The following is a 57,671-nucleotide window of genomic DNA, read 5'->3' as shown; positions in this document are numbered from 1 at the left end:
TTCTTGGGGTGTCGAAACTTATTCGACAGTGATTCCCATGCTTCGTGCAGTTCCTTCAACCATGCGCATTGCTGACTCAACGTTAGCAGCGTTTAGGTCTTGCATTTTCAACTCAGCGATTTCTTTTACTTGATCGCTAGTAACTTTTGCAACTTTAGTTTTGTTTGGTTCGCCTGAACCTTTTTCCACGTTAGCAGCTTTTTTCAATAATACTGCAGCTGGTGGTGTTTTTGTGATGAATGTAAATGAACGGTCTTCATATACAGAAATCACAACTGGGATGATTAAACCTGCTTGATCAGCTGTACGAGCATTGAATTCTTTAGTGAATCCCATGATGTTGATACCGGCTTGACCTAGTGCAGGACCTACTGGGGGAGCTGGAGTTGCTTTCCCTGCAGGAATTTGCAGTTTAACTAATTTTTCTACTTTCTTTGCCACGAGACATACCTCCTTGGGTCCGTGATGTGGTTAATTGGAGATCAAAATTTCTCCTCCCACTAAAACCGTGTGAACAAAACACACTTTGGTATCATAGCAGAGTTTCTTGCTAAATGCAAGATGAAATTATTTTCAAACTAAAAATTCTGACAATAATAAAATACTTCACAATCTCTTTAACTACTATGAGAATAACAAAATAAATTGTTAATCTTACTTTTTTCAGAAAGCGTATATGTTACACTATGATCGAATTGATGAGGATTTTCATCGGATAGATTAGGGAGGTTTAAAATAATGGAAGTTTTAAAATATCGAAGTGTTTTTGACATTATTGGTCCAGTAATGGTGGGCCCAAGCAGCTCGCATACAGCGGGTGCAGCGCGAATCGGAAAAGTTTGCCGCATGATCTTTGGTGAACGACCAGATTCAGTTGAGTTTGACTTGTTTGAATCTTTTGCCAAAACGTACCGAGGTCATGGGACCGACATTGCTTTAGTCGGTGGTATTTTAGGGATGGACCCAGACGACCCTCGTTTATCCGATTCATTGAAAATCGCTCACGAACAAGGGATGGAAGTTTTGTTTGTTCCTAAAAAAGAAATTGCCGATCACCCTAACACAGTGACCTTGCGCATGATCAAAGGCGATCTTGAGATGTCTATCACAGGTGTTTCCATCGGCGGCGGAAATATCCAAATTACGGAAATGAACGGCTACAGCATCTCATTAGGCATGGGCAATCCAACCTATATCATTATTAATAAAGACGTCCCAGGTTTACTTTCACGTGTTTCGACTATTTTCATGAAGCATGGCTTGAATATCGGGAAAGTAACCATGACCCGCAAAACTCGGGGAGAAAACGGCATCGTACTATTAGAAATCGATGATACGCCAGACGATCCAGAAGGATTGAGACAGGAAATCAAGTGTGAAGACGATGTCTTGAGTGTGACTTATTTCAAATAGATCGACTATGAACGTATTTTTATATTATAGATTGGAGGAATTGGCATGTTTTATACAATCCAAGAGCTTGTCGAACAAGCAAAGGATTATCCGACAGTTGGCGAATTAATGATCGCAACTGAAATGGAATTAACGGATCGTACGCGGGAAGAAATCATTGCGTTGATGGAACGCAATTTAGAAGTAATGGAAAGTTCGATTGAAGAAGGCATCGAAGGTGTGACTTCGGTAACGAAGATCACTGGCGGCGACGCGAAACGAATGAACGACTACATCGAAAGCGGTAAATTTATGAGCGGTGAAACAATCTTGAAAGCCGTACGTAACGGGATCGCCGTCAACGAAGTCAACGCAAAAATGGGCTTGGTTTGCGCGACGCCAACTGCTGGTAGTGCCGGTGTTTTACCTGGGGTCTTAATGGCGGCTCGGGAAAAATTGGAATTAAGTCATGAAGAACAACTTGATTTTCTATTTACTGCCGGTGCATTTGGTTTAGTAATGGCCAATAATGCTTCTATCTCAGGGGCTGAAGGCGGCTGTCAAGCCGAAGTTGGTTCAGCTAGCGCAATGTCCGCAGCTGCTTTAGTGGCCGCGAACGGTGGGACACCGGAAATGGCTTCAAACGCTTTAGCGATCACTTTAAAAAATGTGATGGGCTTAATCTGTGATCCAGTGGCTGGCTTAGTTGAGGTTCCTTGTGTCAAACGGAATGCGATGGGCGCTTCTCAAGCCTTCATCTCAGCCGATATGGCGCTTGCCGGTATTCGCAGTGTCATCCCACCAGATGAAGTCGTGGAAGCCATGTACAAAGTAGGCCGCGCGATGCCTCAGATCTTTAAAGAAACCGCTGAAGGCGGCGTAGCAACAACTCCTACTGGTTTACGCTTGAAACGTCAAGTCTTTGGCGAACCAGAAAAAGCAACCGTTTAATAAGAGGTTGGGTTAGAAGTGTTCCACTTAGTTCCGAAGAAGCTACTTCTGGCCCACCGTTTAACCGTAAAAAGCAGCTGGAAATCCAGCTGTTTTTTCTTATTCCATCAAACCTTCATGGATCTTTTCTAGATTCCATTTCATCATTTTATAATAGCTATCCCCTGGCTCCCCTTTTTTGGCCAACGAATCGGTATACAGCTCGCTATAAATCGGCAGATCAACTTCTTTTGAAAGTCGTTCCATACTCCGTTTATCCACACTCGTTTCGACAAATAATGATGGTACCTTCGACGCACGAACTTTTTCAACTACTTGTTTCATTTGCTCTGGTGTTCCTTGACTTTCCGTATTGATTTCCCAAATATAAGCAGCAGTTAAATCATAGGCCTTAGAAAAATATTTAAAAGCCCCTTCGCTGGTAACCAACAATTTTTTCTCATCTGGAATGTCAGCAAACGCATCTTTTGCTGTCGTATCCAGCTCTTCTAATTGCTTAATATAAGCTTCTGCATTTTTCTGATAATGGTCTTTGTTCTCTGGGTCTTTTTCACTTAACACGTGTTGGATTTCTTTAACATACACGATTCCATTGGAAATATTCAACCAAGCGTGGGGATCTTCTTGCTTCGTATTACCGGTTAAGTGAATCGGTTCAACTTCCTTGCTGACCGCAAAGTAATCTTCATTTTCTTTCTTATCCGCTGTTTCCATCAATTTATTAAACCAACCGTTTCCCGTTTCTAAATTGAGCCCGTTATAAAAGACAATGTCTGCTTCACTAGCCTGCTTGATGTCTTCAGGCAAAGGTTCATACTCGTGGGGGTCTGTCCCAACTGGCACAAGGCTTTTGACACTGACTTGATCAGCCCCCACTTCTTTGACCATATCTGCAATAATTGAGTTTGTTGCAACTACACTTGTCTTTTTAGAATCGTCTGACGCTGCGTTTTCTTCATCCTTTGTTCCGCAGCCTGCCAATAACAACAAGCTTAAAATCCCGACAAAAATTATTTTTTTATGCTTCATTTAATTGCTCCTTTCTTAGTTGTTGAATCAAGCCCTTGGTAGGCGAAAATAGGAAAGCGGCGATGAAAAAGATCGCTGCCGCCATAACAATTGTCGCACCAGAAGGCAAATTGTAACTATAACTAAAATATAACCCGATGATGGCACTCAATACCCCGAATAGCGTTGATAATCCCACCATCACAGAAAGCTTATTGGTCAATTGATAGGCGGTAGCCGCCGGTGTAATCAGCATAGCAATGACCAGGATCGTTCCAACGGTTTGTAAAGAAGTGACCGCTACTAACGTCAGTAAGAACATCAGTCCATAATTAATCAAGCTAATATTCCACCCATAAGACTGCGCCATTGTCGGAGCAAAAGAGGTCAATTTCAACTGCTTGTAAAATAGTAAAACCGCCAGTACCACAATTCCCATGACAATCGCGGTTAAATACATATCCGAATCGCGAACGGCCAAAACATTCCCGAACAAAATGTGATACAAATCCGTCGCACTGCGAGCGAAGGAAATCAAAATAATTCCTAACGCAAAGAAGGAACTGAAAACTATTCCGATCGCCGTATCGTTTTTCAAGCGACTATGTTTTCCAACGAATCCGATTAACCCCGCTGAGACAATCCCGAAAAACGTTGCACCAATAATGTAGCTGCTACCCAGCATATACGAGATCGCAACACCAGGTAAAACCGCATGGGAGATTGCGTCTCCCATCAAGGACATTCCTCGCAAAATGATAAATGAACCGATCACACCGGCGGAAATTCCCACCATGATCGAAGTAATCAATGCATTTTGTAAAAATTGATAATTCGTCAAGCCTTGAATGAACTCATGAAGCACGTTCAACACCTCCTAGCTGTAACATTTGAGTAATTTCTGACCCATAAGTTTTTTCCATATTTTTGGTCGTGTATGTCTGATTCACTGGTCCTGAAGCAATCAATCCTTTGTTTAGCAAGATCACTTCATCAAAGTAATCCGTTACTTTGTGTAAATCATGATGTACGATCACGATCGATTTCCCTTCATCCCTCAGTTCTTTCAGCAGTTCGATAATGATTTTCTCGCTCGTCGCATCGATCCCAGCAAAGGGCTCATCTAATAAAATCCATTCAGCCTGTTGTGCTAATGCTCGTGCAATGAAGACACGCTGTAATTGCCCACCAGATAGCTCACTGATTTGACGCTCGGCAAATTCGGACAAGCCAACTTTTGCTAAACAGTCTGAGGCGAAAGCTTTTTCCTTTTTTCCTGGTCGTTGAAATAGTTTTAAATGAGGATAGGTTCCAAATAGAACTACGCCAAAAACATCAATCGGGAAACTTAGATCGATATCTTGTCTTTGTTCCACGTAAGCAATTTTCTTGCGCTGCTTTTTTAGTTTGTCCGCTCCATACAAAATCGTTCCTGATTGTGTCGGAACCAACTCCAAAATACCTTTCATCAATGTTGACTTTCCCGCACCGTTTGGCCCGACGATACCGGTTAGTTTACCTGGCGATAACGTGACATTGACTTTTTTCAAAGCGATTTTTCCGCGATAGGCAACGGTTAAATCTTTTACTCGAATCGTTTCCATTAAACATCCCACTTTTCTTTTTAGGCTTACCTAACTTTTTATTCATGATAAACTAAAAAGAAAGCGTACGCAAGGAAAATGCAAAAAAAAAAAGCTTCCACAAGAAATATTTCTTGTGGAAGCTTCACGTTAATTATTTAAAACTATTTTGCGTCGTTTAATTTTGTATTTTTTACTTCTTCGATGGTTCTTGTTCCCGCAAGCTGCATTGTGATAGAAAGTTCTTTGTTCAAATGATCAAAGACAGACTTCACGCCGGCTGCTCCACCAAGATTCAAGCCATAAATGACTGGACGACCAATCGCTACTAAATCTGCTCCGCTAGCTAAAGCTTTGAAAACATGTTCGCCACGACGTACGCCGCTATCAAAAATAATTGGTACACGTTTATTCACGACACCTGCGATTAACGGTAAAACATCAAATGATGCAGGTCCACCATCTAATTGACGACCGCCATGATTTGAGATCCAAATACCGTCAGCACCAGCTGCGATGGCAACTTCAGCGTCTTCCGGTGATTGAATTCCTTTGACAAGGACTGGTAAATTTGTTAAATCTTTGATCTTTTTGATATCTTCAGGAACGAGTCCTTGTTTGGCTGCAGCATAAATTTCAGCGATCCCTTTTCCTTCGCCGTCACCACTTGCGCTTTGTTCGCTGTAAGCAGCTAAGTTCGGCATTGGAAGTGGAAATTGGAAGTTATTCACGATATCTTCTTCACGGTAACCGCCTAAGGTTGAATCAGCAGTTAGGATGATTGCTTTTGCCCCAGCTTTAACAGCTTTGTCTAAAATAAATTCGTTGAAGCCATCATCTTTACTCATGTAGATTTGGAAAAATTGTGGTGCTTCAGGTGCAGTGGCAGCCGCATCTTCCACGGTTGTATTTGCATAAGTACTGATTGAAAAGATTGAGCCCGCTTCGGCAACACCTTTTGCTGTATCTGCTTCACCTTTTTCGTGAGCCAAACCTTGAGCTGCAGATGGTGCTTGGATAATTGGTGTTGCTAATTCGATATCCCAAAGTTTTGTGCTTAGGTCTGCATGATCCACACCACGTAAGACACGAGGCATGATTGTTTTATTATTAAATGAAGAAGTATTTTCTTTCATTGTCCATTCGTCTTCTGAACCGCCGCGAATATAACCAAACGCACCTTTGTCCATACGTTCTTTAACGCGTCCTTCTAATGAAGCGATATTTACGATTTCAACTGGATGTTCTTCGTTACTTGTTTGATAAGCCATGATAAAGTCCTTCTTTCTTTCGATTACATGAGTTATCATAATACTCTTACAAAAAGTAAGCAAGCGATTTGTCTCCTACTTCCATAAAAAGTTAGCGACCGCTTGATCTACCTGACGATTTTCATGGAGTTGACTGTGTTGCGCGTTGGCTCCAGTGAAAATCTGGTACTCGATTGGATTGCCATGGGCCTTCAATAAAGAATAAGTCGCTAAGGCACTATTCAGCGGTACAGTCCCATCAGAAGTAGCTTGCTCATTCAATTTTCCAGCTAACATAAGAATCGGTAGTTGACTCGGTACGTTTTCAACCCCATTACGATAATCAACATAACGGCTGGCTGGTTGACTCGGGCCATTTTGCAATAGCTCTTCGACTGATTGTTGATTGGCGGTATCCGTAAAATCATTGAAAGGCGCGCCAATCGAAATAAATTTTCTGATCGTTGGTGCATCGTTTGGTTGGCCGTATGTCGTTAAGTAGCGTAACGAGCTGACTCCCCCCATTGAGTGACCAACCAGATTCACTTGATCCACTCCTTGTTGCTTCAAATACTTCAAAACACCATAAATCCATTCTGTTTGGTTCCATTCATTGTCTTTGTTTGCCACGAATAACACTTGAATGCTAGGATTGTCTTTTTGCTTACTTAATTGACCATTCACCTGCAGCGTGCCATCAGGTTGGACCGTAATGAGCATTTCTTTTTTAGTCTTTCCATCGGCTGTCAAACGCTGAATCATTCCACCAAAGGAATTGATCGTACCACCATAGCCATGGATAAAGACAGTTGGCACGTCACTTTTAGGATTTGCTGGTCGCGCTTTGCTAGTAGTTGTCTGTGTCTCTGCGTTATTCTCAACGGCTTTATTTCCACAGGCAGTTAGCGTTACTAGCGCCATGAACCCTATTAGAAATAAAAAAAATTTTTTCATCTCACTAACTCCGTTTCCATAATAAAAATTCTCTTTCAATATCCCATTTAGCATACTGACTCGAATCAGATAGTTCAACTAAAACGAGCCGCTTTAGAAAAACTTTTACAATAAAAAAAGCTGAGACAAAAGCCTCAGCTAAACGTGTTAAATTTTGTCGATTTGATCGAAATCTAATTCCGTACTTGTCTCACGACCAAACATATCAATATTGGCTTTCACCTTCGCACGTTCATCATCAATTTCAGTGATGACCCCTTCAAGACCAGCGAAAGCACCCTCGATGATTTTAACGGTTTCGCCAAGTTCAACTTCAAGATCATTTTGACGTGTGCTCATACCGATCGAGCGTAAAATATGATTGATTTCCTCTGGCATCAATGGCGCTGGTTTGCTTCCGGCACCGTGTGAACCAACAAAGCCAGTCACGCCTGGTGTATTACGAACAACATACCAAGAATCATCGGTCATGACCATTTCAACTAACACATAACCTGGGAAAGTTTTGTGGACGATTTCCTTTTCCTTGCCGCCTTTAACTTCTGTTTCTGTCTCTTCAGGAACGACTACTCGGAAAATATAGTCCTCCATCCGCATACTTTGGGCACGTGATTCTAAGTTTGCCTTCACTTTGTTTTCATAGCCGGAATAAGTATGTAATACATACCATTGTTTTTCAAAAGATTCCATTTTCGCCATCGGCTCCTCGTTCTAAAATAAAAAAACCTCAGTGCTCCCAAGGTTTTTTCTCTCAAATAGTATAACATGCTTTTTTTGAATTGGCTACTAGCGAATGATCAAATTGACCAATGCTTGGATTGCTGTGTCCATAATGAAAAACATCAAAGCAAAGATGATCGCCGTTTCGATAACGACTAATGAATCATGACGTAATTGTTTTTTAGAAGGCCATGAAACAAGCTTCATTTCTTCTCTCACACTGCGTAAAAAATTCAATCTGAAATCCCCCTATTTGGTTTCTTTATGCACTGTATACTGATTACAATGCTTGCAAAATTTATTGATCTCTAAACGCTCACCGCGTTTGCCTTCACTGACTGATTTCGTGTAATTTCTTGACCCGCAAACAGTGCAGGCTAGAGCCGCTTTTTTTGTTGCCATAGCGATCTACTCCTAATTCTTGTTGATGTTTTTTTGAAAATAAGGTGGATGACCAAACGCCATAATCGTTGATATCCCCATAAAGTCACAAGCTTACATTATCATCTATCGAATTCTCTGTCAATCTTCCTTTATAAGATTTATTTTTTGCTGAATTCAAACGACCTCGAGAAAGAATTTCTTTATCAGATAGAATATGATAATATAATGAAAGAATGAATTGCTTTATTGGAGGGTTATTGGATGTTATTAAAAAGTCTTGTTTATCCTAAAGAGAATTTGACCACCATTAATGAATCAACCACGCTGCAAGAGGCACTGGATACTTTAGAAGGTACCGGGTTTCGTTGTGTGCCGATTCTTGATGAGAGTAATCAAATTTTCCGCGGCAATATTTATAAGATGCACATTTACCGGCACAAAGCAAATGGCGGCGACATGAGTCTGCCAGTCACCCATTTGCTCAAAAACGCAACAAAATTTATTTCTTTAGATACTTCTTTTTTTAAAATCTTTTTTACGATAAAGGAATTGCCTTATATCACCGTCTTAGATGAGAACCATCATTTTTATGGTATTTTGACTCACAGCACATTGCTGAATATGCTTTCTCAATCTTGGAATATTCAAACAGGAAGCTACGTCTTAACGCTCGTCTCTTCTGGTAAACAAGGTGATCTTGCTACCATGGCTAAAATTATTTCAAAATTTACTCCCATCGCCAGCTGTATTACACTTGACGTTGGTAAAGATTTCAAAGGCCGCAGAACCTTATTTACCCTACCAGCAGGTGTGGATGAAAATAAATTAAATCATATCATTGACTACTTGGAGCGTAAGCATTTTGAAATCCAAGATGTCGAAGCCTTGTCAATGCACGAATAACAAAAATGACTGAGCCCGAATCTGGGTCCAGTCATTTTTTTATAATTGCTGTTTAAAATGCAGGCGTTTATCTAAATAAAACATGATCGGTGCTGAAATGGTCATAATGATCGCTTCACTTAAAGCCGTCCAGCCATAGGTTGGCCAAAAAGGCAACTGTGCCGTTAAGTTCAGCATCCAGGCAATCATAAACATGCTTCCGCTAAAGAATAAAACATTCAAGGCTAAGCGGACTTTGGTATTTTTAATGACATTCTGTAATAAGGCCGTTAATGATAGTGCCAATAAGGTTTGTCCACCGCCAAAAACAACATCCAGCCACCCCATGCCAAAGATCGCATTGTAGACGACGACCCCACCGAAAATTCCCCACAAAAATTTGCGATTGAAAACGACTAAATGGTTCAGGCTTTCTGAAATACGAAATTGGATCGCTCCTGATGCGACTGGCGAGACTAAAATCGTCAGCGCTAAGTAAAGCGCCATAATGATTCCGTTGGTCACGACGACATTGACCCGTTTTTTTTCTACTAAATTCATTCTTATCCTTCTTTCTCCAAGTTTTTTTAAAGCGGGATGGTTGATGAACCGCTTCGCGTATTATAACACAATTTAAGGGAAGGACAAGTTTTCAAAAAGCCTGTTTAACAAACGGACGGCGGCAAAATTGAATCTTTCTAGCATTCGGTGATACAATTTAAATATAAGAATTTTTTTACGAATGAGAGGTGTTTTCATTGCTAGGAATCGATAACGAACTCGAACAATTATATGAAGAGGCCCAACAAAACAAGGTTGCCGTCCTTAAGGCCCGCTGGACCAATGGCAATTATGGCTGCTGCAGTACGCGGGCACCGCTGGTGGAAAAATATCGGATCGAATATACACCAGAAAAAAAAACGCTCTATCTTTGGGGGAAATTAGCAGTCACCATTGATCAAGCAACGCAACAGGCGGAAATCTCATCTGAATACTCCCCTTCAAATTATGAAAAGAAAGTCATCACGTGGTTTAGCGAACGGGCGAAGCGATCCTAATGGATAATGCTTAAAATACCTACTCTGTTGGAGCAGGTATTTTTCGTGTTCTTACGAATGTTTTTTTATACCGGATTTCACGGCTTCGGAGAAATAAAATGATTCAATTCTATACAGTTCAGCCCTTCACTCTGTTATAATCAGTTTCTGAAAGGATCGAGAACATGAAATTTCATTATCATTTATTAATCAATCCCGCAGCCGGTAGCGGCAACGGTGGGAAAAAAGCCGAGAAAATCATCCAATTATTAGATGATGGCAACTATACATATACGCCTTATTACACAGAAAAGCCTGGCGACGAAAAGGCTCTGGTGGAACGCTTAGGTGCCCTACTAAGCCCTTGGTCGGCAACCTGCGAAGAGGACCATCTTGATAATTCTTTCCACCTGCTAGTAGTGATTGGCGGCGATGGTACCTTGCATGAAGTGGTCAACCAGTTTTACACTTTAGGTCTGGAGCTGCCAGTTAGCTATATCCCAGCCGGGTCGGGAAATGATTTTGCCCGCGGCATCGGGTTGTCACGTGATCCCGAGAAAGCCTTTGAACAGATTACTTCCGCTTTGCAGCCTCAACCGATCAACGTCTTTCACTATGAAGAAAAGATTCGAGAAGAATCCGGTTTAGTGCTGAATAACGTCGGGATTGGTTTAGATGCATTAATCGTTGCAACAACCAATGCTTCGACTTCGAAAAAGGTCTTGAACAAATATCATTTAGGTTCAGCCTCCTATGCTCTTTATTTAGTCAAAGCGATCTTAACGCAAAAGACGTTTCCGATTTTAGTGGAGCTGAATGGGCAATCCTTAAACTTTGAACGGACCTTCTTATGTACGACGACCAATATTCCGTATTTTGGCGGCGGCATCGCGATTGCGCCAATGGCTGATCCAAAAAAAGATACGATTGATCTCGTCGTGGTTGAAAAGCCCAATCTTCCTGCAATCTTACGCTTTCTCATCCAGTTGCTACGCAAAAAGCACACGGAAAATAAACACTACAAACATTTTACTAGCAGCCGAATTCGAATCGTTTCCGTCGTTCCCCAACACGGACAAGCAGACGGTGAAAATATGGGCGAGCGCTCTTTCGATATCAATTTTTCAACCACTACTCAATATATCTGGTATGCAGACAAAAGGACGGAAAAATAAATCCTCGGATTTATTTTCCGTCCTTTTTACATAAACATCGCTGGTGTCATACCTTCCATTCCAATCATTGGATCGATGGTTTGCGCGGTAATTATTTGAGGTGTCAAGATGGTCGGGCCTTTGGTTTCAGATACGGGCTTTTCTGATACTTCAAAAGGTGCTTCCTTCGGTTTTTCTGGTGCGTCGGCAGTCCCTTTAGTGATTCGTTCAATCAAAGTCGTCTTTCGTACGGCCGATTCTTTATTGACACAAGCTTGAAAGGCTTCATCTTCACCTAACAAGATCAACAAATCCTTGCTACGAGTCACTGCCGTATACAATAAATTTCGTTGCAACATGCGAGAATACTGCTTCACCATCGGCAGCAGTACCATTTTGAACTCGCTACCTTGCGCTTTATGGATCGAACAGCAGTAAGAGAGTTTGATCTTGTTCCATTCGGAGCGTTTATAGCTGACTTCATTGCTGTCAAATTGGATCACTAATTCATCGACTTTATCTTCCGATTCCTTCGCTGGAATAATCCCTACGATCATCCCCATATCGCCATTGAACACATTCAGCTCCGGATTGTTGACTAACTGTAAAACTTTGTCTCCAATCCGATAAACAACATCGTTCCACTGAACTTCTTTTTTACGTCCATCGTTAGGATTGAAAATTTCCTGCATCATCTTATTGATCGCATCGATCCCTGCTGGTCCGCGATACATTGGTGCTAAGACTTGAACATCTTGGGCAGTGTAACCTTTCTTCTTTGCTCGCTCGACGATCTGCTTAACCACTTCTTCCATTTGAAAAGCGTGACAAGCAATGAAAGAGCGATCCTTTTGATTTTGTCTGAAATCTTGCGGCAGCTTGCCATCTTTGATTTCATGCGCCAGTGGAATAATCGAAGAGCCATCCCCTTGACGATAAATATCCGTCAGTTCCATTTTAGGAATCTCAGTAATCTGCAGCAGATCATGAAAAACTTGTCCCGGGCCCACGGAAGGTAACTGATCCTTGTCTCCTACAAAAATGACCTGCATATTATCAGGGATTGCTTTTAACAAGGTATTTGCAAGCCATGTATCCACCATTGACATCTCATCTACGATTAACAAGCCACCATCTAATTCTTTGGCTTCGATATCAGGTGTCTCATCGTTGGCATTCAAGCCTAGTAATCGGTGGATCGTACTGGCAGGCAGACCGGTAGTTTCATTCATCCGTTTGGCCGCTCGTCCGGTGGGAGCCGCTAATAAAATCGGAAAGATCGCGTTGGTATAGTCTTTCGGGTCTAAAGATAACTCATTCAACTCAGCGAATAATTTAACGATCCCGTTGATCACTGTGGTTTTCCCAGTTCCGGGGCCACCCGTTAGGATAAATAGCGGTGAACGAATCGCTTCTTTGATCGCTTGATCTTGTGAGTCACCATAAGTAATCTTTAATTGCTTTTCAATGATTCGCAATTTTTTATCCACTGTTTTTTGCGGATAATTAATTTCCTTTTTCCGGGCTAACAACCGTTCGATGGAAGAAGCAATTCCCCACTCACTGTAAAACAACGTGTTTTCATAGATTTTAGTTGCTTCTTGCTGAATTTTTTCTTCTTCGACTAGCTGAATAATCATCGTTGCAATTTGATCGGGAGCGATCTCAACAGGTCGCGTGGTTTCTAATAATTGCAAGACCTCGGTTAATAATTGCTGAGCTTCCACATAAGTGTCTCCACTTTGGTTGGCATCTTCATTAACTTGATGAAAAATCGCCGCCCGAATCCGCTGTGGACTATCCGCCGCGATACCCAACTGTTCTGCCAAGCTGTCCGCCTTTTTAAAGCCGATTCCTTCGATATCCTCCACTAGCTGGTACGGATTTTCCGCGATTACATCCAAAGCTTCATTACGATAGGTTTGAAAAATCGCAAAGGAGAGCTGACTGCCAAAGCCATAGCGCCCTAAACCCATGATAATTTTTTCCATTCCGTGATTTTGCCGCAGGGTTTCGACGACGACCTTCTGTTTCTTGGCATTCAGGTTGGGAATCCGAGCCAGCACCGCTGGATTTTCGATGATCTCATCGATTGCTTCTTCGCCTAATACCTCAATGATTTTTTCAGCGGTCTTTTTACCAATCCCGGGAAATTTTTCGCTAGATAAATAATTGATCAACCCATTAGCCGAAGTTGGATGCGCCTGTTCGTAGCTTTCCACCAAAAATTGTTTTCCATAGCGAGGATGTTCAACAAAATGCCCCAAGAAGCGATATTCTTCATCTTCTTGCACATCGCCAAAGCTGCCCGTAACGACGATTTCCTGTTCGAGATAATCGCTATTGGTCTCGCTGACTTTTACCAGCAGAACTTTATAAAAATTGCTGGGGTTTTGAAAAAAGATGGCTTTTAGCGTGCCTACGATGTATAACTGTTCTTCCGACATTTTGTCCCTCCTTCTTAAAGTAATGAGTCGGGTTTCGAGCCTGTTCCTGCTAAAAAGCTGACATCATTCCATTGGATCATTTCATACGGAGGCTGGCTAGATTTTGCCTCTAAAATGGTCAAGCTATTGTTGTATAAACCACCCATATCACGTAATTCTGCTAAGGGTTTACCGGTTAAAGCTTGGATCGCCGCGGTCAGTGCCGCTCCATGACCGACAAAAAGCAGCGGACCCGTTTGGGCTTTTGCTACTGCTTCTGCGACAAAATCATTAATCCGCTTCAACATGTCTTCAATTTTTTCACCTTCAAAAGGTGTTGGATCATAAAGATCCAAATGATTCCGCAGATTCACCATATCTTTTGGATAACGCTCTTCGATAACCGGGATTAATTGCCCTTCAAGCGTTCCTAAACCTAATTCCCGTAAATCATCCGTCCGGATAATCTCCGTCGGCTGCGCTAATTGTTTATTGATGCCTTCTGCCGTCAAATAGGCCCGCTTCAAACTGCTTGTATAGATTTTCTCAAAGGGGATATCTTTTAATTGTTGACCTAAGGCTTTGATTGCTTCGACACTCTCAGGTAATAAAGGCGAGTCTCCCATCATGCCTTGAAATCTTTTCTCATCGTTCCAACGGGTTTTTCCGTGGCGGGTAAAATAAATTTTCATCCAATCCAGTTCCTTACTCTTTAGATTTCATTCCTAATTCGTTGACTAGACATTCACTTAGTCTAACTTATCGTGTTCGTAATGGTGGGTCAATTCTAACTGCGGATAATCTTGCTGGCGCAATGCTTCGTAAACCACCAGCGCTACTGTGTTAGACAGATTCAATGAGCGAACGTGTTCATCGTTCATTGGAATCCGTAAACATTTATCCTCGTTTTCCCGCATAAATTCTTCCGGCAAACCTGTAGTTTCTTTACCAAACATGAAAAAGTGATCGACATCATCTGTGTAATCCACTTCTGAATAGGTTGCATTGGCGAATTTTGTAATTAAATGCAGTGGCTGATCACCTAAGTACTCAAGAAAAGCCGCTAAATCTTTATGATAAGTGATGTTCACATCATTCCAATAATCAAGTCCTGCTCGTTTTAGATGCTTATCGTCCGTTGAAAACCCTAACGGTTCGATCAAATGTAGTGGAGAATTTGTTGCCGCACATGTGCGGGCGATATTTCCGGTATTTGCTGGAATTTGTGGTTCAAATAATACAATATGATTGGTCATACTAGTACCCTTCTTCTTATTAATTTATGATCTGTGCTGGTTTACAGCTTGTTTTATTAAACAGATAACTTTTGGCGGAGCTGCGGAAGCCGAACTGACAGCTAACTCACAAGTGCTGTTGAATTTTTTCAAAAAACCGAAAAAATTCCTTATCCTCGTACGCATATGATTCCACTAATCTCGCTAAAGCGCGAAGTGGCACTCGCCGTCGTCTTAAAGCATCGAGGAAATAAATTTTCAGCAAAATTTATTCCTAGTTACGCCGACATATCATTCTGCTAAACTGCACTTGCCTTAATATTCTCAAACTCGTAGATTCTGGTTTATTTGTATACACTGCGAAAAGCAGAACTGACAGCTAACTCACAAGTGCTGTTGAATTTTTTCAAAACCCGAAAAAATTCCTTATCCTCGTACGCATACGATTCCACTGATCTCGCTGAAGCGCGAAGTGGAACTCGCAAAAAAAAAACGTACCAACTCGGTGTCTAGCACGGCGAGTCGCTACGTTAGTGAAGCACTTTTCACTAACTTTTATCAGAACAGGAACCTGATAAAAACCAATGAAAAACAACTTGTTGCTACTATAACATCACGAAGTCACAAATGCAACCTTCTGTTTTCACAAATTTCAATGAAAGCGATTACTCTAATACCCTTTTAATATCTCGACATCAATCGTTATTTTCTTTAACGGGTTCGCGGCTAAATTCGCTTTTATTTCTGGTGAGACTTGCCATTCAAGGGGTGACATCTCTAAGAGGTCCAATCGGTTATTTTCTGGAATTTCAAATTCATAGGTGACACGTTCCCGTTGGTCAATGGTCATTTCCTCTGTGAAACGTTGAATAACTGCCTTGTTAGAATAACTTTCCCCCTCTGGTCGATAGACTGCTCGCAATTCTTTTAAATAGTGCGCTTGTGGAACGATCTTAACCACACAGCCGTTAGGTTTCAATACGCGTTTGAACTCACGGTACTGAGAAGGTGAAAAAATATTCAAGATTGTATCGAAGGATTGATCCGCAAAGGGTAAATTCGTCAGATCCGCCACACACCAAAATGCGTCTATAGGCTGATTGCTGGCTAAATAAATTCCTTCTTTAGCAATATCAAAACCGATCGTCACAGGATTTTCATTCAGCTGATTGATCTGCTGCAAGAAACTGCCTTCTCCGCAACCGACATCCAGTACATTCCCTGTTTGCATCAGTTCGGCGATTTTTTCGACCACTGGCTGATACATGCCGGAACGGATCATTCGGCCTCGGGGCGCAAACATTTCCTGATCATAATCACTTTTGATTTGATGGTCTAAAAAATAAAGTGTGCCCTTCTTCGCTAAGTCAAAACGATGACCATTCCCACAAGTTAGACTTTTTTCTTTTTGAATCATTTCGCGGTGGCATTTTGGACAACGAAACAGTGCTTGCTGCTTAGCCAAAAAATTTGCGCCCCGTTCAATTTTTTTTAACATTTTGCCACTTCCTTTTGGTTATCATAGCATAGTTTTTTTATTCCTACTATCGTCGAGATATGCTAAACTAGTTGCGGAACAAGAATAGATTTTTTTAAGGGACTATTTTAGATGAGAATCAAGGAGGCTATTTAATGATTAAAGAATTTTGCGCTGAAAATTATACAAACATCCCTCAAGCAATCAAAGCTGGAGCGGGTCGGATCGAGTTATGTGACAATCTAGCTGTTGGCGGAACAACACCAAGTATCGGCGTGATTGAAGAAGTCTTAGCTTTCACTAGTGAAAAGCACGTACCAGTGATGACCATGATTCGTCCTCGTAGCGGAAATTTTGTCTATAATGATATTGAATTAAAAATCATGGAAAATGATTTGATCCATGCGAAAAATGCTGGAACGGACGGGGTTGTTTTTGGCTGTTTGACACCGGAGAATGAGGTTGATGAAGAAGCGTTGGAAATGCTTTTAGGCAATAGCGAAGGCTTATTGACGACCTTCCACATGGCCTTTGATGAGCTTTCCAAAGAAGAGCAATTCAAAACGATTGATTGGTTCGCTAAACTAGGCATCGACCGGATTTTGACTCACGGCGGGCCATTGAACACTTCCATCGAAGACAACTTGCCTCATCTAAAAGAATTGATTGATTACGCAGCGGGGCGGATCATTATTTTACCTGGCGGCGGGATCAATGCCGACAACGCGGAAAGAATCGCTGAGACTTTAGGCATCAATGAAGTTCATGGAACAAAAGTCGTGAAATTTTAGAAATTCAATAAAAAGACCCGCAACAGTCATCAAAAAATGATGCTGTCGCGGGCCTTTTTTGTTTAGCCTAAGTCTTCGCCGTTTGTGGCGATGACTTCTTTGTACCAATAGAAGGAATCCTTTTTAAGTACTTCAGTGAGATATTTTCATTATTGCCTTGATCACTCAGCATACGCAAAATCTAATAACCAATCTTTTTGATCAAGTTCTCAATTTAACTAGCACCAATTATGTCCAAATCGGAAATTATCCGCTGGAATTTTTCTGCGACTATTTTGTCCGCCGCTATGCCAGTTTAAACGAAAAAAGAAAATGATTCGCAGCTTGTTTGCGCATCATTTTCTTTTTTCTTTGATAAAGCTTTTCAATTTAAACAGCCACTTATTTTCTTTTAGGCGCAAGCGCACAGGAAAGCGCCCAGTTAAATAATCTTTGATTTGGCGTTGACGATCCGGATAGACATTCAGCGGCAGATTATGAATATCAAAGAAGCTGAAATCCGCATAATCATGAGACTCCATTCGACTTTGAGAAACAGTTTCTTGCACCTTGTATACATACGTGATCTCTTCATGATGTTCTTTGGTGTAGATCCCGATCAAATCCTCCACAACACTGTTAAAAGAAAGCAGCTCAGAGATCAAGCGGCGCATCCCGTCTCGCTCATTTTCATTCGGCAAAAGGTCCCCTCCTGGTAAATCCCAAATGGGCATTCCCGGACGGCGAACCAATAAAATCAATCCGTTTCGGATAACGATGGCATAAGCTTTTTTCAAAATTTTTCACTACTTTCAGCATATGTCTTTTGATAATAACTCAGTGATTAATAAACCGCTCCATAAACAAACTAGCAATATTAAAATAAATCAGCACACTCGTTAAATCACTTAACGTAGTTATAAAAGGACCACTGGCAACCGCCGGGTCAAAGCCTAAGCGCTCCATGATCATCGGAATCCAGCTACCAGCCAAGTTGGCAACCGTGATTGCGGCCATCATCGCCGTGCCAATCACAAAGCCTAAGATAAAATTATGTTTCCAAATACCAACGATAATAAAAATCGTCACACCCGTCACAAAACCGGTTACTAGCCCCGTTAAAATTTCTCCTAGAATCATTTTACCAAAATTTTTCTCATTATTATCGGCAATCGCCAAGCGTCTCACCGCCACGGCTAATGATTGAGTTCCGGCATTTCCTGCCGTTCCAGTAATCAAAGAAATAAATACCGCTAGAATACTCGCTTTACTTACTAGTTCTTCATAATGATTGATCAAGGTTGCTGTCGTCATTCCTAAAAACAGCAGTGTGATCAACCAAGGCAACCGCCGTGATGCTGACTTAACCGGATTTTCATCGACTTCTTCAACATTGACCCCGGCCAAACCAGAGTAGTCGCTGGCCGCTTCATCATCGATTACGTCAATAATATCATCGACTGTCACGATTCCTAATAAATGATCATCATAATCCGTTACCGGCAGTGCCAGAAAGTCATAATCCCGGAAGGTTTGAGCGACATCTTCCTGATCGTCCCCAACATGCACCGCGATCACTCGTTCACTCATGACATCAGACACCATCGTATCGTCATCATTAACAATTAAATCCCGTAACGAAATAACGCCGACTAATTGATTGTCATCATTTACTACATAAGTATAGTAAATCGTCTCGGCAATTTGGGCTTCTTTTTTCAAAACATACATCGCCGAACGCATCGTTTGATTCGCTACAATGGACACATACTCGGTAGTCATCAAAGAACCGGCAGTATCATCTTCATAATGCAGTAAATCGCGAATTTCATTGGCATGTTCAGAGTCCATCAAACTTAAATATTTTGCAACTGGTTTCTTCTCTAACTCATTCAGTAAATCCACCGCGTTATCGGTGTACATTTCTGATAACATATCCGCCGCGTATTGCGGGCGCATTTCATTCAAATACTCATCAACATGTTCATCATCTTCTTCGATCACATCAAACATATCCGCCAGTTCTTTCGGCGACAAGTACGAGTAGATCAGGTGACGCTCATCCTGGTTTAACGATTGATAAAATTGACCTTGATCATAGAAGTGCATTTCTAAAAATCCATCACGGAACTCCTGCAAATGATTCTGGTGCAGCTCCTCCCGTAATTGCTGGAAAAGCGCTTCTAATTCCTCCTGGTTGTCATCCATCAATCTCACCTCGCTCATTTTTATGAATTATTTTTTCTTTACCGAAAAAATAGTTTGATGTTCACTTCGGATACCATTCTGCTAACTAAGGGTCTCTCGCTTTGGTGCTTTAGCATTTTGATTCACCCTTTATCACTAACTCCTGCTAAAAGCAGAACTGGCAACCTCGCTCATTTTTATGAATTATTTTTTCTTTACCGAAAAAATAGTTTGATGTTCGTTTCGAATACCCTACTGCTTAAGCAATCTACTATTCGCAAAATACTCAGTTTTAAAGAACCATTTTTATGAATTTTTTTTAATTATATTTTATTCGCTATTTTAGCCATATCAGGAGCTAAAGGAAGCTCTAATGCAATTCTTTCACCGCTAAACGGATGAATAAATGATAGCGCGTAGCAATGCAACGCTTGCCGTTCGATCCCTAAATCCATCGCGCCGCCATACAGCTCATCTCCCAACAAAGGACAACCGATCGCTGAAAAATGCACGCGAATTTGATGAGTTCTGCCCGTATGGAGCTGAATATCGACTAAGGCGCAATCGGCATCTCGTTTAGCTAACCAATATTCCGTTTCTGCCTGTTGACCGGTCTCAATCACCTGACGTTTTATCAAAGAAGACAAATCTCGACCGATCGGTAAAGCAATCGTGTCATGGTCCTGCAAGCTAGCAATCGTTCCTGAAACCAACGCCTGATATTTTTTGATAAAGCGTTTCTGTTGTAGTTCTTGATCCAGCTTCGCGTGGGCAAATCCATGTTTTGCAAAGAGCATCAAGCCTGAAGTATCTCGATCCAAACGCGTCACGACATGTACGACTTGATCCGGATAATTTTGCGCGACATAATAGGCCTTGACGCGATTCGCCATGGTCCCTCGTGGATGATATTGCGCAGGGATCGACGCGACCCCCGCCGGTTTATTGACGACCAATACATGCTGATCTTCAAAAACGATCTCGATCGGCACGTCGTCTGCCAATAACGTTTCATGAGGCTCCTCGTCTGGAATCACAACAGTTACCATATCACGGGTATTTAAAGAAAACAAGACGTTTTGCTCCGTCTGATTGACGAAAATTTTTCCACCTTGAAATTTAATTTTAGCTAGTAATTTTTTTGAGATGCCTTGATGACGTAAAAATGTCCGTACAAGCAATCTCTCTTGTCCTTGATAAGTCCATTCGAATCTCATGTTAGTCCTCTCGAATAAAGGCATCCTTCACGCGATGCCAAAAATGCATATGCCGATAGGACGCGAAATGAATCCGTTCATCGGCGATTTTGTATTTAATTGAAACAACTTCTTTACTATTTATATCTAATTGGTCAATGGTAATCAAATGCTCTCCGCTGCTTTTCAATTGGACATCGATCCATTCGTGAGAACCGATAATACTTGGCGAGCCAAGTGTTCGAAAGACCCGATTATTTAAAGAAGCGATCTCCGCCAACTGCATTGCGTTGATACTAGGATGAACTACTGCTCCACCGACACTTTTATTGTAGGCCGTTGAACCGGTTGGCGTGGAAATGGATAGGCCATCTCCCCGGAATCGTTCAAATAATTCTTCCTTAATATAAACATCCGCGACCATCGTGCGACTGCCTTTTCTGATCGTCGATTCATTCAGCGCTAAAAAATGCTGATGCTGACCGTCGGCTGATGTGACCACGATATCCAGTAACGGATAGCTGACACTTTTTCCTTGTTCGTCACTTAAACTGTTTACCAGTTCAGGCAATTCGTAATCACGCCAGTCCGTGTAAAAACCGAGATGTCCTGTATGGACTCCTAAAAAGCGCACTTCATCTAGTCGATGGCTGTAACGATGAAAAGCCGACAGCAAAGTACCGTCTCCACCGATAGTAATCACTAGCTGAGGATCACGATCTACAATTTCTAAATCGTCTTTCATCGCCAGTAAGCCGCGTAACCGTTGGAGGACGCGAATCGATTTTTCTTCTTGATTATGGATGATCCCGATCCGTAATACCACGCTGTCTCACTTCCTTTTTTTGTTCCTTACGATTAAACAAGTGTTGTGCTTCTTGGATTTCATCACGAATGCTAGACATTTCTTCATCTAGTTGATAAGCTGCCTCCGCCGCCCGAAACAGGCGTTGATCAATATCTTCAGGAATTTGTCCTTTATATTTATAATTCAATGAGTGCTCGATCGTTGCCCAAAAATTCATAGACAGCGTTCGGATTTGGATTTCAGCCAAGAGCTTCTTCTCGCCCTCTAACATCTGGACAGGGTATTCAATCACCAGATGATACGAGCGATAGCCGCTGGCCTTACGATTGGTGATGTAATCACGCTCTTGAATAATTTTCATATCATTACGTCGGCGCAAAATATCCACGACTAAATGAATGTCCTCCACAAACTGGCACATAATTCGCATACCAGCCATATCAGACATTTCATCTTCCAACCGATTTAAGGCAATCCCTCGCAACTCAGCTTTATTTAAAATACTTTCAACGGGTTTTACCCGACCTGTAACAAATTCAATTGGAACATGTTCACCGCTATTGCGGTACTGTTTTCGCAATCCTCGCAGCTTAATTTTTAACTCAGCAACTGCTAATTCATAGGGGGCAAGAAATGTATCCCAGTCTCTCTCCATCGCAAATCCCTCGCTTCTTTTTCCATTCCTTCCCTATCTTATCACAAACCTCTCGGAGAAAAAATTCTGACATTTTTGTTGTTTAACAAATATTACAAAATACTAACATTTTCACAAACACTAGGCTAATTATTTGACGGAATATGTTAATCTATGTAAGGTTACCTTATAATAGGAAAAATATAAATAGAGGTTAGTGTATTGAGAGAAGAAATTGAAATCGAATTCAAGTCGATGTTAACACAGTCAGAGTATGAACATGTCTTCCGTTTCTATCAACTCTCGCCTTCTCAAACCATCAAACAAACCAATTTGTACTACGATACTGTAGATTGGCAGTTGAAAGAGAATCATATGGGCTTAAGGATTCGTCAGTTTGATAAACATGCAGAAGCAACTTTGAAAGTTCCGCAAGCCGTTGGTCTTTTAGAAGTAACCGACTCGTTAACAACTGAACAAGTTGAAGTGGCTCTTACGAAGCATCGCTTTGCTTTTGACGCAAAAGAAATTTTGCAGCGTTTAGACTTATTAAACATCAACTTTAATGAACTAAGACTAATTGGTAAATTAACTACTCAACGTGGAGAATTGAACATTCCTGAAGGAAAATTAGCACTGGATGAAAGCTGGTACAGTGGACAGCATGATTTTGAACTGGAGCTTGAAGTACCCAACGAACAGTTCTCCTTGCAAGACTTCAAACAATTCTTGCACAAATTTGACTTACCTTATCGCGCAACCCAAAATAAGATCGCGCGAGCAGTTGCAGCTCAACAGCAACTGGATGATAGAAAGGAGGACCCTCGGTGATTGAGATTTATTTGTTTGTTAATCCGATCGGTAAAAAATGTTTAACTATCGAGCGGCGTGTAATTGAACTGATTGATCAATGTGATCTCAAGATCCAATTACGTCTGGTCCCTATTATGAATCTCAAGACGATTTCTGAATTTATGAAACGGATTGGCGGATCAGAAAAAGACCTCCACTTACGTAAAGACTTATCTCAAGAAATTTATTCTGCTGCTTTAGATGTCAAAGCGGCGCAGCTTCAAGGAAAAAAACGCGGACGCGACTTTTTGATTGCACTGCAACAGGCGGTGGGCGAAGAAAATAAACCTTATTCAAAAAAGTTAGCGATTCAATTATTCACCCAAATTGGTGGCGATTTGGAAATGTTTTTAGAGGATCGTCGTTCTGAATTTGCAAATGAAGCTTTTTTAGCTGATCAACAGATCGCTAACGAGATGGAGATTACTTTGCATCCTTCTGCCGTCATTTACAATTACGATGGAGACTGCGACGCTGGTGTTCGAATTGAAGGCTGCGATACGATCCTTCATATCCTAAATACATATAATACGCCGGATTTATTGGTGGCATTTTTAAAGTCTCAAAGTAAAAATACGTCATTTAAACGGGTTCCACCAGAAAGTCACCTATCGCTCATTTGAAAAAAAAGCTGTCATTGCTTATTAAAGCAATGACAGCTTTTTTATTTTTTGATCCGCACACGATTTTCTCTAGTAAAAATGTATTCCTTTTGTGGCTTCGTCAAATATAGACTAATTTTTTCTTGTCTTAATTTTTTAATTCCTACTTTAAAACTGATCCCACTGGTTTCTTTAATGCAGTAGACTCCACCAGGAATATTTTCAAACCGTGCATGGCCTTTTTCATCAGTCCTCACTATTAGTGGTACCCCGTCTCTTTGAATCGGTCGTTTCCCATTTTTACTATATATAGCAAACTGTTTATCCGCCAAACCAACTCCAGTTCTATCTTCTCGTGCCAAATTCAAATTGAAAGAGCGCATCTTCAATAAGTACGCATGGATCGCTCGATAAACGCCTATAAGCAGCAGTAAAACTGTCAACAATAAACCAATTAAAGTCAGCATCTGTTTCAAATTTCGTGTTTTATTCGCTTGGTCGATTGCTTTCGCCATTTCTTCAGTATAAGGAACTCGATGGCCTGTCACTAATAAGCGGTGACTATTAATCATATAAGGCGTACAGGTCAACAACGTAACAATATCTCGACCCGGATCAATCTCAATAATCGAAGTATCTTTCGGATCGACCACATCGATTTTATCCACCTTATAAGCCAGCTTTTCTTCAAACAAAGTAATGACGAAAACCTCACCGATCTTCACCTCTTCTAAATCAGTAAAAAGTTTTTTCTCAGGTAAGCCACTATGCGCTGAAATCACTGAATGCGTATCAATTCCACCAGTGGGATAGGAAGTTCCTTGCAGAACTGTCGCCCCTTCTTGCAATAGTTTCTCATTCGTCATGTCAAATAATGGTAGTGTAATCTCAATACTTGGGATGCTAATGGCTCCAATTAAATGGCTGCGGATATATTTATCAGAAACGATTCTACGTTCATTGTCATTGGTAAAAGGATCGGCTAATGGAATCAGACCATTTTTCTTCAGCTCTTCGTTGCGTTTTTTCATTTTTTCTTTGGTTTTACGAACTTGCTCTTGATTTTGTTCTTGATTTTGCCGTTGAACCTCTTCCATTCGTTTTTCATCGATAAAATTATTCACCGCATTAATATAAAAGGGATAGGTCATCACTAGCACGCCAGTCAGAAAGACGAAGATCATTAAGATCTTACTAATCATTTGCTTTTTTGCACCTTTTTTAGAAGTCTGGCCCATGCTACTTCACCTTGCTTTCGATCACGTAATGCTTAATCAGTTGCTTCATCAACTTATAGCCTCGGCGTCCTAAAATTTTGAATTTGCGATCCTTCAGGCGCCAAACTTTTCCTTTCACACTTAGACCATTTTCGGTCTCAACTCGATAAACACCACCGGGAATTTGCTGAAATTCAATTTTTCCATTCGCATCACTGACCGTATGAACTAGTTTACCCTCAAAACGAACCACGTCGCGTTTTTGTGTCAACAAGGCACGAATACCTGGCACTGGTTTACCCGCTTCGTAGAGATAAAAGACAAAATTGTAATCTCGTTTCTTCGATTGATAAAGGATAATCTTGCGCCAAACAAAATAGCCAAAAATAATTAAGAAAAACAGACAACCCGCTACTAAATAAAAAACGCGCCGACGATGGTACTTCTCTGTTTCTTTGATTTTCTCAGCCGCTTGAACCGGGTATTTAATCCGATGGGCCTTGACCAATAAACGATGACTATTAACGCCATAAGGTGTACAAGTTAATAGCGTCACTAAGTCGCGATTCTTTTCAATTTTGAGCGCACTAAAGTTATCAGGTTTGACTCTTTCAATCTTTTCTACTTGATAAGCTAATTTTTTTCCTTCTATATGTAGGTAAAACTTGTCCTGCTTCTTTAATTCTTCCAAGTCAGTAAACAGCATTTTATCTGGCAAACCAGAATGTCCTGTGATTACTGAATGGGTGCTTGACCCGCCAACAGGAAAAGAGGTTCCCTGTAAAACAGTCGCACCCTTATCCAACAAAAAGTCATCCGTTTGATCATAGACCGGCAAGCTTACTTTGATTTTAGGAATAAAAATAGCTCCGATCATATGTTTTTCATAGTATTCCTTCTTGGGACTTTTAGTCCCTCGTAGAGAACTTTCAAAAGGATCATCAAAACTTCCCGCTCCAGGAATAATCGTTCGCAGTTTTTTGTTTTCCTGTTCTAATTTATCTAAGCGTTTCTTTTTATCGGCATCAGAACGAGCTTCCATTTTATCTTGAACTTCTTCTAGTCGCTGTTGGTCAACAAAATTATTGATCGAATCAACTACGAATGGATACATAAAGATCAAAAAACCAGTAATAAACATCATTGCAATAGACAACTTCAACAGCAGATCGATCTTGTCGCGTCTCTCTGGTTTATGCATCTGTATCCACCCCCTTTTATGCTAATTCTCGCATACTCATTCTTAAAAGAGAAATTCCAATTGTAAATTTTCTTTCAACAATTTGAATACAAATAAATTATTTTTCACATAATTAGAGACCTCGCAAGCATGCTTGGTTTGATGCTGATATGTTAGTTCTCTTCTACAACTTTTACTTTGTAATGAATTAGTAGAATAGTATGTAAAACGTACTTCAAAGAGCCCGTTCATCCAGCCGGCCATTGCTTAAAATGTCGAAAAAATTTTCTAACCCGAAAAACATATTTCAGTGGAAGACAAAAAAGAAGCTAGGAAAACTTTTCCTAGCTTCATCCACCATTATTGTTTTAATTCTGCTACTAATTCCTCTAATTCATCGAGACGTAAAGCGAAAACTTCCATCGCATCTTCGATATACGCTGGCTGGGTCATATCGACGCCGGCCCGCTTCATAACTTCGATCGGATAATCGCTACTGCCCGATTTCAAATAAGTCAAATATTTTTCTAAGGCCTCAGGCTCTCCTTCAACAATTCGTTTTGACAAAGCAATCGCTGCTGAAAAACCCGTCGCATATTGATACACGTAATAGTTATAGTAGAAATGCGGAATCCGTGACCATTCATCCTTGATTTCTTCATCATTGATCACGATTGGGCCATAATATTTTGCGTTCAGCTCACCGTAATATTTGCTTAGATATTCACTGGTCAATGGATCACCTGCTGCATCAGCGGTGTGAATAAAATGTTCAAATTCCGCAAACTGTGTCTGACGGAAAATCGTGCCTTTAAAGCCATCAAGGAAATGATTGATAATATAGGCGCGGACCTTCGGATCTTTCTCCGTTTGTAGTAAATAACTAGTTAAAATATTTTCATTGGTAGTCGAAGCGATCTCTGCTAAGAAAATCGAATAATCCCCGTAAACATAAGGCTGAGTGCTGCGAGTGAAATAGCTGTGAACACTGTGACCCATTTCGTGGACTAAAGTATACAACTCGTCTAAACGATCATGCCAGTTTAATAAAATATAAGGCTGGGTATCATAAGCGCCTGAAGAATAAGCGCCACTACGTTTCCCTTGGTTTTCAACGACATCGATCCAACGTTCAGCGAAAGCTTTTTTTACCACACTTAAATAATCTTCTCCTAGTGGTTTCAGCGCTTCAAGTGCTTTGGCTTGGGCTTCTTCATAAGTATATTTAATCGGAGCTTCTGCTAAAAGCGGCGTATATAGATCGTACATATGCAAGTCTTCAAGTTCTAACAATTCCTTCCGCAGTTCAACATAGCGATGCAATAACGGTAAGTATTGGTTGACCACTAAAGTCAGCGTCTCATAGACATCTTCCGGAATGTGATTCCCGCTTAGCGCCGCCGCGCGAGCAGAAGAATATCCCCGTACCTTAGCTTTGTAATTATGATTCTTCACGTGAGCGCTCAAGGTCGAAGCGAAGGTATTTCGGAATTGATGATAGACTGAATACAAGGCCTTAAAAGCTTGCTCTCTGACTTTTCGGTCCGTACTTTCCAACAGCTGACCATAGACACCATGCGTTAATTGAACATCTTCACCGGCTTCATTTTTAACAACTGGGAATTTTAAGTCCGCGTTGTTCATAATTGAAAACGTGTCTGATGCACTGCCAAAAATCTCACTGGCACCAGCCAGCAATGCTTCCTGTTCTGCTGGTAAAATGTGCGCTCTTTCCGAAATGATCTGTTCAACAAAATGACGATACAATTCAAGTTTCGGTTCTACTTCAAAATAATTCCAGATCGCATCATCAGAAAGTTGCAGCATTTCCGGTTCAAACCAGCTGACTGCTTCACTGACTTGGGCGATCAAGCTAGACGCGCGAGCATAAAGCGCTTGATTCGTCGCATTCGCTGTATCCTCATCATTTTTTAAATGGGCATATACGTAAATAACTTCAGCTTTACGATAGATATCTAAGACATATTCGATCGCTGTAAGAAAATCCACGGCTCCTTGATGCAGTGTTCCTTTGATCTCCGTGACTTTAGATAATTCAGCAGATAGAGACTGAAACTCCTTTTCAAAGGCCGCATCATCCGCAAAAATTTTCGTTAAGTCCCAGGTCAATTCAGCTGGAATCTCTTGACGTTTTGGCAATTGTTTTGCTTCACTCATAAAAACACTCCTAACTCTTTTCAAACTATTTTTAAGGAAAAAACAGGCTTCACAATGTCTGGTATTCTTCAGCCTACATAATCACAGGCTAATGCATCGGACATCCTAGCTATTTTTCATCCTCAATCTTACCATAATTCCACAAAAAGTAATTTTAAAAAGAGTTGGTTAAAAATAAACTTTAGCCTTTCTTTGACAAAAAAATGGCTTCAAGATAAAGCCGTTCCAATATTTCTTGCTGACTAACTCGGTGAAAAAGCCACTCTCGTTGATTCGCTGCACGATAAGCCAGAAACTTTGTGAAAATTCGTGAAGCATGCTTTGCTTCCCTTTGAAACAAATAACGAAAGAGGAAGACATCTTCTTGATAAAAGAAAAAATAGCGACTAGGAAAATAGATCCACTCCGATAGATACAAGAGATGGCGTCGCTCTTGATAGAAAAACTGCTGCAATTTAAGGATCCCGGGATTGCTTTGACCCAGTTTGACACTCAACGTCTGCTTATTCGCAAGCATATTTTCTTTCGAAGGAAGGATTTTCAGCGGCTTCTGATACTTCTTTGAATGGAAGATTTGCTTTAAAGGAAGTGAAAAAGCCGGCCACTGCTTTTCTCGGTAGGCCAGTCCCTCATTGTTATGGATATGGTAAAGTAAACGAATCTGCTTTTTTTCAATCAGCCAAAGGTGCAACCCCTTCTCTTTATCAAAAGCACAAAATTGCTTTTGTAGCGAAGTAAATTTTTCTTTGGGCCACAATCTTTGACCCAACAGCCACCAATCTTGATAGTTTTTCTCCCGATAGCCAATGATTCGCTCCTTCAAACGTGACCCTTGGATAGTTGAACATTGAATTTCAACTGCTAATTGCTCATTTAACAGATCTGGTCTTTGGGGCAAATCGGTTAATGGCTGCTCTAGCTTCCAGTCGGCTTCAAATCGGGAACCCCATTTCAAAAAAAGCGCTTTTAGCTCTAAATGTTCTGGCGTCTCACCTTCACTCAGTCCCACACAATTGCTATGACTAAAATGTGCGAAGTGGGGAATTTTTACCTTTCCTACTTTACGAATCAATCGTTCTCCACAATCTGGACAAAAATAAGTTTGGTTTTCTTTAACCCTCGTCGCTTCAATCATTTTCTTTTCATCAGTATAAGCAAACAACATCTTCTTCACCTCATAAAAAGATACGCAAAAATCTCTTGCTTATAAAACATTGACCAAAAAAATACCACCGCTGAAACCAGCGATGGTATTAAAAAACAATTTAGCTGAAATGAGCTCGCGTAATCTCGATCGCATCACGCTGCATCAACAGTTTTCCGTATTCTTCTAACATTTCTGTAGAGACGGAAGAGGCTGAGGCATATTCTAAAATCTCCGCCGTCGTGTCGGCTAACGCATACTCTCCATAAATTTCAGGATCGAAGTATACTTGTAAATAGTACGTCTCATTTAACAGATACAAATCGCACCATGCATCATCTAAAAAATGATAGCTTGCAAGTTCGATCATATCTTCAAAACTGCTTAATTGGAAAACACGCAGATTGTTCTTATTGCTATTCTCTTCAAGACTTTCCGAATTCGCTAAAATCTGTTGCCGAATCAATTGATCAAAATCATTGACCTCAAATTCAGTCGAGTTATTCATTTTGCTGATATCCTCAGGCGTCAAGTTCTTGCTGATGAATAGTTCTAACCCATCATTTTTAGGCAGTACTTGAAATGTTACCGCTTCGCTGCTCTTAAACTCATCCTCAATATCGACTTCTTCCAAAATACTGTAAAAGAAAGATTCGATTTCACGATGATTCCCTAAAAGATCCAAAAAAGTGATCCCTCGTTCAGCTAAGTCTTCATTTTCGATAATGACTCGGATCGTATTCTCATTGATGTGTTCCATCTCCATCTTGGCACACCTCACTTTAAAGATAGATTATATGTTCATTGTAACTGATTCCGTTTAAAAGTAAAGAATGCCGACGGATTTTATTAAATTCCTATAAACAAAGACGAACACCTCGCTACGAATGTTTACCATAGTTTTTACATTCATTTGGACGAATCAGAAATACTTGGTTTGATTGATCGTCTAACGTATACTTTTATTGAAGGAGGTTTTTTGATGATCAAGAATATCGTGTTTGATTTAGGCAATGTTTTAGTCGATTTTGATCCAATAAGATTTATTCGAGAAAAAACTGCTGACGAAAAACAGCAGAAACTGCTTATGAAGGAAATCTTTGGTTCAGTCGACTGGCTGCGCTTTGACAAAGGAACCATTACTAACCAGGAACTTTTGTTGTCCGTAACAGCTCGACTGCCAAAAGATTTACATGGAATCACTGAAGAGTTGTTAACCACTTGGTATCACGGCCTACATCCCTTACCACAAATGGCGGAGCTTCCACAGCAGTTGAAGGATCAAGGCTTGGGAATTTACTTGCTATCCAATGCACCGCAAGACTTTTATCTATTTGAAGAAACTATTCCTAGTTATAGTGCTTTTGATGGTATTTTTATCTCGTCAGATTGGAAATTGGCAAAACCTGAACATCAGATTTTTCGAACTTTTTATAGCCACTTTCAGCTAAATCCCGCCGAGTGCTATTTTATTGACGATTCCGCGCCGAATATTTTAGCTGCTGAAGAAACCGGCATGCGAGGTTTCCATTTTAGAAAAGACTATTCAGATTTAAAACAAAATTTGTCTCAATTTATCCAGTTATAAAATCGTGAAGCCAGTCAACCTAAATAGTTACTGTTTCATTTTTATTAGTACAAAATAAAAATGCCTCGCAGTTGCGAGGCATTTGTTTCTATAATCCAGCCATTAATTGCGCTTGACGTAATTCATACTGGCGAACATCCCGAGGCAAGAAGCGACGGATTTCGTCTTCATTAAACCCAACTTGTAATCTTTTTTCATCGATCATAATTGGACGACGTAACAGTCCAGGATTTTCTTTCACTAAATCCAGTAATTCTTTTAGCGACAATTCATCTAAATCCATATTCAACTTTTGGAAAACTTTAGAACGAGTAGAAATAATCTCCTCAGTTCCATCTTCCGTCATCTGTAAAATATCTTTCAACTCATCGATATTCAACGGCTCAGAGAAGATATTTCGTTCAACATAGGGAATCTCATGTTCCTGCAGCCAAGCACGTGCTTTCCGACATGATGTGCAACTAGGGGAAGTATATAGTGTCAACATACATATCACTCCTTTTCTTGACTCTCTTATTTTTGTAACAGGTGTAACTCATCTCCTGCTATCTGTTTCTATTATACAAAAAAAAGGTAACAAAAAAAAGAGTTACTTCCCTTTTTTTTTATAAATATTAGCGTTATTTAATTAAAGGCAACCTAATAAAAGCTATCAGAGCTGATAGGTTGATTTAAAATGAGAATACAATGGCATAAAACTCATTTTAGCCAATGTTATAACAACAACTAAATCTGTACTATTGAATTTAATTATTTTTCGAAAAAATTGAATAGAAAATGAAAATAAAATTTTTTTATTTATACGTAAAATACTTAATAAGTTTTATAATTTTAAAAAAAATGCTCAAAGCCAAATAATATAACCATCTTTCAAAATAATTCTAAGTAATCAAAATCGTCCCTTTACTATTATTCTTAAATTATAGTTATTTTATTTTACTTTTTTTTTTTGGCTACTGTACCAAAATATTTTAAAATTTTTTTCTCTTTTTATAGATACAGTTTTCATTCATTCAAAATAATTCAAAATTTTTAAGGACTATTCAAAGATTGGTAGAACTGATAATTAACACCCGTTCTAGCACTCCAATCATTATTTTTTCTCCTGTGTATATTTTTGATTGATTTATTACGATGTTTTTTTCTTTTTTTTCCAACACCAATAACATAACAAGAACAATTTAAAAAAGCTAGTTTTTTGCTTATTTGCTATAATAGAATTGTTTATTACTTTTGTTAGCTACAAGCAAGTTTGTAGAATATTAAAGTAATGGAGAGTATAGCCATTTATGCGACAGAAGCTTTTTTACAATTAATAAAATAATTAGGAGTGATTCTATGATTCAAGCAATTGTATTTGATTTAGACGATACCTTATATGCACAACAGGAACCCTTCGCACAGGCGATCAAACAACTTTTCCCAACTTTCCCCGCAGAAAAGATGCAGGCTCTTTTTATTCAGTTTCGCTATTACAGTGATCTTCATTATATGAAATCAATTTCTGGTGAATGGTCATTAGAGAAAATGCGTCACGAACGAATTCGTTTGGCATTAGAAGATTTTGATTTTTATGCGGTGACTGATGACTTAACTAAGTTCCAAGCTGCCTATGATGAAGCATTGAACCAGATTTCCCTACCGACTGAGACGAGAGAAATCTTTGCTTTTTTGACGCAACAAAAAATGCCTATTGCTGTCATTACAAATGGACCTGTCATTCGTCAGAACCAAAAAATCAACGCTCTGCAGCTACAAAAGTGGATCAAGTCAGAAAATATTTTTATTTCTGACGCTCTCCAGATTCAAAAGCCCGATCCTGAAATTTTTCATTTGATGGCAGAAAAGTTGGCGCTGCCAGCGGATACGATTTTATATATCGGCGACAGCTTTGAGAACGACGTCGTCGGCGCTAAGTCTGCCGGTTGGCAAGTCTGGTGGTTCAATCATCAAGGTCGCGAGCTTCCCGCCGGACAGTCCGCTATCTATGACCTAGAAATCAATAGCTTTCCTCAGTTGAAAGAACAACTGTTAAACGAAAAAAAATTGCAGCGCTAAGCGCCGCAATTTTTTTATTCTCCTAGACTCAAAATCATCCGGATATCTTCTTCAGTCAGTTTATTGGTTTGTTCTTCGTTGCCTTGGATCACTTTTTGGAAAAGTTCACGTTTTTCTTGTTGCAGTTGATTCATTCGCTCTTCAATCGTTCCTTCGGCAATCATTCGCCACACTTCAACGACCTTTTTCTGCCCGATTCGATGGGCACGTCCAGCTGCTTGTTCCTCAACCGCCGGATTCCACCATAGGTCATATAAAACAACCGTATCGGCGCCGGTCAAGTTCAGTCCTGTACCACCGGCTTTCAGAGAGATTAGAAAGACATCTTTTTCACCTGCATTGAAAGCATCTACCATTTTTAAGCGATCTTGAACTTTCGTACTGCCTCGTAAATAGAAGCTTGAAAGTCCTTCTTCAGCAAATTCTTGCTCGATAATCGAAAGCATGCTGGTAAATTGTGAGAATAATAGAACACGGCGCCCATTTTCTTTGGCAGCTTTGATTAAATCCTTCACTTGTTCCAGTTTTCCAGAACCGCCCTCGTAGCCTTCCATAAAGAGACGTGGGTCATCACAAATTTGACGTAAGCGCGTCAAACCTGCTAGGATACTTACCCGCTGCTTGCGGAAAGTGGCTGAATCCATCTGATCGACTTCTTGCTTCATCCGCTTCAAGTAAGCAAGATAAACCGTCTTTTGTTCTTCAGTCAAGCTGCTTAATACATTGGATTCAATTCGTTCAGGCAACTCTTGCAAGACTGTATCTTTGTCCCGTCGTAAAACGAATGGCTGGATCATCTTGGCAATTTCAGGGACTGCCATTTGGCGGAAGCGTCCGACGCTTGGGAAGAATCCTGGCATAACGGTTTGGAAGAGAGACCATAATTCTTCCAAATTATTTTCGATTGGCGTACCACTTAGTGCAAAACGATGCGGAATTTGTAACGTTCGCAACGCGCTAGACGTTTTGGTGGAAGCATTTTTGACCATTTGCGCTTCATCTAAGATCATATACTGATAGCCGGCTTGTTCGTGCAGATCAATATCTTGGCGTAAGCTGGCGTAAGAGGTGATTACGATCTCCTGCGCTTCCGCCAAAGCTTGTTCACGATCGGCGCGACTGCCAGAAACGACACAAGAGTTTAGACTAGGCGCGAATTTTTTGATCTCTGCTTGCCAGTTATAAACTAAGCTGGCTGGAGTTACGATCAATGCCTTAATCGGCTGCTGCGCTTTTTCTGCCAATAAGAAGGTGATCACTTGAATAGTTTTTCCTAGACCCATCTCATCCGCTAAAATTCCACCGAAGCCATAATCACTTAACATTTTCAACCAGCGAAATCCTGCTGCTTGATACGGCCGTAATGTCGCTTGCAGATTTTCCGGTAGTGGAACTTGATAATCTTCTGGATGCGTCAAATCCTGCACCATCGCGGTAAAACTTTCGCTAAACTGCGCTTGCGGATTATCCTTCAAACGTTGCTCAAGCATGATCCCCTGACTCTTCGGTAATCGAATCAAGCCGTCTTTGGCATTGATTTTTTCTCTTAATTGACCGATCATTTCGCTCGTTTGCTGAAACGCTTCTGAATCAAAAGACAGCACTTCACCGTTGTCTAAAGTATAAAAACGATCTTTTCGCAGCAAACTATTCAATACGTGATCGATCTCGTGGTCATCAATTCCGGTTACATCAAATTTGATATCCAGCCATGAGCCCGATTGATCGACTTCAATCGTTGGTTGGAATTCTTCACCATCTAAGAAGAGCTGTCGTAATTTTTTACCCATCCGAACTTCGGCGTATTTGCGGAATTCTTCAACTTCGACTTTAAAGAAATAATACAAATTGTCTTTGACCGGTATCTTTTTTTCAAATCCGGTATCAATTTTTTGGTACCGATACGTATCAAATAAGTCCAAGATCAACTGCTCTTTCTTGCGATCTCTTAAAATCTCGACATTGTGAGGCAATTTTGGCTGATGCTCTTCATTGGTTGAAAAATAAGCTTTGCCATAATGAAACTCTGCTTCAGCTTTGATCATGCCTTTGATTTTTCGAAAGATCACGACAGCCCGCAACGGCTCTTCTTGCATGATTTCTGAAACATCGCCAGAAACTGCGACCCGGCCGATTTTCCGTAAATAAGGAAAGACCTCTGTGAATAGCTGAGATAGTTGTCGCTGTTCGTAAGTGATGACTGGCTCTTTCAAGCGCTTCATCAATTGTTTCAACGTGATATACGTATCTTGTTGTTCATGAGTCATTAAGTAGTAGGAATTTTCGATAAAACCTAAAAAATAATTACTATAATAATTCGTGAAGCGGTCTTCGATCATCAAGCCAAAATCATTTTCGTCACGTTTCTCTAACGTAAATAATAAAGGCAGCTCTTGTCCTTCATGAACTTCAGTGTAGGTTTTTTCCCCCAGTTTGATACTCAAATTTCCCGTTTTTTCCATTGCCTTTAATAGTTCCTGCATCCGGTGAACTGGTAATAAGAGATAACGTTTGTCCAGCTTGCCTTTGACTTGCAAGCCAGCTTTACCTAATAACTGATAGGTTTCACTGATCCCAACTAAATCTTCAATCAGATCGCGACAGGTCGGATCGAACGCTCCCGCTTCGATTTGGAATCGATATTGCTTATTCACCGTATAAGCTGAATCAGTTTGATAGGCATGCAAGAAGTCATATAAATTTTTCACGATATAACTGCGTTTATTTAAATTACTACCGATCCGCAAAGAGACAGCCAGCACGTCCAGCTCAGGATGGTAAGGATTCGTCGGAATCGCTTCTACTACAAAATCGACGAATAATGATTGCAATGGCTCGGCTTCTTTTTCCAAACGTGAAAAGCCTTGGTTCAATAAATCAGCGAAGGAGACACTACTCTCCATTTTTTTAGGTAAAACTGTTTCAGGCTTGATTACTCGCGATAAGCCTTTTTCTCGCAAATACAATTCCACCGCTACCGTATGTTTACAATAGCCGTGCTCTTCCCAATAAGGGCAGGCGCAAATATCATTTTCTTTGCCGCTGCCATCTAAATCAACCAGATAAAGTTCGCTGCCTAATACTTCTCCATGCCAAACACGACGAGCTGGATCTGCTTCAACTGATAAGACCCGCCCTTCTTTTAAATAGGTTCTGCCGCGTTCAATTACTTTTTCTGGAATACTCCATCTCATTAACCTTCACTCCATCCTTCTAGCTGGTAACGAATACTGCTGCGCCCCGTCCCGCTAGTCTCCACAATAATTTGTTGTGGGATACGCTCTTTCAATTCTCTCACGTGACTGATGATACCAATCATCCGTCCCGCATTCTCAATTCCTTCTAATGCTTCCATCGCCATCTCCAGCGCTTCTTCATCCAGCGAGCCAAAGCCTTCATCGATAAACAAGGCTTCGATCGCCACACCGCCCGCTTGATTCTGGATCACTTCCGCTAAACCCAATGCCAACGACAATGCGGCAATAAAACTTTCACCGCCAGATAAAGTATGAGAGCTGCGAGTCGCGCCAGCATTATCATCGTAGACATTGATTTCGAGACCGGTATTCCCTTTTGAACGGCCGGTTGCTTGATTCAACTCGAAACGGTAGCGTCCTTTTGTCAATTGACTCAGTTGTTGATTGGCACTTTGCAAGACCTCTGCTAGGTACCATTGCAAAACATAGCGTTCTAGACTGATCTTTTGCGGATTATCCCCATTCATCGTTTGATAAAGCTGTAACAACTGACTTAATTCGTCTAATTGCTTTTTACTTTTCTGCTGGAGCTTTTGAATTTGCTGGATAATCTCACGTTGCTGTTTAAGTTGATTCTCTTTTGCAAAATACTGCTGTTGAAAGGCCGAGACTTGCTCCTCTTTTTCCAGCAACAAGTTCTGCATTTGGCTTAGATCCGGTTCTTTCTGATCATGAACCAATTCAAGCAGTCGGTTGATTCGATCGCTTATTAATAATCGTTGCTGCTGAAAATCTGTGATGATTTCTTCTAACTCAGCAAGGTTTTTAATCGGCGCTAGTAAATCTGCTTGCACTAATTCTGCAGTAGTCAACTGTTCTTGCAACTGTGCTTGGAAAGCGGCTAATTGTTCAGCCGTTACTTGCTGTTGTTTTTTCAAAAGCTTTTGATTTTCCTGCAAACGGATCTGCTGTTGTTCGATTTTCTTTAAGTTGTCTTGATGCTTTTGCAACCGGCTTTGGTAATCTGCTAGTGCTTCGGTAAGCTCATTGATCCGCGCTTGCAAACTGTCTAGTTGCCACTGCTCCGTTTGTTCAATCAGACTTGTAATCCGACCAACCAACGTTTGACTCTCACTTTGAAGTGTCGTCAACTTCGTTTCAAGCTCGACCTTTGCTTTTTCCGCGGCTTCCGTTTCTGATTTTAGCTGCTGAAGGGTTTCTTCTGCTTCAGCAATCTCCGACAACGCCTTACTAGTCTCTGTTTGCCGGTCTACAAGAAACTCTTCCAGCTCTTTAATCTCTGCCTCGACACTACTTTGATAATAATCAGAGAAGGCTTGATGGTATTGATGAAGCTGTTGCTCCAGTTCTTCTTGGGTAGCTAAACGCAGGGATTGTAACTTATCAAACGCCTGCTTCGCCATTTCAAAACGTGCTTCGGTTTGTTCCTTCAACGTCTCCAGTTCTTTGATTTGAGCTTCTTTGGTTTCAAGCTCTAGCTGTAGCTGAACCAAATCTTCCGAGCCGAGCTGAAAATGTTGCGCCGCTGCGGGGTGCTCCTTAGAACCACAAACAGGACAGGGCTCGCCAGGCAACAGTTCTAAACTTAAACGAGCAATCTCAGCAGCTGCCCATTGACTTTTTAATTTTTTATAATCGCCGGTTTCACTCGTTAAGCGGTTACTCGTTCGACTAACGGTTTCAACCAATTGTGCTAATTTAATCTGTTGATCTTCTTCCTCTTCTTGCTGCTGGAAAACTTGATTTGCCAACGCTTGTAACTGATCCATCCTTTGCCGAAATTGTAATTCTTGATAACGTCGATCTTGCCATTTTTTTTCAGCGCTGATTTTATGCTGCAAGGTTCTTTGTTGCTCTTCAGACCGTTTTAATCCTTCGTTGATCTGGGTTTGCTGTGCTTTTTGTTTTATCAACTGGTCAGCCAGCATCTGTTTTTCCTGCAGCAATTGTTCCCGCTGCTTAACGAGAGGCAAGAGAGAAACTAATTGTTGGTTCTCTTTTTCTTTTTCAAGCCATTCAGGGCGTTGCTGGTCGAATTCAGCACCTTCTTTTTGACATTGTTCGATTTGCTGCTGCAAGACTTTTTCCTGCTGCTGATTGGCTGTTTCTTCCAAGCTTTGCTGTTCTTGCAGCTTGATTAATTCTTGGACTCGTTCAAAGGTTGGACGGATCTGTTGGATTTTCTTCTCACGGACCAGTTGCTTTTTCATTTCTTCAATTTCTGGTAAGCGTGCGTCTAATTGCTGCAAGGTTTGCTGAGCACTACGATAGTGCTGAAAGTTTTCAGCTAGTTCCTGAGCTTTTTGGAATTGTAACTGGGAATTTTTTAACTCCTGCTCTTTATCAGACAATGCTAGCTTCTCGGTCTGCAATACCTGTTCTTCCTCGGCTAAATATACGTTAGCCAGATTCAAGGATTCTTCATAGGTCAGGCCTTTTTCGCTTAAAACTTGCTGAAATAATTGATCGATCCGAGTCGTCAACTCGCCTACTGCTTTTTCTAAATCCTGTTTCTGGATTTTTAGATTCTCAGTGAAATTCCGATAAAAATTCGTTCCGAATAAACTTCGCAGGACCATTTCTTTTTCCGTACTATTAGCATTCAAAAAGGTGCGAAATTCTCCCTGCGGCAGCATCACGATCTGCTTGAACTGATCTTTTTGCAAATGCAGAATCTGATAGATTACGTCATTTACCGCATCGACCTTTGTATAGACTTCAGCTTCTTGTCCTAAATCGTTAAAGACACTTAATTGGACTTTTTGATTTTTCGTCGTCTCGCCTTTGCCATTTTTCTTGGCTAAGGTCTGTTTGGGCCAGCGCTCGATGGAATAATTTCTTCCTTGGTGCTCAAAGAGAAATTGTACCCGGGTTTCTTCCGAAGGTTCAGCAAAGGACGAACGAATCTCATTGGAAGAACGCACACCACCTGACGCATCTCCGTATAATGCGAAGGTGATCGCATCGAAAATAGTCGTCTTCCCTGCGCCAGTCTTACCGCTAATCAAAAATAAAGGCGCTTCGGTCATCTGTTCAAAGTCCACTTCTTCATGTAGAAAGGGACCAAAATTTTCCATAATGATTTTCTTTGGAAGCATCAGTTGATCCCTCCTTTAATCAGCGCCTGCAGTCCTTCTTCGATCCACTGCTTCTGTTGAAGTGACAGCTCCGTTTGAGAAACTTCGGTGAAGAATTCTTCGGTCAAGGTGACCGGTGATTTTTCTTTAAGACTCTCAGCCTTCAAGCGATTCTCTACCGCTGTCTCATAGCCGTTGAGCCGCTGAACTTGAATGATCCGCGGATAGACTTGCCGCAATTGATTCATTAAATTTGGAATGACTGCCCGATCTTCTAAAAGAATAGACAAATAGTCCTCCCGTTCAACTCTTTCATAATAAGCTGGATCTAATAGCTCCTCAAAACTGGCATGCAACTCTTGAATCTCGTGTAACGGAGTCAATTCATGAAAAGTGAAAGTACTTGTCTCGGTGTCAACGATCCAAACACCTTTCGTCTGATCCTTCTCCGATAATGAATATTTTAAAGGGGAACCGCTATAGCGGGCGTTTTCCAACTTCAAAGCATCTTTTCCATGAAGATGGCCTAACGCGACATAATTAAAATCAGTTAATAAACGGCCATTGATCCCGTCTAAGCCACCAACTTCGATCTTCGTCTCAGAATCGGTTTTGCTGCTGCCAGCAACAAAAAAATGACTAACTAGAATCTGGCTCATCGTCGGATCAAAACTTGCCTTCATTTCTTCAATGACTTTCGGCATCGCCGCTTGGATCGTCCGCAACTCTGAATCTTCAAAATAGATCCGCGCATCAACTGGTTCAAAATAAGGCAGTAAATAAAATTGGACGTTTCCCATTACCACCGGCGTGAAGGCTTCTTGTAACCGGGTATGGAGATGGAAATCGGCTTGATCGAACCATGGTGCCCCGGTAGCCAAACGAGTGGCACTATCATGATTGCCTGAAATTGCTAGTAAGGGAAAGCCTTCGGTTAAGTTCCATTTAGCGATCGTTTGATTTAATAACCGGACACTGTCTTCAGAAGGGACAGAACGATCATATAAGTCCCCCGCAATGATAATTGCATCCACCGCCTCTGTTTTAGCGATTTTAAGTATTTGATCAAGAATATATGCTTGATCTGACAGTAGGTCATAGCCATGCAGCTTTTTGCCAATATGCCAGTCAGCCGTATGTAAAACTTTCATTGATCCACCCTTTTCCTCATTTAGTCCTTCCCAAAAGTATAACACGATTCCCTATTTTTTTCTGCTTAGCAAGTGGATGTTGTTTTAGAAAAAAACTTGTCTAACCAAAGAAAAGAACGCTGAGATCAATCAGCGTTCTTTTCCTTGGCCACGTATTTAAAATTAGGATCGATTTCATGATCCAACTGATCGAAAGCACCTTGCACTCGACGTTCGACTTCTGCTAAACCAGCTTTGTCCATTTTTTTAATATCTGAAAGATCGATTGGATCGCCAAAGCGAATAATCACTGGTGTTCGTTTAAATAGCTGAGAAAACTTCGTTGGCCCTTGATAAACAGACGGTACGATCGGCTTTTTTGACAAACGAGAAATCAAAGCCATCCCGCCTTTTAATTCAGAGGAATGACGGGTGCCGCTAGGAAACATAATCAAGCTTTTGTCTGAGTCTTTCAACATTTTGACTGGACGTTTGACTACGCTTGGGCCAGGCTTGTCACGATCCACCGGAAAAGCATTCAAGTGGACTAAGATAAATCGTAACACTGGATTCTTAAACAGCTCCGCCTTCGCTAAGAAACTAAATTGTTTCGGCGATGCGCCTAACGCCATATAAACTGGGTCCCACCATGTCCGATGGGGAGCAACTAAAATATAATTCCCCTCTGGTAATTTATCTTGATTTTGATAATGAGCATTGCCGTTAACGACCGCTAAAATCCCTCGAGCGATCACACGAATAATTTTAAAAAACATTTTTTCTTCCTTTCAGTTATCTGACTAAACGTAGTATAATACAACGGTATGATTTTTTTAAGGGGGCAATTGAAATTGTTAAAAAAAGGTGAACGAATTGATCAGCTTTACGCGGAAGATATTCAAATCATCCAAAGTTCAGAGGTCTTTTCTTTCTCGATTGACGCAGTACTTTTAGCCAATTTTGCGCGTGCGCCTAAATATGGCAAAATTATTGATCTGTGTGCCGGCAATGGTGCCGTCGGACTTTTTTTGAGCCGTAAGACTTCTGCTAGCATTGATCAGATTGAATTACAGCCGCGCTTAGCTGATATGGGGCAACGCAGTATTGCATTGAACCACTTGGAAAATCAATTAACGATGCACGAATTAGATTTAAAAAATACATTTGATTTTTTTCGGGCCGATTCGACCGACTTAGTTGTTTGCAATCCGCCTTATTTTAAAGAACTGCCAACCAGTAAAAAAAATCCGAATCCTCACTTAGCAATCGCCCGCCACGAGATCCACGCGACATTAGCAGATGTCGTTCAAGTCTCAGCAAAATTATTAAAAATGAACGGCCGCTTTACAATGGTGCATCGTCCGGATCGTTTTTTAGAGATCGTCGATTGCTTGCGAGCCAATCGAATCGCACCAAAGCGAATCCAATTCGTTTATCCGAAGCCAGGAAAAGAAGCCAACGTCCTTTTAATCGAAGGAATCAAAGATGGCAAGAAAGACGGTCTGCGTTTTCTGCCACCATTATATACTTATGACGACTCTGGCAGCTACTCACCCGCCTTACAGGAGATGCTTTATGGCAACTGATCATTATTTTTACGTTTTACTTTGCAGCGACCAGTCCTTTTATGGCGGCTATACGACTGAATTGGCTCGCCGTTTGAAAGAACACAATGCTGGGACAGGTGCAAAATATACTCACCCAAAAAGCCGACGACCGGTTCAGATGATCCATGCTGAACGCTTTGCGACTCGCAGTGAGGCTACCAAAGCCGAGGCCGCCTTTAAAAGATTACCTCGTAAGCAAAAAGAACACTACTTACTGACCCAACAAGCAAAAAACGTTTTGTGAGTGACTCACAAAACGTTTTTATTTATTGCCCTTTTAAAATTTCTTTGGCAATCAATGAACAATAATGGATCGAGCCCCCTTCATTTGGATGGACTTGATCATCATAGAACCAATCAGGATGCGTATTACTATAGCCATACCAATCAATCAGGTGAACATTTTTGTACTCTTTCGCAACGGTATCTAAGGTACTATTCACATCATTTTGCCAGCGACGTGTCGGTACATGGGTATTTAGTACAAAGACCTGATGCTTATCGCCTAAAATATTCATAATCTGAGCAAAGTCATCTTGGTTAAAAGGACCATTTGTTCCTAAGCTTAATAAAACGGTATCGTTTAATTCGCCCTTGTCCTTTAAGGTTTGCAACAATGGTGGGCTATCTTTCAATTGCCGACCAACTTCACCATCAACCACCATTTTGGGGAATATTTCCGTCAGTCCTTTTGAACCAGCTAATAAAACAGAATCGCCAAAGGCGGTGATCTTCAAATTTTTCGCTTTCGTTATTTCGCGATTGCTCAAACTATATTTATCAGCCAGACTTTTGGGAGCCTCGGAGCTTTCGGTCGTTTGATCGGTCTGTTGTGTTTCGCTGCTTGATTGAATCGTTTCGGTTTTATCCGCAGCCTTTTTATTTTGCTCAATTTGTTTTTGTAACGCTTGTTGATTGGCATCGACTTGATTCGTCGGTGCGATGATAATCCCCGCCACAGCAATCAGTGTGAGCAACCCGCTGAAAATAAAGCCAATCTTGCGCCGGCTTTTTAACGGTGCATAAAAAGAATTTTTCAACGTAGCAAAGCTCTTACGATAATTGAAGTAGCGCAACGGCTTTTCTACAAAACGGTAAGACAGCTCGGTAACTAAGCCAATCAAAAGAACTTCTACGATCGTATGGAGAAAAATATGATTCGCGACATTCACTTTCGCTTCGTAAAAGATCATGACTGGAAACTGATACAAGTAGATCCCATAGCTACGTTTGCCGATCCAGCTAAAGACCGGATTGGTCAACCAGCGATTCCAACTCGCGCCAGGATGGGCAGTAATCGCTACTAACAAGATGCTTAAAAGGCTAACTAAAACAATCCCGCCATAATAGACAAAGGTCAGATCATCTCGTAAAAATAAAAATGCGAGGATCAATAAGATCATCGTAACTAATCCTACGCCATTCAAAATCCGCTTGGCCTGCGGCGGAATTTGTGCTTTTAAACGAGTGCTTGGCCAAATGAATGCCAAAGCGCCCCCAAGTAAAATTGAGAATAAGCGGGTATCAGTCCCGTAATAAACTCTTGTTGGATCAGAACCGGGAACATACAAGACCGCCATTAAAATGGCCGAAACAAGGGCCGCTCCTAAAATACTAAAAAAGACATTGGCTTTGTTTTTTATAAATTTCATCAAGAGAACGAACACGACCGGCCAGATCAAATAGTTTTGTGATTCAACTGCCAATGACCAAATATGGGTAAAGGGCGATTCGCCAGCAAACCGATCAAAGTAAGACATTCCGTGATTGATCTGCCACCAATTGTTCACATAAAACAAACTACTAAGGACATTGCCTCGTAAATTGTTTAGCAGATTGCGCTGAAATAAAGTGATGTAGGCTGAAGCACCGATCAGCATCGCCACCAGCGCTGGGTACAACCGCTTCATGCGCCGATAATAAAATTGTTTAATGTTGATTTTTCCTGTCTGCTTCCATTCCTGTAAAAGCAAATCGGTAATCAAATAACCGGAGACCGCAAAGAAAACCGGAACACCCAAATACCCCCCACGCATTTGCGAAGGCAATAAGTGATATAAGATAACGCCTATCACTGCTAAAGAACGAATACCGTCAAAGCCAGTAATATAACGACTGTTTTTAAGTCTTTTTTCCATAATTTATTTTCCAACTTTACTATAGAATATCAATAAAATACCAATTTTAACTATACGTTCAAACGGGGGAAACTGCAACATTTTCTCAAGAAAAAAAAGATTTCCTAAACAATTTAAAAAAAAGCTGGAACAAAAATCGTTCCAGCTTTAATCCATCGTTTCTTCGTAAAAGCGTCCTAAAATTCGAACATTCTCAGAAATGCTGACAAAGGCTTGCGGATCTGTTTCTCGCATAATCGCCTCAAGCATTGGCAATTCAAAACGCGTCACGACCGTAAATAAAACCGTCTGCTTGTCATGCTTATACGCACCTTCCGCTTCATTGATGATCGTAATCCCGCGGCGCATTTGATCTTGAATCCCTTCGATGACGCGATCAGGACATTTAGTAACAATCATGACCTGCATCTTCCGCTGTTTTGTATAAAGCGCATCGGTTAATTTGCCGCTCATAAAAATCGCCAGCGCAGAATAGAACATATATTGCCAGCTAAATAGAATTCCCGCCATCAGCATAATCATAACGTTGAAAATAATCGAGATCGACCCAACTGAACGCCCTGTACGTTTGCGGATCGTGATACTCAGAATATCCAGACCACCAGAGGACAAGCCATTCTTCAACGCAAAACCGATCCCCACTCCCATAATCGCACCGCCAAAGATCGCACAGATGATTGGGTCCTTGGTCAAGGTCGTTTCAGGAATGATATGGATAAAGAAAGACGTTAAAAATACAGTGATGAAGGTAAAAATAGTAAATTTATGACCGATCTTGAACCATGCCAAGAAAAACAATGGTACATTGATTAAGAACAGCGTAATAGATACTGGTACGGTAAATCCAACTACCCGATGAGACAAGGTCGTCAATATTTGGGCAAACCCGGTTGCTCCGCTAGAATAGATATGTCCGGGCTGGTAAAAAAAGTTTACGGCGATCGCCGCTAAAAATGCATAAACAACTGCGACAGATAAGCGGGTGGCGTAATCGTGATGGGGCCACTCCTCTATCTTCTTTTTCATCATGTACTTCCGCCTCATTTCAAAAATTCAATCACATTATACGTATTTTCATGAAAAAAAGAAAGCACCTACCATGGAGGCAGGTGCATCTCTTAGTATTTTCTTATTCTTCTACTTTAGTCACATCGATACTCAACTCATAAAGTTGTAGTGGGGAAACGGTGCTTGGTGCATCTGACATCGGATCAGCTGCTTTCCCATTTTTAGGAAAGGCAATCACTTCACGAATATTATCTTCACCAGCTAGCAACATCGCAAATCGATCCAAACCAAGAGCGATTCCGCCGATTGGAGGGAAACCATAATCCAATGCTTCTAACAAGAAACCGAATTGTTCATTGGCACTTTCACGAGTAAAGCCTAACGTTTCAAAGACTTGCTCTTGCAATTCGCGAGTATTGATACGCAATGAACCGCCACCTAATTCGTAACCATTCAAGACGATATCGTAGGCTTGAGCGTATACTTTTTCTGGATGATCCTTCAAGTTTTCAATATCTTTTTCCATCGGCATTGTGAATGGATGGTGAGCAGACACGTAACGACCCGCTTCTTGGTCAAATTCAAATTGTGGCCAGTCAACGACCCATAAATAATCGAAACGATCTTCATCAATCAAGCCAAGCTCTTTCCCAACTTTGGAACGAACCGCGCCTAAAGCCGTCACAGCAGTTAAAAATTGATCCGCCGCAAACATCAATACATCGCCGGCTTCTGCATTCGTTGCTTTCTTCAATTCATCGCTGACGCCGCCCATGAATTTCGCGATTGGTCCAGTCAATTCTCCGTTTTCATCAACTTTGATCCAAGCCAAGCCTTTTGCTCCAAATTGACCGACAAATTGACCTAAACGATCCAATTCTTTACGAGAATATTTGTCAGCCGCACCTTTGGCATTCAACGCTTTGACAACACCACCATTGTCTGAAGCCATTCGGAAAACTTTGAAATCAGTCGCCGCAGCGATCTCAGTCACATCAATCAATTCCATGTCAAAACGTGTATCTGGTTTATCTGAACCATAACGTTCCATCGCTTCGTCCCAAGTGATACGAGGGAATGGTAATGTCACTTCGATACCACGTACATCCTTCATCACTTGTGCGATCATTGCTTCCGTGTATTCTTGAATTTCTTCAGCAGTCAAAAAGCTGGTTTCAATATCAATCTGAGTAAATTCAGGTTGGCGATCGCCACGTAAATCTTCGTCACGGAAACAACGAACGACTTGATAATAACGGTCAAAGCCGGCTGTCATTAATAATTGTTTCAAAATTTGCGGTGATTGCGGCAAAGCATAAAAATGTCCCGCATGCACCCGTGAAGGTACCAAGTAATCCCGCGCGCCTTCTGGGGTTGATTTTGCCAAGTATGGCGTTTCGATATCTAAGAAATCATTGTCATCTAAGAAACGACGAACAGATTTCGTCAACTGATGACGCATCATGATATTTTTCGCCATTTTTGGACGACGTAAATCCATGTAGCGGTATTTCAAACGAACTTCATCGCTGATATTTTGTTCATCTTCAATTGAGAAAGGTGGTGTCTTGGCACTGTTCAAAATCGTAATGTCTTCTCCTTTGACTTCAAACTCACCAGTACTCATTTTTTTATTGACGGCACCTGCATCACGACGGATCACGGTTCCGGTAATTTCAACAACAAATTCGCTACGGCATTGATCCGCCACTTCCCAAGCTGTTTTTGATTCTTCCGGGTTAAAGACTACTTGCACAACGCCTTCACGGTCACGCAAATCAATAAAGATCAACCCACCTAAGTCACGACGTTTTTGAACCCACCCTTTTAATGTTACTTGTTGCTCTAAATATTCTTCGGACACGCGTCCGCAATAGACAGTACGTCTAGCCATTTTTTATTCCTCCTACCATTTCTTTTAATCAAATTTTGGTGCTGTCATTTCATCGTAGATCGCTGCGAAGTTTTCATACAGATCCGCCAATGGAAATGCTTTTTCTTCTCTAGTTGCAGAATCCTTCACATTGATCACGCCGTTCGCTAATTCGTCTTCTCCTAAAGTTAAGACCAGTTTAGCGCCTTCTTTGTCCGCCGTTTTAAATTGTGCTTTGGCCTTGCGTCCCATGAAGTCGCGATCAGCAGAAAAACCAAAACCGCGAATCGCTTGAACAACTTTTAAGGTCTCCATATTCGTCGCCTCACCTAAACCGACAACATAAGCATCCAAATTAGTCGCGTCCGGTACCATCACGTCTTCTTGCTCTAAAGTCAGTAAGATTCGTTCGATTCCCATTGCAAACCCGATCCCAGGTGTTTCTGGTCCACCAAGTTCTTCAACTAAGCCATCATAACGGCCGCCGCCACAAATCGTTGTTTGCGCGCCCATTCCTGGAGCGTCGCTCATGATCTCAAAAATCGTATGATTATAATAATCTAAACCGCGAACCATTCGATGATCAATTTCGTAAGGAATGTTCAAATATTCTAGCGTTTTAGTCACGCCTTCAAAATATTTCTTCGCGTAATCACTTAAATAATCTAGAATACTTGGTGCATCCGCAACTACTGGCTGATCCTTACGATCCTTACTATCTAGAACCCGTAATGGATTTTCGTGTAAGCGACGCTTCGAATCCTCACTTAGTTCTGCTTCGTGGGCTTCTAAGTATTCAATCAATGCTTGACGATAATTGCTTCGGGTTTCTTTGTCCCCTAAAGTATTGATGACTAATCGTAATTGATTGATGCCTAATTGTTTGAAGAAATCCATTGCCATAGCCATCACTTCGACGTCCAAGCTGGGATTTTCGCTACCAAAAGCTTCGACTCCAATTTGATGGAATTGACGTAAGCGACCTTTTTGCGGACGTTCATATCGGAACATCGGGCCTGTATAATAAACCTTGTAAGGCTTCTTGAATTCTGGTCCAAATAATTTATTTTCTACGTACGCCCGAACAATCGGTGCCGTTCCTTCAGGACGTAAAGTCACATGGCGCTCGCCTTTGTCGTGAAAATCATACATTTCTTTTGAAACGATATCCGTTGTGTCCCCAACACTACGGGCGATCACTTCGTAGTGTTCAAAGATCGGTGTGCGGATTTCTTGGTATTGGTAATCACTAAAAACTAAACGCGCAGTCTCTTCAACAAATTGCCACTTGTTGCTCTCTCCCGGTAAAATATCATTGGTCCCTTTAGGTCGTTGATAACTCATGGTAAGTCTCCTTTTATGATGGGTATTGTTTTTGTCAGAATTAATGAATAATAGGTAGAAAAAAATATCGCTATCTCATTTCAACAGAGACATTTTTCAAAAATCAAAAAATATTTTATTGTCGTTTCGCATAACATTTTTCTAACCTGCTGAAGCAGGAGAAAAACTGTCAAAAAAAGCCCTTGTTCGTCTTGAACAAGGGCGAAATGATCGCGGTACCACCTATTTTTTAAAAGAGTTTCCTCTTTTCTCTAGCAATTAACGCTTGCGTAACGGAGTGGCTTTGCACGCACTCATCTCCAGACTGTCTTTCGATTACTTACTACGAAATTGCTTTCAGTCAAGGCAATTTTTCCTGTACGTCTTCAGTAATTTACTCGTTCCTTCTTAGATGTTTTTTATCTTCTATTACGCTACTAAAAAAAAGCTCGAAAGTCAAGTGATTTCAGGTGGTCAATCGAGGATAATAAGGATTATTCGCTTTTTTTTCTGCTTTATTCTAAACTAAAAAAAGATGGCACGTTTGCCAATTCAAGCAAAATGAGGAGTGAATAGTATGTCAGAAGTACGAATCGGAAAATCACGGGTATATGCCAGCGCGTTAGGTTTAGGAACCAACGCTGTCGGCGGACATAATCTCTATCCAAACTTGACGGATGAAATGGGAAAAGAAGTCGTTCGAACTGCGCTTAACAATGGGATCACGTTACTAGATACAGCTTATTCTTATGGACAAGGCCGTTCGGAAGAATTAATTGGTGAGGTCTTGCAAGAACCTGAATTTGACCGTTCACGAGTGATTGTTGCGACAAAAGCTGCTCATGATCCAAGTCGAGGTGGAAAATTCAATAACTCGCCAGAATTTTTAAAAGAAGCGGTAGAAGCTGCTTTGAAGCGGCTGCAAACGGATTACATCGATATTTTTTATATTCATTTTCCAGATGAAACCACACCGAAAAACGAAGCAGTGGCTGCTTTGCATGAATTAAAGGAAGCAGGAAAAATCCGCGCGATCGGTGTATCAAACTTTTCACTAGAGCAATTAAAGGAAGCCAATCAAGATGGCTATGTCGATATCGTAGAGGACCGCTTCAGCCTAATTCATCGTGAAGTCGAAAAAGAACTGTTTCCTTATTTAAAAGAAAACCATATTAGTTTTGTTCCCTATTTCCCATTGGCTTCTGGCTTACTGACAGGTAAATATGACAAAGAAGCTGACTTTGAAGACAGTGATTTTCGTAGTAAAAATCCAGACTTTAAAGGCGAGCGTTTTAAAGAAATCGTCGCAAAGGTTGATCAACTAAAACCACTTGCGAACAATTATGATGCGACGGTGGCTCAATTGGTACTGGCTTGGTATATGAAGCATCCTCAAATTGATGTCGTTATCCCCGGTGCAAAACGAGCAGAACAAGTCGAAGCAAATGCGAAAGCTGTTGATATTCGCTTAACGCAAACAGATTTCGAACAAATCAACGATCTGTTTCGTTAATCAGCACTCCGTATAGACACCAACCAAAAGGAGCTGGGACATTAATTTGTCTCAGCTCCTATTTCCGTATAAACGGTGTGACAGAAGTAGCTTCTTCGGAAATAAGCCGAAATTTCACAAAAATTTGAGGAGCAATTTTCGGAAATTCCTTCTTATTTCTTGAAGCTGAACACTTCTGTCACAGCCTCTTATTTACGATATTTTTTTCCTCGCCCGCAAGAAAAGCACTTAAATTGTCTAGAGCAATCTTCATCAACCGTTCTCGCGTTTCGATCGGCGCCCAAGCGATATGAGGAGTAAGAAAACAGTTCTTAGCTTCTAATAATGGATTGTCTCTACTCATAGGCTCTTTTGAGACAACGTCTGCACCTAAAGCATAGATTTTTTCTTCATTCAACGCATTCGCTACTGCTAATTCATCCAACAATCCTCCGCGGGCCGTATTAATCAAAATCACACCCGTTTTCATCTGCTTGATGGCGGCTTGATTGATCATTTTGGTTGTTTCCTCTGTTTGCGGCACGTGTAGACTAATAATATCCGCTTGCTGATAAAGCTCCTTCAATGAAACTTGTTCTACCCAGTCGGGAGAATCCTTTTCTCGATGATTCCAAAAAATTATTTTTAGCTTGAACGCATTTGCAATATCAGCTACTGTTTGCGCAATCTCCCCATAGCCAATCAAGCCAAGCGTTTTTCCGCTTAATTCCATTAAAGGTGTGTGCCAATACGTGAAATCCTTACTGCGTTGCCATTCTCCTTGATGAACCGATTGATTATGCAGACCGACTTGGTTCACTATTTCTAGCAATAGAGCAAAAGTAAATTGCGCCACCGCATTTGTCCCATAGGACGGAATATTGGTAACTGGAATCCCTCGCTTTCTCGCTGCAACAATATCCACTACGTTATAGCCCGTCGCCAGTACACCGATATATTTTAATTGCGGAACAGCTTGAAGTACTTCTTCATCAATCGGTGTTTTATTAGTAAGAATCACATCCGCATTTCCAATTCGCTGAATAATTTCTTGTTTGTCAGTATAGGAGGTTCGATCATAGAGGTTCACTTCTCCAAATTTTTCAAACCCTTCCCAACTTAAATCTCCTGGGTTCAACGCGTAACTATCAAGCACGACAATTTTCATCTTGTTCCTCCTATTTACCTGTTTTCTATAAAATACTAAAAAAGAAACAAAATGAAAAGTATATAGAGTATTTCTAATTGAAAAGCTAAAAAACAAGCCTGAAAGAATCACGAATGATTCCTTCAGACTCTAAGAATATAACCGCACAGATCAACCTTTGGGAAACTAAATTCCTAACCGTCCTGCATACTGGTGGCTGATTGATTTAAACAGTATTTGCGAAAACTTTTTATAAAGTGATTCTGTGGCGGGCTTCTTTAATTAATAGGCGCGAGCAATCCAAACGGTATGCTTCGCAGGTTTTCCACTAACGATATCGACCGTTTTTTCAACCGGTGGATTGAATGGAATGTTACGAGTGGTAAAGCCGGTTTCTTCTTTGATCTTCGCTTCGGTTTCTTCAGTTCCGTCCCATCCGATCAAGACAAAGCCTGGTACTTCGCCAGCTGCTTTTGATTTTTCAATATGAGCTTTCAACTCGTCAAGAGTATCGATATCCGTATGTTCATTTGCTTCGTAACGTTTAACAGCACTATCGAATAAACGTTTTTGCATTACATCTAATTGTTCAACGATGTAATCCTCGATGCCGTCTAAGGACACGGATTCTTTATCGTTTAAGTCACGCATTTTAATAACGGCTTGATTATTTTCTAAATCACGTGGGCCGAATTCAACACGTAACGCCGCACCTTTAAGCTCCCATTCGTTGAACTTGAAGCCTGGGGTATTGTCTGTCGTATCAATTCGAACACGTAGATCTTTTTGCGCTAATGACGCTTTTAATTCCTTCAAGCGATCTAGGATCTCAGGGTTCTTTTGCCAAGGTCCAACTGGAACTAAGATCACTTGCGTTGGCGCAACTTTTGGCGGCAATACTAAACCTTGTTCGTCTCCGTGAACCATGATCAATGAACCGATCAAACGAGTGGAAATTCCCCATGAAGTAGTATAAACATGTTCATGTTCATTGTTGCGGTTCAAGAATTTGATATCGAAGGCTTCCGCAAAGTTTTGACCAAGGTAATGAGACGTTCCTGCTTGGACGGCTTTCCCGTCACGCATCATTGCCTCGACAGAATACGTATCAACAGCTCCTGCAAAACGTTCAGACGGTGTTTTTTGTCCGCGGTACACAGGAATCGCTAAAGTATCTTCGATTAAGGTCGCATAAGCTTCCAAGATTGCCATTGTCCGTTCACGAGCACTTTCTTCTGATTCATGCGCTGTATGACCTTCTTGCCATAAAAATTCTGATGTCCGCAAGAATGGCATTGTCTTTTTCTCCCAACGGAAAACATTCGCCCATTGGTTGATTTCATATGGAAGATCACGGTAAGAATTGATCCAGTTAGAAAAAGCATCACCAATCAATGTTTCAGAAGTCGGACGCAATGCGTAAGGTTCTTCTAAAGGCTCGTCGCCAACTTTTGTTAACCAAGGCAATTCTGGTGCAAACCCTTCAACGTGCTCTTCTTCTTTTTCCAAGAAATGTTTAGGAATCAGCATTGGGAAGTAGACATTCCGAATGTCCTGAGTTTTTAGATATTTATTGAAATCCTCTTGAATGTGTTCCCATAATTCCCAGCCATCTGCTTTAAAAATAATACAGCCACGAACAGGTGAATAATCCATCAAGTCAGCTTTTTGGATCGTTTGTAAATACCATTTTGAAAAATCTTCTTTTTGTAAGTTTGTCATTCACGCATCCTCCTAAAATTGAAAATAAAAATAAAAAAACCGTTCCGTCCCTACATATTTGTAAGGACGAAACGGATAATTTCGCGGTACCACCTTGCTTGATCAAACTTAGTTGATCCAACTTTCAGCTCCAATAACGCTAGAGTCGCGTGTCGCTTTCACGACAATCCTCTTTGGTAGGTTCATAAATCCCAGTGGGCGCGTTGATCTTTCAGACGGTGAATCAACTCTCTGCTGCCGATAAAATTTATTACTATTCCAAATGCTTAACACCATATTAAAGACTTCTCATGAAAATTGCAAGTAAAAATTTTATTTTTTTCTAATCTTCTGGTACATAACGTTCTTCTAAGCGGCTCATCCACCAACCTAAAGCCGCACCAAGGAAGCATAAAATAGCGCAGCCGATGAAGCCTAAAAAGCCGATTCCGCTATAATCTGTCGGCACGATCATTACCGTCGAAGCAAAAACAATTCCCAAAATAAAATGATACATCGGTGCGTAATAACGATTGAATACCCAGTCCATCACCTTTGATAAACTTAAAACAGTGATCAAGCCGCCGATTCCGATCGGAATGATTACACCCATATCAACAGTCTTAAAGCCATCAGCCATAGCTTTGTACATGCCCATATAAACTAAAAAGTTTGAAGGACTAAGTCCCGGTACAATCAAACCAAGTCCGATCAACGCCCCAGCAATCATCCATGTGAAAAAGTTTTGATCCACGGTTCCAAAAAGACTTGAGCCTTTCCATAAAAACCAAAAGCCGACGACAAAACTTACCGCTAAAATAATCAAATCTTTGGTATTGCGGCCCTTTTTCCCAGCTTCATTCCATAACGCAGGAACCGTTCCAATGATACAGCCGACAAAAAACCACAGCATAATCGTTTCGAATTGACCTAATAAAAAACTAACCGCAAAAGAAAGAACGAAAACACCGGTCAGTCCGCCGAGCCCCACAGGAATAAAAAATAAAATATTCTCTTTAAAATTTTTCGTAATGTGTGCTAAAAATGAAATAATCCGTTCGTATATCCCGAAGACCGCTGCTAACGCACCACCACTTACTCCTGGTAAGATAAATCCTGAGCCGATGAACATTCCCTTAATGAAGCGTAAAAACCAGTCGCTTTTATTCGGCTGTGTAACTTTTTCGTTTTCCATAAAAAAATAAGTCCTCCTAAATTCGTTGCTAACAAATATTTCTCGAATCAGAAAAATACCTAACTCTCGATTATTGCGCTGCCGCCAATGATCAGCAGCTTCACCTTAGCAAGTGTACCGATAAAAAGAAAAGGGCGCAAGACCTCTCACTAAGCTCACGTCGAAAACTTAAAGAAATTTTTGAGATTTTGACAATTACTTCTAACTTTGACCAAGACACCGCCCTTTAGCCGCAAAAACTAGCCTCAATTTCATTTTTAAAATTATTTGCCTAAATTATCAATGCACGTTACGCTAGTATTGGAGGTGGTAATTCACAATGGATACTTCAAATGTAAATGAATTGGAACAACTCGGCTCCTTTGAAATCAGCGATCAAATGTTGAAACTGGCGCAAAAAAATCAACGAAAAAATATTTTTTTGAACGCTGGTCGCGGCAACCCTAATTGGATCAATAAAAAAGCCCGGCTCGCCTTTAACCGCTTAGTCGAATTTGGTGTTCAAGAATCTGAGCGAACGCTTAGTCAAGCCGATTTAGTCGGCTGCCCAGAAAAAGAGGGGATCTTGAAACGCTTCAAGCACTTTTTAACTGCCGAAACTGAAACAGATCACTTTCTTCTAGAAATATTAGACTACACAGATGGACTAAAAATTGATAACGAAGATCTCGTCAAAGAGCTGATTGACGGTGTGTTAGGTAATAACTACCCCGTTCCTAGTCGCGTGCTAAAAAACAGCGAACTTATTTTGAATCAATATTTAGAATCAACTTTGTATAATGGCACAAAGCTGGCGGATCAAACTCAAATTTTTCCTACTGAAGGCGGAACCGCTGCCATCGTTTATATTTTCCAATCTTTAAAGGCGAATAAGTTGATTCAACCAGGTGATCGAATCGCCATCAACACACCAATTTTTACGCCTTATTTACAGATTCCCGAATTGGCCGATTACGAATTAGTCGAGGTCGATCTCCATTCCACTGAAGAAAACCATTGGGACTTATTGCCAGAAGAAATCGACCGTTTAAATGACGCGAAGGTCAAAGCTCTGTTTATCGTGAATCCTAGCAATCCTGGTTCAAAAGCACTGAACTCAAACGCACTGGCTGCCATTCGTGAAGTCGTTCAAAAAAATCCGGACTTGATGATCATTACAGACGACGTTTACGGGACTTTCGTTGAAGACTTTCAAACGATTTACGCAGTGGCCCCTTACAATACACTGCTGGTCTACTCCTTTTCTAAGTTATTCGGCGCGACTGGTTGGCGATTAGGGTTGATCGCAGCCCACAAAGACAATGTCTTTGATCGTTTGATTCGCCAATTACCTGAAAAAGAACGGGCGCAATTGATTAAGCGCTATGACCTTGTTGTACTCGAGCCTGAAAAACTGCCTTTTATCGAGCGAATGGTTGCTGACAGCCGTTCAATCGGTCTCTATCATACGGCTGGTTTATCGACGCCACAACAAATTATGGAAGTTTTATTTGCACTGACCCATTTGTTAGCTGGCGACAGTGATCCTTATATTGAAACATCACGTGCAATCATCGCCGAGCGCTACAAAGAATTATTCGCGGCTTTGCAGTTACCGACTGATGATGGCAAAGAGAATTCAAAATATTATACGCTAGTCAATATCTATCAACTAGCTGAAGAAAGATATGGCAAAGAATTTCGCCATTACTTAGCGACTCACTTTGAGTATATGGACTTTTTGAAAACACTAGCAGAAAAAGAAGGCGTCGTTTTGATCGATGCCGTTGGCTTCGGGGCTATCGCTGGTGAGTTGCGGGTTTCAGAAGCGAATTTGCCTGCAGAGGATTATCGCCTAATTGGCCACGAAATCCTCAAAGTGCTCAAAGAATATCATGATGAATTTTTGGCTAAATAATAAAAAGATTTGAGGCTCAAGTCAAATGAGCTTCAAATCTTTTTTAGAGCTTGCTATAAGCAGAGGATAAATAGGCTTGCCGTTCGTCCTCACCTAGCTGTTTCAATGAGCCAAGATGATACCATGAAATATTTCGCAGCCCGACATCTTCCAAGGTGGTTGTTAATTGATGCTTGTAGCTTCTCGTACAATGTTGCTCCAAGCCTTCCGTTGGTTGGTCCGAGGTAGTGAAAACAACGACCGACTCAATCGACAATAAAGGTTGGATGCCATTCCCGCCATCGAAAAAAGCGAATTCATTTAGCAAGACCTTGTCAAGAAAGCCCTTTAAACTTGCTGGTGAACTGTACCACCAAATCGGAAAAACAATTACTAATTGCGTTGTCTCTCGCAATAAATTCATGTAGTGTAAAACTAACGGATCAAGAACCAATCCGTTCTGATAACCAGCCAGCTCTTCTGTCTTCATGACAGGATCAAAACCGTCTTTATACAAATCAATCACTTTGTAGATTTTTTGATCTTCCTCTAACCCTGCTATCAACGTATTTAATAATTGATGATTGAAACTTTCTTTCCAAGGATGATCGATAATCAGCGTCGTTGTCATATTTTTCTCCTTCAGTCCTTTTTTTAAAAATAGCACAGAAATATTGCAATTAGATGTCAGTTAGATGTCAAAAAAACTAAGAAGAGACTAAAGTTAAGTTATCTTGCAAAAAGGAGGAAAAATTATTTCTTACTTTCCCAATATAATAACATTTTTACGCATAATCATTTCCTTTTTACTCCCCTTTGTCACCATTCGCTATTTCTTTCCGCTTTATTTTCTCGCGGGAATAACAGATGTCTTAGATGGTTGGTTGGCTCGCAAGCTCAATTGGACCAGTCAATTGGGAACTTTTTTAGACAGCGTCGCAGATTTATTCTTTTTTTCTGCGGTGGTGTTAAGAATTATTTTAACCATCAACCTTCCGACTTTTATTTGGTGGGGAGTCGGTTTGGTGGCGTCTATTCGAGGACTTAGCTATTTTATCGGCTATCTTCGCTTTCGACAATTTGCCAGCCTTCACACATACCTTAATAAAATTACCGGATTGCTGCTATTTTTGACACCGTTGGCCTTGTTATTGCTCTCAATCAAGCTTTGGGGAACTTTGCTAATTTTTTTAGCCCTGCTTTCAGCCCTTGAAGAATTATTGATCATTCTAACTACTACTGCCTTAGATAAAAATTGCCCAACTTTTTTTAAACAAAAATAAACTGCCTCATTGCTACTTATTTTTATTCTCGCTACACTATTACTAGGAGGTGAGTTTATGGCAAATGAAGAACAAAAAGATTTTAATGCCATGCTTCATGAAGACAAAGGAATGCCTAAAATGCAAATCGTGACCGATAAAAAAACGATCCAGCGTTACGGCGGAGAAAAAATGTATTTCGCTCCACCACTTGCTTATGATGCAGTGATGAAAAAGATTCCTTATGGAAAAGTGATTACAGTTGGTACTATTAGAGATTTTTTCGCAAAAGAAAATGCTGCCGACTTTACCGAACCCATTACTGCTGGCATCTTCATCTCAATCGCTGCTTGGGCCAGCTTCCAACGGGGCAATGATCCAACGCCTTATTGGCGGACACTAAAAGCCAAAGGAGAACTCAATCCAAAATATCCTGGCGGAATCATGGCTCAAAAAGAAAAACTTGAAGCCGAAGGCCACACGATCGTTTGCCGCGGGCGGAAAAATTTTCGTTACTATGTTGCCAATTACCAAGATTTCCTATATGAGTTGTAACTTTTGAAAAAAGTAATAGTCCAAGTACTCTTTTTCCAAAAACTGAAAAAGAGTTTATCGGCATCCCCCTACGATTCCGCTATACCGCTCGTGTAATCATTTATCTACATCTGAAAAACAGAGAAAAGCGTAGCTCATAAAAAAGCCTCCGCCATTTTTTGGCGAAGGCTTTTTTAATTTATTGTATGTTCTGAAAACCACT

General features: G+C 40.8%; 52 protein-coding genes and 2 pseudogenes. 16 read left to right on the top strand and 38 right to left on the bottom strand.

What is annotated here, in order from left to right; all coding sequences use genetic code 11:
* Positions 1-18: 18 nt before the first annotated feature.
* Complete coding sequence (gene rplK / locus RV00_RS14200) at positions 19-441, bottom strand: 50S ribosomal protein L11 (protein ID WP_010781347.1); 423 nt, start codon at positions 439-441, stop codon at positions 19-21.
* A gap of 297 nt (positions 442-738) precedes the next feature.
* Between rplK and sdaAB the strand changes: the two genes are divergently transcribed.
* The gene (gene sdaAB, locus RV00_RS14195; protein ID WP_071863214.1) at positions 739-1,413 is read left to right on the top strand and encodes an L-serine ammonia-lyase, iron-sulfur-dependent subunit beta; all 675 of its coding nucleotides are present in this window, start codon (positions 739-741) and stop codon (positions 1,411-1,413) included.
* A gap of 45 nt (positions 1,414-1,458) precedes the next feature.
* Positions 1,459-2,343 carry an L-serine ammonia-lyase, iron-sulfur-dependent, subunit alpha gene (gene sdaAA, locus RV00_RS14190; RefSeq protein ID WP_071863213.1) on the top strand — a complete coding sequence of 295 codons (885 nt, stop codon included), beginning with the start codon at positions 1,459-1,461 and terminating at the stop codon, positions 2,341-2,343.
* 99 nt (positions 2,344-2,442) lie between these two features.
* Here the strand turns inward: sdaAA and efaA are convergent, their stop codons facing one another.
* From efaA to rpmG, 8 genes are all read right to left on the bottom strand, one after another.
* The gene (gene efaA, locus RV00_RS14185; protein WP_071863212.1) at positions 2,443-3,372 is read right to left on the bottom strand and encodes an Mn/Fe ABC transporter substrate-binding lipoprotein EfaA; all 930 of its coding nucleotides are present in this window, start codon (positions 3,370-3,372) and stop codon (positions 2,443-2,445) included.
* A complete protein-coding gene (locus RV00_RS14180; protein ID WP_071863211.1) occupies positions 3,362-4,216 on the bottom strand; it encodes a metal ABC transporter permease in 855 nt (284 codons plus the stop codon). The genes efaA and RV00_RS14180 overlap by 11 nt, the downstream gene beginning before the upstream one ends.
* Positions 4,206-4,955, bottom strand: a complete 750-nt coding sequence (locus RV00_RS14175; RefSeq protein ID WP_071863210.1) for a metal ABC transporter ATP-binding protein — start codon at positions 4,953-4,955, stop codon at positions 4,206-4,208. The genes RV00_RS14180 and RV00_RS14175 overlap by 11 nt, the downstream gene beginning before the upstream one ends.
* A gap of 143 nt (positions 4,956-5,098) precedes the next feature.
* The gene (locus RV00_RS14170) at positions 5,099-6,205 is read right to left on the bottom strand and encodes a lactate oxidase (protein ID WP_071863209.1); all 1,107 of its coding nucleotides are present in this window, start codon (positions 6,203-6,205) and stop codon (positions 5,099-5,101) included.
* Between the two features lie 75 nt (positions 6,206-6,280).
* Positions 6,281-7,138 carry an alpha/beta fold hydrolase gene (locus RV00_RS14165; RefSeq protein WP_071863208.1) on the bottom strand — a complete coding sequence of 286 codons (858 nt, stop codon included), beginning with the start codon at positions 7,136-7,138 and terminating at the stop codon, positions 6,281-6,283.
* Between the two features lie 147 nt (positions 7,139-7,285).
* Entirely contained in the window at positions 7,286-7,828 is a 543-nt protein-coding gene (gene nusG / locus RV00_RS14160; protein WP_071863235.1) for a transcription termination/antitermination protein NusG, read from the bottom strand.
* A gap of 96 nt (positions 7,829-7,924) precedes the next feature.
* Positions 7,925-8,095: a preprotein translocase subunit SecE gene (gene secE / locus RV00_RS14155; protein ID WP_071863207.1), complete on the bottom strand. Its 171-nt coding sequence runs from the start codon at positions 8,093-8,095 to the stop codon at positions 7,925-7,927.
* A 12-nt stretch (positions 8,096-8,107) separates the two neighbouring features.
* A complete protein-coding gene (gene rpmG, locus RV00_RS14150; RefSeq protein WP_071863206.1) occupies positions 8,108-8,260 on the bottom strand; it encodes a 50S ribosomal protein L33 in 153 nt (50 codons plus the stop codon).
* Positions 8,261-8,503: 243 nt separating this feature from the next.
* On the opposite strand from rpmG, the gene cbpA reads away from it, so the two are divergent.
* The gene (gene cbpA / locus RV00_RS14145; RefSeq protein WP_071863205.1) at positions 8,504-9,145 is read left to right on the top strand and encodes a cyclic di-AMP binding protein CbpA; all 642 of its coding nucleotides are present in this window, start codon (positions 8,504-8,506) and stop codon (positions 9,143-9,145) included.
* 39 nt (positions 9,146-9,184) lie between these two features.
* Here cbpA and RV00_RS14140 read toward each other — a convergent pair whose 3' ends face one another.
* The gene (locus RV00_RS14140; RefSeq protein ID WP_071863204.1) at positions 9,185-9,685 is read right to left on the bottom strand and encodes a QueT transporter family protein; all 501 of its coding nucleotides are present in this window, start codon (positions 9,683-9,685) and stop codon (positions 9,185-9,187) included.
* Positions 9,686-9,882: 197 nt separating this feature from the next.
* Between RV00_RS14140 and RV00_RS14135 the strand changes: the two genes are divergently transcribed.
* Both RV00_RS14135 and RV00_RS14130 read left to right on the top strand, forming a co-directional pair.
* Positions 9,883-10,182, top strand: coding sequence for a hypothetical protein (locus RV00_RS14135; RefSeq protein WP_071863203.1), 300 nt, complete (start codon positions 9,883-9,885; stop codon positions 10,180-10,182).
* Between the two features lie 164 nt (positions 10,183-10,346).
* The gene (locus RV00_RS14130) at positions 10,347-11,336 is read left to right on the top strand and encodes a diacylglycerol/lipid kinase family protein (RefSeq protein WP_071863202.1); all 990 of its coding nucleotides are present in this window, start codon (positions 10,347-10,349) and stop codon (positions 11,334-11,336) included.
* Between the two features lie 26 nt (positions 11,337-11,362).
* Here RV00_RS14130 and recD2 read toward each other — a convergent pair whose 3' ends face one another.
* The 4 genes from recD2 to RV00_RS14110 form a co-directional block, all read right to left on the bottom strand.
* Entirely contained in the window at positions 11,363-13,762 is a 2,400-nt protein-coding gene (gene recD2 / locus RV00_RS14125) for an SF1B family DNA helicase RecD2 (RefSeq protein WP_071863201.1), read from the bottom strand.
* 14 nt (positions 13,763-13,776) lie between these two features.
* A complete protein-coding gene (locus tag RV00_RS14120; RefSeq protein ID WP_071863200.1) occupies positions 13,777-14,433 on the bottom strand; it encodes a histidine phosphatase family protein in 657 nt (218 codons plus the stop codon).
* 57 nt (positions 14,434-14,490) lie between these two features.
* Positions 14,491-14,997 (bottom strand): tRNA (uridine(34)/cytosine(34)/5-carboxymethylaminomethyluridine(34)-2'-O)-methyltransferase TrmL, encoded by a 507-nt coding sequence (gene trmL / locus RV00_RS14115; protein ID WP_071863199.1) that lies wholly within the window; start codon positions 14,995-14,997, stop codon positions 14,491-14,493.
* Positions 14,998-15,646: 649 nt separating this feature from the next.
* Positions 15,647-16,474, bottom strand: a complete 828-nt coding sequence (locus tag RV00_RS14110; RefSeq protein ID WP_071863198.1) for a methyltransferase domain-containing protein — start codon at positions 16,472-16,474, stop codon at positions 15,647-15,649.
* Between the two features lie 134 nt (positions 16,475-16,608).
* Here RV00_RS14110 and RV00_RS14105 point away from each other — a divergent pair, with 134 nt between their 5' ends.
* Entirely contained in the window at positions 16,609-17,244 is a 636-nt protein-coding gene (locus tag RV00_RS14105) for a copper homeostasis protein CutC (RefSeq protein WP_071863197.1), read from the top strand.
* Between the two features lie 335 nt (positions 17,245-17,579).
* Here the strand turns inward: RV00_RS14105 and RV00_RS14100 are convergent, their stop codons facing one another.
* The 5 genes from RV00_RS14100 to yjbM all read right to left on the bottom strand — a co-directional run bounded on the left by RV00_RS14100 (position 17,580) and on the right by yjbM (position 22,069).
* Positions 17,580-18,020, bottom strand: a complete 441-nt coding sequence (locus RV00_RS14100) for an NUDIX hydrolase (protein ID WP_071863196.1) — start codon at positions 18,018-18,020, stop codon at positions 17,580-17,582.
* A gap of 40 nt (positions 18,021-18,060) precedes the next feature.
* A complete protein-coding gene (mgtE, locus tag RV00_RS14095; RefSeq protein WP_071863195.1) occupies positions 18,061-19,431 on the bottom strand; it encodes a magnesium transporter in 1,371 nt (456 codons plus the stop codon).
* A 302-nt stretch (positions 19,432-19,733) separates the two neighbouring features.
* On the bottom strand, positions 19,734-20,627 hold the full coding sequence (locus RV00_RS14090) for an RluA family pseudouridine synthase (protein ID WP_071863194.1): 894 nt from the start codon (positions 20,625-20,627) through the stop codon (positions 19,734-19,736).
* Position 20,628: 1 nt separating this feature from the next.
* Positions 20,629-21,432 carry an NAD kinase gene (locus RV00_RS14085; protein WP_071863193.1) on the bottom strand — a complete coding sequence of 268 codons (804 nt, stop codon included), beginning with the start codon at positions 21,430-21,432 and terminating at the stop codon, positions 20,629-20,631.
* Positions 21,404-22,069, bottom strand: coding sequence for a GTP diphosphokinase (gene yjbM / locus RV00_RS14080; protein WP_071863192.1), 666 nt, complete (start codon positions 22,067-22,069; stop codon positions 21,404-21,406). Before yjbM ends, RV00_RS14085 begins: the two co-directional genes overlap by 29 nt.
* A gap of 201 nt (positions 22,070-22,270) precedes the next feature.
* Here yjbM and RV00_RS14075 point away from each other — a divergent pair, with 201 nt between their 5' ends.
* Positions 22,271-22,879 (top strand): CYTH domain-containing protein, encoded by a 609-nt coding sequence (locus RV00_RS14075; RefSeq protein ID WP_071863191.1) that lies wholly within the window; start codon positions 22,271-22,273, stop codon positions 22,877-22,879.
* Positions 22,876-23,523 (top strand): DsbA family protein, encoded by a 648-nt coding sequence (locus RV00_RS14070; RefSeq protein ID WP_071863190.1) that lies wholly within the window; start codon positions 22,876-22,878, stop codon positions 23,521-23,523. The genes RV00_RS14075 and RV00_RS14070 overlap by 4 nt, the downstream gene beginning before the upstream one ends.
* A gap of 41 nt (positions 23,524-23,564) precedes the next feature.
* Here the strand turns inward: RV00_RS14070 and RV00_RS14065 are convergent, their stop codons facing one another.
* The 5 genes from RV00_RS14065 to RV00_RS14045 form a co-directional block, all read right to left on the bottom strand.
* Entirely contained in the window at positions 23,565-24,740 is a 1,176-nt protein-coding gene (locus RV00_RS14065) for a class C sortase (RefSeq protein WP_071863189.1), read from the bottom strand.
* Position 24,741: 1 nt separating this feature from the next.
* Positions 24,742-25,920, bottom strand: coding sequence for a class C sortase (locus RV00_RS14060; RefSeq protein WP_071863188.1), 1,179 nt, complete (start codon positions 25,918-25,920; stop codon positions 24,742-24,744).
* A 339-nt stretch (positions 25,921-26,259) separates the two neighbouring features.
* Complete coding sequence (gene pepF, locus RV00_RS14055; RefSeq protein WP_071863187.1) at positions 26,260-28,077, bottom strand: oligoendopeptidase F; 1,818 nt, start codon at positions 28,075-28,077, stop codon at positions 26,260-26,262.
* A 181-nt stretch (positions 28,078-28,258) separates the two neighbouring features.
* Positions 28,259-29,242 carry a competence protein CoiA gene (locus RV00_RS14050; protein WP_249024109.1) on the bottom strand — a complete coding sequence of 328 codons (984 nt, stop codon included), beginning with the start codon at positions 29,240-29,242 and terminating at the stop codon, positions 28,259-28,261.
* A gap of 100 nt (positions 29,243-29,342) precedes the next feature.
* Positions 29,343-29,987: an adaptor protein MecA gene (locus tag RV00_RS14045; protein WP_071863186.1), complete on the bottom strand. Its 645-nt coding sequence runs from the start codon at positions 29,985-29,987 to the stop codon at positions 29,343-29,345.
* 216 nt (positions 29,988-30,203) lie between these two features.
* Between RV00_RS14045 and RV00_RS14040 the strand changes: the two genes are divergently transcribed.
* A complete protein-coding gene (locus RV00_RS14040) occupies positions 30,204-30,809 on the top strand; it encodes an HAD family hydrolase (RefSeq protein WP_071863185.1) in 606 nt (201 codons plus the stop codon).
* 88 nt (positions 30,810-30,897) lie between these two features.
* Here RV00_RS14040 and spxA read toward each other — a convergent pair whose 3' ends face one another.
* Positions 30,898-31,296 (bottom strand): transcriptional regulator SpxA, encoded by a 399-nt coding sequence (gene spxA, locus RV00_RS14035; RefSeq protein WP_071863184.1) that lies wholly within the window; start codon positions 31,294-31,296, stop codon positions 30,898-30,900.
* An 851-nt stretch (positions 31,297-32,147) separates the two neighbouring features.
* On the opposite strand from spxA, the gene RV00_RS14030 reads away from it, so the two are divergent.
* The gene (locus tag RV00_RS14030; protein ID WP_071863183.1) at positions 32,148-32,867 is read left to right on the top strand and encodes an HAD family hydrolase; all 720 of its coding nucleotides are present in this window, start codon (positions 32,148-32,150) and stop codon (positions 32,865-32,867) included.
* 14 nt (positions 32,868-32,881) lie between these two features.
* On the opposite strand, the gene RV00_RS14025 is transcribed toward RV00_RS14030, so the two are convergent.
* From RV00_RS14025 to RV00_RS14010, 5 genes and pseudogenes are all read right to left on the bottom strand, one after another.
* Positions 32,882-36,061, bottom strand: a complete 3,180-nt coding sequence (locus RV00_RS14025; protein WP_071863182.1) for a DEAD/DEAH box helicase — start codon at positions 36,059-36,061, stop codon at positions 32,882-32,884.
* A pseudogene (locus RV00_RS16950) lies at positions 36,061-36,636 on the bottom strand (SbcC/MukB-like Walker B domain-containing protein); the annotation flags it as partial. The gene RV00_RS14025 and the pseudogene RV00_RS16950, both read right to left, overlap by 1 nt.
* A gap of 977 nt (positions 36,637-37,613) precedes the next feature.
* A pseudogene (locus RV00_RS16945) lies at positions 37,614-39,183 on the bottom strand (AAA family ATPase); the annotation flags it as partial.
* Positions 39,183-40,313 carry an exonuclease SbcCD subunit D gene (locus tag RV00_RS14015; RefSeq protein WP_071863180.1) on the bottom strand — a complete coding sequence of 377 codons (1,131 nt, stop codon included), beginning with the start codon at positions 40,311-40,313 and terminating at the stop codon, positions 39,183-39,185. The gene RV00_RS14015 and the pseudogene RV00_RS16945, both read right to left, overlap by 1 nt.
* Positions 40,314-40,438: 125 nt before the next feature.
* Complete coding sequence (locus tag RV00_RS14010) at positions 40,439-41,068, bottom strand: lysophospholipid acyltransferase family protein (RefSeq protein ID WP_071863179.1); 630 nt, start codon at positions 41,066-41,068, stop codon at positions 40,439-40,441.
* Between the two features lie 75 nt (positions 41,069-41,143).
* Between RV00_RS14010 and RV00_RS14005 the strand changes: the two genes are divergently transcribed.
* Positions 41,144-41,878: a tRNA1(Val) (adenine(37)-N6)-methyltransferase gene (locus RV00_RS14005; RefSeq protein ID WP_071863178.1), complete on the top strand. Its 735-nt coding sequence runs from the start codon at positions 41,144-41,146 to the stop codon at positions 41,876-41,878.
* Positions 41,868-42,143, top strand: a complete 276-nt coding sequence (locus RV00_RS14000) for a GIY-YIG nuclease family protein (protein ID WP_071863177.1) — start codon at positions 41,868-41,870, stop codon at positions 42,141-42,143. Before RV00_RS14005 ends, RV00_RS14000 begins: the two co-directional genes overlap by 11 nt.
* A gap of 22 nt (positions 42,144-42,165) precedes the next feature.
* Here RV00_RS14000 and RV00_RS13995 read toward each other — a convergent pair whose 3' ends face one another.
* From RV00_RS13995 to hisS, 4 genes are all read right to left on the bottom strand, one after another.
* Entirely contained in the window at positions 42,166-44,037 is a 1,872-nt protein-coding gene (locus RV00_RS13995; RefSeq protein WP_071863176.1) for an acyltransferase family protein, read from the bottom strand.
* Between the two features lie 147 nt (positions 44,038-44,184).
* On the bottom strand, positions 44,185-45,063 hold the full coding sequence (locus RV00_RS13990) for a YitT family protein (protein WP_071863234.1): 879 nt from the start codon (positions 45,061-45,063) through the stop codon (positions 44,185-44,187).
* Positions 45,064-45,166: 103 nt separating this feature from the next.
* On the bottom strand, positions 45,167-46,939 hold the full coding sequence (aspS, locus tag RV00_RS13985) for an aspartate--tRNA ligase (RefSeq protein ID WP_071863175.1): 1,773 nt from the start codon (positions 46,937-46,939) through the stop codon (positions 45,167-45,169).
* Between the two features lie 24 nt (positions 46,940-46,963).
* Entirely contained in the window at positions 46,964-48,262 is a 1,299-nt protein-coding gene (gene hisS / locus RV00_RS13980) for a histidine--tRNA ligase (protein WP_071863174.1), read from the bottom strand.
* 556 nt (positions 48,263-48,818) lie between these two features.
* Here hisS and RV00_RS13975 point away from each other — a divergent pair.
* Positions 48,819-49,754 carry an aldo/keto reductase gene (locus RV00_RS13975; protein ID WP_071863173.1) on the top strand — a complete coding sequence of 312 codons (936 nt, stop codon included), beginning with the start codon at positions 48,819-48,821 and terminating at the stop codon, positions 49,752-49,754.
* 178 nt (positions 49,755-49,932) lie between these two features.
* Here RV00_RS13975 and RV00_RS13970 read toward each other — a convergent pair whose 3' ends face one another.
* The 3 genes from RV00_RS13970 to RV00_RS13960 form a co-directional block, all read right to left on the bottom strand.
* Positions 49,933-50,901, bottom strand: coding sequence for a D-2-hydroxyacid dehydrogenase (locus RV00_RS13970; RefSeq protein ID WP_071863172.1), 969 nt, complete (start codon positions 50,899-50,901; stop codon positions 49,933-49,935).
* 261 nt (positions 50,902-51,162) lie between these two features.
* On the bottom strand, positions 51,163-52,602 hold the full coding sequence (gene proS / locus RV00_RS13965) for a proline--tRNA ligase (protein WP_071863171.1): 1,440 nt from the start codon (positions 52,600-52,602) through the stop codon (positions 51,163-51,165).
* Positions 52,603-52,924: 322 nt separating this feature from the next.
* The gene (locus RV00_RS13960; protein WP_071863170.1) at positions 52,925-53,776 is read right to left on the bottom strand and encodes a DUF368 domain-containing protein; all 852 of its coding nucleotides are present in this window, start codon (positions 53,774-53,776) and stop codon (positions 52,925-52,927) included.
* Positions 53,777-54,095: 319 nt separating this feature from the next.
* On the opposite strand from RV00_RS13960, the gene RV00_RS13955 reads away from it, so the two are divergent.
* On the top strand, positions 54,096-55,673 hold the full coding sequence (locus RV00_RS13955) for a bifunctional aspartate transaminase/aspartate 4-decarboxylase (protein ID WP_071863169.1): 1,578 nt from the start codon (positions 54,096-54,098) through the stop codon (positions 55,671-55,673).
* Positions 55,674-55,716: 43 nt separating this feature from the next.
* Here the strand turns inward: RV00_RS13955 and RV00_RS13950 are convergent, their stop codons facing one another.
* Positions 55,717-56,283 carry an NAD(P)H-dependent oxidoreductase gene (locus tag RV00_RS13950; RefSeq protein WP_071863168.1) on the bottom strand — a complete coding sequence of 189 codons (567 nt, stop codon included), beginning with the start codon at positions 56,281-56,283 and terminating at the stop codon, positions 55,717-55,719.
* 103 nt (positions 56,284-56,386) lie between these two features.
* On the opposite strand from RV00_RS13950, the gene RV00_RS13945 reads away from it, so the two are divergent.
* Both RV00_RS13945 and RV00_RS13940 read left to right on the top strand, forming a co-directional pair.
* Positions 56,387-56,935 carry a CDP-alcohol phosphatidyltransferase family protein gene (locus tag RV00_RS13945; protein WP_249024108.1) on the top strand — a complete coding sequence of 183 codons (549 nt, stop codon included), beginning with the start codon at positions 56,387-56,389 and terminating at the stop codon, positions 56,933-56,935.
* A gap of 57 nt (positions 56,936-56,992) precedes the next feature.
* Positions 56,993-57,469, top strand: coding sequence for an MGMT family protein (locus tag RV00_RS13940; protein WP_071863167.1), 477 nt, complete (start codon positions 56,993-56,995; stop codon positions 57,467-57,469).
* Positions 57,470-57,671 lie beyond the last annotated feature (202 nt).

This window comes from Enterococcus devriesei (assembly GCF_001885905.1).
GTDB lineage: Bacteria > Bacillota > Bacilli > Lactobacillales > Enterococcaceae > Enterococcus_A > Enterococcus_A devriesei.
Note: the sequence above shows the minus strand (reverse complement) of the source record. Positions and strands in the feature narration are given on the sequence as shown.

Bases quoted from the DNA above. Each gene is read 5' to 3' on its own strand.
- RV00_RS14010 (WP_071863179.1), bottom strand. From the start codon at position 41,068: ATGTTTTTTAAAATTATTCGTGTGATCGCTCGAGGGATTTTAGCGGTC.
- RV00_RS14000 (WP_071863177.1), top strand. From the start codon at position 41,868: ATGGCAACTGATCATTATTTTTACGTTTTACTTTGCAGCGACCAGTCC.
- hisS (WP_071863174.1), bottom strand. From the start codon at position 48,262: ATGAGTTATCAACGACCTAAAGGGACCAATGATATTTTACCGGGAGAG.
- RV00_RS14170 (WP_071863209.1), bottom strand. From the start codon at position 6,205: ATGGCTTATCAAACAAGTAACGAAGAACATCCAGTTGAAATCGTAAAT.
- efaA (WP_071863212.1), bottom strand. From the start codon at position 3,372: ATGAAGCATAAAAAAATAATTTTTGTCGGGATTTTAAGCTTGTTGTTA.
- nusG (WP_071863235.1), bottom strand. From the start codon at position 7,828: ATGGAATCTTTTGAAAAACAATGGTATGTATTACATACTTATTCCGGC.
- yjbM (WP_071863192.1), bottom strand. From the start codon at position 22,069: ATGGAGAGAGACTGGGATACATTTCTTGCCCCCTATGAATTAGCAGTT.
- pepF (WP_071863187.1), bottom strand. From the start codon at position 28,077: ATGAGTGAAGCAAAACAATTGCCAAAACGTCAAGAGATTCCAGCTGAA.
- proS (WP_071863171.1), bottom strand. From the start codon at position 52,602: ATGACAAACTTACAAAAAGAAGATTTTTCAAAATGGTATTTACAAACG.
- RV00_RS14030 (WP_071863183.1), top strand. From the start codon at position 32,148: ATGATTCAAGCAATTGTATTTGATTTAGACGATACCTTATATGCACAA.
- sdaAA (WP_071863213.1), top strand. From the start codon at position 1,459: ATGTTTTATACAATCCAAGAGCTTGTCGAACAAGCAAAGGATTATCCG.
- RV00_RS14045 (WP_071863186.1), bottom strand. From the start codon at position 29,987: ATGGAGATGGAACACATCAATGAGAATACGATCCGAGTCATTATCGAA.
- rpmG (WP_071863206.1), bottom strand. From the start codon at position 8,260: ATGGCAACAAAAAAAGCGGCTCTAGCCTGCACTGTTTGCGGGTCAAGA.
- RV00_RS13990 (WP_071863234.1), bottom strand. From the start codon at position 45,063: ATGAAAAAGAAGATAGAGGAGTGGCCCCATCACGATTACGCCACCCGC.
- RV00_RS14165 (WP_071863208.1), bottom strand. From the start codon at position 7,138: ATGAAAAAATTTTTTTTATTTCTAATAGGGTTCATGGCGCTAGTAACG.
- RV00_RS13940 (WP_071863167.1), top strand. From the start codon at position 56,993: ATGGCAAATGAAGAACAAAAAGATTTTAATGCCATGCTTCATGAAGAC.
- trmL (WP_071863199.1), bottom strand. From the start codon at position 14,997: ATGACCAATCATATTGTATTATTTGAACCACAAATTCCAGCAAATACC.
- sdaAB (WP_071863214.1), top strand. From the start codon at position 739: ATGGAAGTTTTAAAATATCGAAGTGTTTTTGACATTATTGGTCCAGTA.
- RV00_RS13995 (WP_071863176.1), bottom strand. From the start codon at position 44,037: ATGGAAAAAAGACTTAAAAACAGTCGTTATATTACTGGCTTTGACGGT.
- aspS (WP_071863175.1), bottom strand. From the start codon at position 46,939: ATGGCTAGACGTACTGTCTATTGCGGACGCGTGTCCGAAGAATATTTA.
- RV00_RS14130 (WP_071863202.1), top strand. From the start codon at position 10,347: ATGAAATTTCATTATCATTTATTAATCAATCCCGCAGCCGGTAGCGGC.
- RV00_RS13955 (WP_071863169.1), top strand. From the start codon at position 54,096: ATGGATACTTCAAATGTAAATGAATTGGAACAACTCGGCTCCTTTGAA.
- RV00_RS14120 (WP_071863200.1), bottom strand. From the start codon at position 14,433: ATGAAAATTTATTTTACCCGCCACGGAAAAACCCGTTGGAACGATGAG.
- RV00_RS14065 (WP_071863189.1), bottom strand. From the start codon at position 24,740: ATGGGCCAGACTTCTAAAAAAGGTGCAAAAAAGCAAATGATTAGTAAG.
- RV00_RS14025 (WP_071863182.1), bottom strand. From the start codon at position 36,061: ATGAGATGGAGTATTCCAGAAAAAGTAATTGAACGCGGCAGAACCTAT.
- spxA (WP_071863184.1), bottom strand. From the start codon at position 31,296: ATGTTGACACTATATACTTCCCCTAGTTGCACATCATGTCGGAAAGCA.
- RV00_RS14110 (WP_071863198.1), bottom strand. From the start codon at position 16,474: ATGTTAAAAAAAATTGAACGGGGCGCAAATTTTTTGGCTAAGCAGCAA.
- RV00_RS14105 (WP_071863197.1), top strand. From the start codon at position 16,609: ATGATTAAAGAATTTTGCGCTGAAAATTATACAAACATCCCTCAAGCA.
- RV00_RS13960 (WP_071863170.1), bottom strand. From the start codon at position 53,776: ATGGAAAACGAAAAAGTTACACAGCCGAATAAAAGCGACTGGTTTTTA.
- RV00_RS13970 (WP_071863172.1), bottom strand. From the start codon at position 50,901: ATGAAAATTGTCGTGCTTGATAGTTACGCGTTGAACCCAGGAGATTTA.
- RV00_RS14140 (WP_071863204.1), bottom strand. From the start codon at position 9,685: ATGAATTTAGTAGAAAAAAAACGGGTCAATGTCGTCGTGACCAACGGA.
- RV00_RS13975 (WP_071863173.1), top strand. From the start codon at position 48,819: ATGTCAGAAGTACGAATCGGAAAATCACGGGTATATGCCAGCGCGTTA.
- RV00_RS14060 (WP_071863188.1), bottom strand. From the start codon at position 25,920: ATGCATAAACCAGAGAGACGCGACAAGATCGATCTGCTGTTGAAGTTG.
- recD2 (WP_071863201.1), bottom strand. From the start codon at position 13,762: ATGTCGGAAGAACAGTTATACATCGTAGGCACGCTAAAAGCCATCTTT.
- RV00_RS13950 (WP_071863168.1), bottom strand. From the start codon at position 56,283: ATGACAACGACGCTGATTATCGATCATCCTTGGAAAGAAAGTTTCAAT.
- RV00_RS14040 (WP_071863185.1), top strand. From the start codon at position 30,204: ATGATCAAGAATATCGTGTTTGATTTAGGCAATGTTTTAGTCGATTTT.
- RV00_RS14090 (WP_071863194.1), bottom strand. From the start codon at position 20,627: ATGAGATTCGAATGGACTTATCAAGGACAAGAGAGATTGCTTGTACGG.
- RV00_RS14175 (WP_071863210.1), bottom strand. From the start codon at position 4,955: ATGGAAACGATTCGAGTAAAAGATTTAACCGTTGCCTATCGCGGAAAA.
- RV00_RS14015 (WP_071863180.1), bottom strand. From the start codon at position 40,313: ATGAAAGTTTTACATACGGCTGACTGGCATATTGGCAAAAAGCTGCAT.
- cbpA (WP_071863205.1), top strand. From the start codon at position 8,504: ATGTTATTAAAAAGTCTTGTTTATCCTAAAGAGAATTTGACCACCATT.
- RV00_RS14050 (WP_249024109.1), bottom strand. From the start codon at position 29,242: ATGTTGTTTGCTTATACTGATGAAAAGAAAATGATTGAAGCGACGAGG.
- mgtE (WP_071863195.1), bottom strand. From the start codon at position 19,431: ATGGATGACAACCAGGAGGAATTAGAAGCGCTTTTCCAGCAATTACGG.